Source organism: Roseibium sp. MMSF_3544, from assembly GCF_030732845.1.
Classification (GTDB): domain Bacteria; phylum Pseudomonadota; class Alphaproteobacteria; order Rhizobiales; family Stappiaceae; genus Roseibium.
Genome location: NZ_JASHKA010000034.1, coordinates 1 through 52636, shown reverse-complemented (window position 1 = coordinate 52636; position 52636 = coordinate 1). Strand labels below are relative to the sequence as shown.

General features: G+C 58.7%; 50 protein-coding genes and 1 tRNA gene. 25 read left to right on the top strand and 26 right to left on the bottom strand.

Annotated features, from left to right (window positions below; all coding sequences use genetic code 11):
* Positions 1-66: 66 nt before the first annotated feature.
* Positions 67-699 (bottom strand): methionine biosynthesis protein MetW, encoded by a 633-nt coding sequence (gene metW, locus RBB47_RS28680; protein WP_305989356.1) that lies wholly within the window; start codon positions 697-699, stop codon positions 67-69.
* Between the two features lies 1 nt (position 700).
* Positions 701-1903 carry a homoserine O-acetyltransferase gene (locus RBB47_RS28675; protein ID WP_305989355.1) on the bottom strand — a complete coding sequence of 401 codons (1203 nt, stop codon included), beginning with the start codon at positions 1901-1903 and terminating at the stop codon, positions 701-703.
* A gap of 160 nt (positions 1904-2063) precedes the next feature.
* On the opposite strand from RBB47_RS28675, the gene RBB47_RS28670 reads away from it, so the two are divergent.
* The 3 genes from RBB47_RS28670 to RBB47_RS28660 are packed head-to-tail and all read left to right on the top strand — an operon-like array spanning position 2064 to position 5024.
* Entirely contained in the window at positions 2064-2930 is an 867-nt protein-coding gene (locus tag RBB47_RS28670) for a chorismate mutase (protein ID WP_305989354.1), read from the top strand.
* Positions 2931-2958: 28 nt separating this feature from the next.
* Positions 2959-4062 (top strand): histidinol-phosphate transaminase, encoded by a 1104-nt coding sequence (hisC, locus tag RBB47_RS28665; RefSeq protein WP_305989353.1) that lies wholly within the window; start codon positions 2959-2961, stop codon positions 4060-4062.
* A 17-nt stretch (positions 4063-4079) separates the two neighbouring features.
* Entirely contained in the window at positions 4080-5024 is a 945-nt protein-coding gene (locus tag RBB47_RS28660; protein ID WP_305989352.1) for a prephenate/arogenate dehydrogenase family protein, read from the top strand.
* A 55-nt stretch (positions 5025-5079) separates the two neighbouring features.
* Here RBB47_RS28660 and RBB47_RS28655 read toward each other — a convergent pair whose 3' ends face one another.
* Complete coding sequence (locus RBB47_RS28655) at positions 5080-5985, bottom strand: polyprenyl synthetase family protein (protein WP_305989351.1); 906 nt, start codon at positions 5983-5985, stop codon at positions 5080-5082.
* A gap of 244 nt (positions 5986-6229) precedes the next feature.
* Between RBB47_RS28655 and mtgA the strand changes: the two genes are divergently transcribed.
* The 3 genes from mtgA (at position 6230) to RBB47_RS28640 (ending at position 7891) form a co-directional block, all read left to right on the top strand.
* A complete protein-coding gene (gene mtgA, locus RBB47_RS28650; RefSeq protein WP_305989350.1) occupies positions 6230-6943 on the top strand; it encodes a monofunctional biosynthetic peptidoglycan transglycosylase in 714 nt (237 codons plus the stop codon).
* A 181-nt stretch (positions 6944-7124) separates the two neighbouring features.
* The gene (rpmF, locus tag RBB47_RS28645) at positions 7125-7310 is read left to right on the top strand and encodes a 50S ribosomal protein L32 (RefSeq protein WP_305989349.1); all 186 of its coding nucleotides are present in this window, start codon (positions 7125-7127) and stop codon (positions 7308-7310) included.
* Positions 7311-7468: 158 nt separating this feature from the next.
* Positions 7469-7891, top strand: coding sequence for a hypothetical protein (locus RBB47_RS28640; protein ID WP_305989348.1), 423 nt, complete (start codon positions 7469-7471; stop codon positions 7889-7891).
* 745 nt (positions 7892-8636) lie between these two features.
* Here the strand turns inward: RBB47_RS28640 and RBB47_RS28635 are convergent.
* Positions 8637-9278 (bottom strand): septation protein A, encoded by a 642-nt coding sequence (locus RBB47_RS28635; RefSeq protein WP_305989347.1) that lies wholly within the window; start codon positions 9276-9278, stop codon positions 8637-8639.
* 99 nt (positions 9279-9377) lie between these two features.
* Positions 9378-10196: a methyltransferase domain-containing protein gene (locus RBB47_RS28630; RefSeq protein ID WP_305989346.1), complete on the bottom strand. Its 819-nt coding sequence runs from the start codon at positions 10194-10196 to the stop codon at positions 9378-9380.
* 94 nt (positions 10197-10290) lie between these two features.
* On the opposite strand from RBB47_RS28630, the gene RBB47_RS28625 reads away from it, so the two are divergent.
* From RBB47_RS28625 to RBB47_RS28605, 5 genes are all read left to right on the top strand, one after another.
* The gene (locus RBB47_RS28625; protein WP_305989345.1) at positions 10291-11013 is read left to right on the top strand and encodes a DUF3299 domain-containing protein; all 723 of its coding nucleotides are present in this window, start codon (positions 10291-10293) and stop codon (positions 11011-11013) included.
* A gap of 283 nt (positions 11014-11296) precedes the next feature.
* Entirely contained in the window at positions 11297-12307 is a 1011-nt protein-coding gene (locus RBB47_RS28620; RefSeq protein WP_305989344.1) for an ABC transporter substrate-binding protein, read from the top strand.
* A gap of 40 nt (positions 12308-12347) precedes the next feature.
* Positions 12348-13142: an ABC transporter ATP-binding protein gene (locus RBB47_RS28615; RefSeq protein ID WP_305989343.1), complete on the top strand. Its 795-nt coding sequence runs from the start codon at positions 12348-12350 to the stop codon at positions 13140-13142.
* Positions 13139-13906 carry an ABC transporter permease gene (locus tag RBB47_RS28610; protein WP_305989342.1) on the top strand — a complete coding sequence of 256 codons (768 nt, stop codon included), beginning with the start codon at positions 13139-13141 and terminating at the stop codon, positions 13904-13906. Before RBB47_RS28615 ends, RBB47_RS28610 begins: the two co-directional genes overlap by 4 nt.
* Positions 13893-14018, top strand: a complete 126-nt coding sequence (locus RBB47_RS28605; protein ID WP_305989341.1) for a hypothetical protein — start codon at positions 13893-13895, stop codon at positions 14016-14018. Before RBB47_RS28610 ends, RBB47_RS28605 begins: the two co-directional genes overlap by 14 nt.
* 78 nt (positions 14019-14096) lie before the next feature.
* Here the strand turns inward: RBB47_RS28605 and phbB are convergent, their stop codons facing one another.
* Together phbB and RBB47_RS28595 are read right to left on the bottom strand one after the other, a co-directional pair.
* On the bottom strand, positions 14097-14825 hold the full coding sequence (gene phbB / locus RBB47_RS28600) for an acetoacetyl-CoA reductase (RefSeq protein ID WP_305989340.1): 729 nt from the start codon (positions 14823-14825) through the stop codon (positions 14097-14099).
* Positions 14826-14958: 133 nt separating this feature from the next.
* Complete coding sequence (locus RBB47_RS28595; protein ID WP_305989339.1) at positions 14959-16140, bottom strand: acetyl-CoA C-acetyltransferase; 1182 nt, start codon at positions 16138-16140, stop codon at positions 14959-14961.
* Between the two features lie 290 nt (positions 16141-16430).
* On the opposite strand from RBB47_RS28595, the gene phaR reads away from it, so the two are divergent.
* Positions 16431-17024 (top strand): polyhydroxyalkanoate synthesis repressor PhaR, encoded by a 594-nt coding sequence (gene phaR / locus RBB47_RS28590; RefSeq protein WP_305989338.1) that lies wholly within the window; start codon positions 16431-16433, stop codon positions 17022-17024.
* Between the two features lie 11 nt (positions 17025-17035).
* Positions 17036-17530, top strand: coding sequence for a GNAT family N-acetyltransferase (locus tag RBB47_RS28585; protein ID WP_305989337.1), 495 nt, complete (start codon positions 17036-17038; stop codon positions 17528-17530).
* 33 nt (positions 17531-17563) lie between these two features.
* On the opposite strand, the gene RBB47_RS28580 is transcribed toward RBB47_RS28585, so the two are convergent.
* Positions 17564-17998: a heme-binding protein gene (locus RBB47_RS28580; protein ID WP_305989336.1), complete on the bottom strand. Its 435-nt coding sequence runs from the start codon at positions 17996-17998 to the stop codon at positions 17564-17566.
* A gap of 351 nt (positions 17999-18349) precedes the next feature.
* Here RBB47_RS28580 and ggt point away from each other — a divergent pair, with 351 nt between their 5' ends.
* Both ggt and RBB47_RS28570 read left to right on the top strand, forming a co-directional pair.
* Positions 18350-19945 carry a gamma-glutamyltransferase gene (ggt, locus tag RBB47_RS28575; RefSeq protein ID WP_305989335.1) on the top strand — a complete coding sequence of 532 codons (1596 nt, stop codon included), beginning with the start codon at positions 18350-18352 and terminating at the stop codon, positions 19943-19945.
* An 82-nt stretch (positions 19946-20027) separates the two neighbouring features.
* A complete protein-coding gene (locus RBB47_RS28570) occupies positions 20028-21413 on the top strand; it encodes a multicopper oxidase family protein (protein ID WP_305989334.1) in 1386 nt (461 codons plus the stop codon).
* A gap of 6 nt (positions 21414-21419) precedes the next feature.
* Here the strand turns inward: RBB47_RS28570 and RBB47_RS28565 are convergent, their stop codons facing one another.
* The 5 genes from RBB47_RS28565 to rpmI form a co-directional block, all read right to left on the bottom strand.
* Positions 21420-21740, bottom strand: a complete 321-nt coding sequence (locus RBB47_RS28565) for a hypothetical protein (protein WP_305989333.1) — start codon at positions 21738-21740, stop codon at positions 21420-21422.
* Positions 21741-21962: 222 nt separating this feature from the next.
* Positions 21963-22256, bottom strand: coding sequence for a hypothetical protein (locus RBB47_RS28560; RefSeq protein ID WP_305989332.1), 294 nt, complete (start codon positions 22254-22256; stop codon positions 21963-21965).
* A gap of 381 nt (positions 22257-22637) precedes the next feature.
* Entirely contained in the window at positions 22638-24074 is a 1437-nt protein-coding gene (locus RBB47_RS28555) for a sodium:alanine symporter family protein (protein WP_305989331.1), read from the bottom strand.
* A 308-nt stretch (positions 24075-24382) separates the two neighbouring features.
* The gene (rplT, locus tag RBB47_RS28550) at positions 24383-24742 is read right to left on the bottom strand and encodes a 50S ribosomal protein L20 (protein ID WP_305989330.1); all 360 of its coding nucleotides are present in this window, start codon (positions 24740-24742) and stop codon (positions 24383-24385) included.
* Positions 24743-24768: 26 nt separating this feature from the next.
* Positions 24769-24966 carry a 50S ribosomal protein L35 gene (gene rpmI, locus RBB47_RS28545; RefSeq protein ID WP_023002610.1) on the bottom strand — a complete coding sequence of 66 codons (198 nt, stop codon included), beginning with the start codon at positions 24964-24966 and terminating at the stop codon, positions 24769-24771.
* A gap of 320 nt (positions 24967-25286) precedes the next feature.
* Here rpmI and RBB47_RS28540 point away from each other — a divergent pair, with 320 nt between their 5' ends.
* Positions 25287-26180 (top strand): LysR family transcriptional regulator, encoded by an 894-nt coding sequence (locus RBB47_RS28540; RefSeq protein WP_305989329.1) that lies wholly within the window; start codon positions 25287-25289, stop codon positions 26178-26180.
* Between the two features lie 243 nt (positions 26181-26423).
* On the opposite strand, the gene acuI is transcribed toward RBB47_RS28540, so the two are convergent.
* Genes acuI through RBB47_RS28515 form a run of 5 tightly spaced genes read right to left on the bottom strand, consistent with a single transcriptional unit; the run spans position 26424 to position 31629 of the window.
* Positions 26424-27416 (bottom strand): acryloyl-CoA reductase, encoded by a 993-nt coding sequence (gene acuI, locus RBB47_RS28535; RefSeq protein ID WP_305989328.1) that lies wholly within the window; start codon positions 27414-27416, stop codon positions 26424-26426.
* A 15-nt stretch (positions 27417-27431) separates the two neighbouring features.
* A complete protein-coding gene (locus tag RBB47_RS28530; RefSeq protein WP_305989327.1) occupies positions 27432-29066 on the bottom strand; it encodes an AMP-binding protein in 1635 nt (544 codons plus the stop codon).
* Entirely contained in the window at positions 29063-30190 is a 1128-nt protein-coding gene (locus tag RBB47_RS28525; protein ID WP_305989326.1) for a dimethylsulfoniopropionate demethylase, read from the bottom strand. Before RBB47_RS28525 ends, RBB47_RS28530 begins: the two co-directional genes overlap by 4 nt.
* An 11-nt stretch (positions 30191-30201) precedes the next feature.
* On the bottom strand, positions 30202-30828 hold the full coding sequence (locus tag RBB47_RS28520; RefSeq protein ID WP_305989325.1) for a DUF1326 domain-containing protein: 627 nt from the start codon (positions 30826-30828) through the stop codon (positions 30202-30204).
* 12 nt (positions 30829-30840) lie between these two features.
* Positions 30841-31629 (bottom strand): DUF2182 domain-containing protein, encoded by a 789-nt coding sequence (locus RBB47_RS28515; protein WP_305989324.1) that lies wholly within the window; start codon positions 31627-31629, stop codon positions 30841-30843.
* Positions 31630-31783: 154 nt separating this feature from the next.
* Between RBB47_RS28515 and RBB47_RS28510 the strand changes: the two genes are divergently transcribed.
* The 7 genes from RBB47_RS28510 to RBB47_RS28480 all read left to right on the top strand — a co-directional run bounded on the left by RBB47_RS28510 (position 31784) and on the right by RBB47_RS28480 (position 39595).
* Positions 31784-32515 carry a FadR/GntR family transcriptional regulator gene (locus tag RBB47_RS28510; protein WP_305989323.1) on the top strand — a complete coding sequence of 244 codons (732 nt, stop codon included), beginning with the start codon at positions 31784-31786 and terminating at the stop codon, positions 32513-32515.
* A gap of 279 nt (positions 32516-32794) precedes the next feature.
* Positions 32795-33307 (top strand): tetratricopeptide repeat protein, encoded by a 513-nt coding sequence (locus RBB47_RS28505; RefSeq protein WP_305989322.1) that lies wholly within the window; start codon positions 32795-32797, stop codon positions 33305-33307.
* A 29-nt stretch (positions 33308-33336) separates the two neighbouring features.
* Entirely contained in the window at positions 33337-33975 is a 639-nt protein-coding gene (locus RBB47_RS28500) for a hypothetical protein (protein ID WP_305989321.1), read from the top strand.
* A 346-nt stretch (positions 33976-34321) separates the two neighbouring features.
* On the top strand, positions 34322-35791 hold the full coding sequence (locus tag RBB47_RS28495; RefSeq protein ID WP_305989320.1) for a type II and III secretion system protein family protein: 1470 nt from the start codon (positions 34322-34324) through the stop codon (positions 35789-35791).
* A complete protein-coding gene (locus RBB47_RS28490) occupies positions 35772-36062 on the top strand; it encodes a hypothetical protein (RefSeq protein ID WP_305989319.1) in 291 nt (96 codons plus the stop codon). The genes RBB47_RS28495 and RBB47_RS28490 overlap by 20 nt, the downstream gene beginning before the upstream one ends.
* 100 nt (positions 36063-36162) lie before the next feature.
* On the top strand, positions 36163-38742 hold the full coding sequence (locus RBB47_RS28485; RefSeq protein ID WP_305989318.1) for a plasma-membrane proton-efflux P-type ATPase: 2580 nt from the start codon (positions 36163-36165) through the stop codon (positions 38740-38742).
* A 10-nt stretch (positions 38743-38752) separates the two neighbouring features.
* Complete coding sequence (locus tag RBB47_RS28480) at positions 38753-39595, top strand: polyphosphate kinase 2 family protein (RefSeq protein WP_305989317.1); 843 nt, start codon at positions 38753-38755, stop codon at positions 39593-39595.
* Positions 39596-39635: 40 nt separating this feature from the next.
* On the opposite strand, the gene RBB47_RS28475 is transcribed toward RBB47_RS28480, so the two are convergent.
* From RBB47_RS28475 to RBB47_RS28440, 8 genes are all read right to left on the bottom strand, one after another.
* Positions 39636-41483: a tetratricopeptide repeat protein gene (locus tag RBB47_RS28475; RefSeq protein WP_305989316.1), complete on the bottom strand. Its 1848-nt coding sequence runs from the start codon at positions 41481-41483 to the stop codon at positions 39636-39638.
* Between the two features lie 327 nt (positions 41484-41810).
* On the bottom strand, positions 41811-42479 hold the full coding sequence (locus RBB47_RS28470; protein ID WP_305989315.1) for a DUF3540 domain-containing protein: 669 nt from the start codon (positions 42477-42479) through the stop codon (positions 41811-41813).
* Positions 42480-42548: 69 nt separating this feature from the next.
* Positions 42549-43532, bottom strand: a complete 984-nt coding sequence (locus RBB47_RS28465) for a hypothetical protein (protein ID WP_305989314.1) — start codon at positions 43530-43532, stop codon at positions 42549-42551.
* 23 nt (positions 43533-43555) lie between these two features.
* Positions 43556-43921, bottom strand: coding sequence for a PAAR-like domain-containing protein (locus RBB47_RS28460; RefSeq protein ID WP_305989313.1), 366 nt, complete (start codon positions 43919-43921; stop codon positions 43556-43558).
* A 60-nt stretch (positions 43922-43981) separates the two neighbouring features.
* On the bottom strand, positions 43982-45076 hold the full coding sequence (locus RBB47_RS28455; RefSeq protein WP_305989312.1) for a pentapeptide repeat-containing protein: 1095 nt from the start codon (positions 45074-45076) through the stop codon (positions 43982-43984).
* Positions 45069-48299 (bottom strand): DUF2169 domain-containing protein, encoded by a 3231-nt coding sequence (locus RBB47_RS28450; RefSeq protein ID WP_305989311.1) that lies wholly within the window; start codon positions 48297-48299, stop codon positions 45069-45071. Before RBB47_RS28450 ends, RBB47_RS28455 begins: the two co-directional genes overlap by 8 nt.
* A 502-nt stretch (positions 48300-48801) precedes the next feature.
* Positions 48802-49617, bottom strand: coding sequence for a class I SAM-dependent methyltransferase (locus tag RBB47_RS28445; RefSeq protein WP_305989310.1), 816 nt, complete (start codon positions 49615-49617; stop codon positions 48802-48804).
* 211 nt (positions 49618-49828) lie between these two features.
* Positions 49829-49905: transfer RNA gene (locus tag RBB47_RS28440), tRNA-Arg, on the bottom strand.
* 330 nt (positions 49906-50235) lie between these two features.
* On the opposite strand from RBB47_RS28440, the gene RBB47_RS28435 reads away from it, so the two are divergent.
* Both RBB47_RS28435 and RBB47_RS28430 read left to right on the top strand, forming a co-directional pair.
* Positions 50236-51066 carry a hypothetical protein gene (locus RBB47_RS28435; RefSeq protein ID WP_305989309.1) on the top strand — a complete coding sequence of 277 codons (831 nt, stop codon included), beginning with the start codon at positions 50236-50238 and terminating at the stop codon, positions 51064-51066.
* Positions 51067-51118: 52 nt separating this feature from the next.
* Positions 51119-52564, top strand: coding sequence for a M48 family metalloprotease (locus RBB47_RS28430; RefSeq protein WP_305989357.1), 1446 nt, complete (start codon positions 51119-51121; stop codon positions 52562-52564).
* Positions 52565-52636 lie beyond the last annotated feature (72 nt).

Here is a 52636-nt window from a genome sequence, read left to right as displayed (position 1 = left end):
CTCCCCCTTGTGGGGAGGGGTTAGGGGTGGGGGTCAACAGAAACAGGTTGGGCAGCTCGTGTTTCGTTAGCGCTTCAGCAGAAACACCGCCTGTTCGGCGACGATGTTCCAGACCCACCAGGGCGCGTTGACGGGGATCTTGTTTCCGTGTGCGCTAAGGGCAATTGCCTTTTCGACATCGGCGTCCAGTTCGCGGCAAAGTTCGACGAAATCACGCAGGGAGCAGAAATGGATGTTGGGCGTGTCGTACCATTCGTAGGGAAGATACTTGGTCACTGGCATCCGGCCCCTGAAAAGGAGCTGCATCCGGTTGCGCCAATGCGCGAAGTTCGGGATCGAGACGACCACCTGCTTGCCGATCCTGAGGAGCTCTCGGACCACCTTTTTCGGCTCACGGGTCGCTTGCAGCGTCTGGCTGAGAATGACGACATCGAACGCATCGTCCGGGTAGTCGGCGAGATCCTTGTCCGCGTCGCCCTGGATCACCGACAAGCCGCGTGCCACGCACCGGTTCACACCGGCCTGGCTGAGCTCGATGCCGCGCCCGTCCACCTGCCGTTCCCGCGCAAGGTGATCGAGCAGGGCGCCGTCCTCTGATCCGATGTCGAGGACGCGCGCACCGACCGGGACCAGCGACGCGACGACCCTGTGATCGCCCCGGACTTCACCGGGACGGGTCTGTTTCGGTGCAAGGTTCATGTCAGACAGCCTCCCCCGGCATCGGGATGCCGCGCGCGCGCGCGGCGCCGGTCATGAAGCCCTGAATGGTTTCAAACATTTCCGGCACGTCGAGCAGGAAGGAGTCATGCCCCCGGTCGCTCTCAATCTCGACGAAGGAAACGTTCGCGGCGGCGGCGTTGAGCGCCTTGACGACGCTGCGGCTCTCCGAGGTCGGAAACAGCCAGTCGGAGGTGAATGACATCACGCAAAAGCGCGTCTTCGTGCCCGTGAATGCATTCGGCAATGCTCCGCCGAATTCCTGCGCAAGGTCGAAATAGTCCATGGCGCGCGTCACGTAGAGATAGGAATTGGCATCGAACCGGTCGACAAAAGTCATTCCCTGGTGCCGCAGGTAGCTTTCGATCTGAAAGTCTGCATCGAACCCAAAGGTCAGGTTTTCCCGGTCCTGCAGGTTACGGCCGAATTTCTGGTGAAGGGATTCGTCGGACATGTAGGTCACATGCGCGGCCATGCGGGCAACGGCGAGACCCTTGGTCGGGCGGACATCTTCCTGGATGTAGTTGCCACCGGCCCAGTTGGGATCTGCCATAATCGCCTGGCGCCCAACCTCATGAAACGCGATGTTCTGCGACGTGTGTCGCGCTGAAGCGGCAATTGGAACGGCTGCGAACACGCGCTCCGGGTAGCTTGCTGCCCATTGAAGAACCTGCATGCCCCCCATGGAGCCGCCAATGACGGCAAAAATTGTCTCGATGCCGAGATGATCGACCAGCCGGGCCTGCGCACGCACCATGTCGCGGATCGTGATGACAGGCAGGTTGAGCCCGTAAGGCGCTCCGGTCGCCGGGTCGATGGTTGCCGGCCCGGTCGTGCCGAGACAACCACCCAGAACATTGGCGCAGATGACAAAGTAGTGATTGGTATCGATCGGCTTGCCCGGTCCCACCATCAGGTGCCACCAGCCGGGTTTGCCCGTCACCGGATTGGTCGAGGCGACGTACTGATCACCGGTCAGGGCATGGCAGACAACAATGGCGTTTGTCTTGTCCGCATTCAGCGTACCGTAGGTCTCATACGCGATTTGCCAGGGGCCCAGCCTGGTCCCCGAATCCAGTTCAAGCGCCTCGTCTTCAGGAAACCGCACGAGCTTGCTGGACGGCGTTTCGGCTTCGCTTGCCTTAAGGTCGTTCAGGGATGCCGGATTGTTGCTGTCAGCGGGCATGATTAAGCTGGGCGGTCTTCAGGTTTTGAGCATGGGATTTCGGACAGACTGGCGACCTAGCCGTGCCGGGCTTGCAGAGTCAATGTTTTCTTTTGCGTTTGGGCGATCACATCCCTATGACTATGCGCCGCTGACGACAAAACATAAGTTGGATCATCGGATGCCGAATACACCGGACAGCGGGACGAAACCTGACGACCTGCGCGCGCGCGTCGACGAGATCGACACGCGTATCCATCAGGCCTTGATGGACCGTGCCCGTGTGGAAGCCGACCTAAGGTCTTTGGAGGAAGCCGCCGGGGGCTCGGCAGGCTCCTTCCGTCCGGAACGGGACGCGGACAGTGTTCGACAATTGGTGGAACGTCATTCAGGTGTTCTGCCGTTGGCAACGGTCGAACACATCTGGCGGGACATCATCTGTGCTTGTGTAAACCCGCAAACGGACACCGTCATCTATCTCGATGGTGGCGCGGATCTGATCGATCTGTTCGATCTGACCCGATTCTATTTCGGATTTTCAGCCGAGCTGGACCCGTGCAGCGATGCTGCAGATGTGGTCGACGCCGTCGGTGTGTCGGATACGGCGATTGGACTTGTCGCGCTGAACGAGCGTGCGGAGCTGCCCTGGTGGCGGGGGCTGAGCGAAGCGGGCGCTCTTGTCCGGGCACGACTTCCTTTTGTCGTTCTGGACGAGCGGCCGGCAGATCTCCCGGCTCTTGTTCTCGCCAAGGCCGGGAGCCTGGTCGACAAGGCCGACGTTGCGGTCTATGACGCTCGCTGGTCAGATATCCTGCCGGGCAAGCTCATGGATCAGGGCATTGAGGTGCTTAGTTTCTTCCGCTCGGCGAGCGGCGTTGATGCCTTGCTGGCGATTTCGGGAGAACTGACCGAAGAAGACGCGCTGAAGGCCTGTGTTGCGGCCGGCGCGGAGCCGAACGTGCTGCGGCGTGTCGGTGGCTATGCAGCACCGATTGATGGCGAAAGCGATGCGGACGACGCGTTCGGCGCCGACGAACCGCAAGAGTGAACGAGACGACGTGAATGAGGGAAGCAACGTGACCAGACCGGATCGCCCCGAACCCAAGGCAGGTGTCCTGGATATTGCCGCTTATGTTCCGGGAAAATCAAAAGGCACGCACGGGAAGACCCTGCACAAGCTTTCGTCCAACGAAACCCCGCTGGGCGCCAGTCCGGCCGCCAAGGCCGCGATTGAGACCGTTGCTCATAACCTGGAACTCTACCCGGATGGCGCCGCGATCGAGCTGAGGGATGCTATTGCCGAGACCTACGGGCTGCATCCCGACCGGATCATCTGCGGTGCCGGGTCTGATGAAATCCTGAGCTTTCTGGCCTATGCCTATCTTGGCCCCGGCGATGAGGCGATCTATTCCGAGCACGGTTTCCTGATCTATGACATTGCCATCAGGTCAGCAGGTGCGACGCCCGTCGTTGCGCCGGAAACCGGCCTGAAAACCGATGTTGATGCGATCCTGGCCAGGGTCACGGACAAGACCAAGATGGTCTTCGTTGCCAATCCGAACAATCCGACAGGCACCTACCTGCCGTTCGAGGATATCAAGCGTCTGCACGAGGGCCTGCCGCCGCATGTGCTTCTGGTTCTTGATGCGGCCTATGCCGAGTATGTGCGCAAGAACGACTATGAAAGCGGGATTGAACTTGCGGCGACATCGCAAAACGTGGTCATGACGCGGACGTTTTCGAAGATTTACGGTCTGGCCAATCTGCGCATTGGCTGGGGTTTTGGTCCGTCTCACATCATCGATGCACTGAACCGCATTCGCGGCCCCTTCAACGTTTCGGGCATGGCGATCGCTGCCGGCATTGCCGCGGTCAAGGACCGCGAGTTTGTCACCAGGGCGATCGAACACAACGATGCCTGGCTGCCCTGGATCACCGAAGAGCTGGAAAAACTCGGTCTTGAAGTCGTTCCAAGCGTCGGCAATTTCGTCCTGATCCATTTTCCAGATGAAGACGGCAAGCGCGCAGTGGACGCGGATGCCTATCTTCTGGAACGGGGATGCGTGCTGCGCCAGGTCGGAAACTACGGCCTGCCGAACTCGCTGCGCATGACGGTCGGCTCCGAAGAGGCAAACCGGGCCGTCTTGCAACACTTGAAAGACTTTCTGGGAAAAGCCTGAGGGCAGAACATAACAAAATGACCGGTGCTCCCCTTTTTGAACGCATGGCCCTGATCGGTATTGGCCTGATCGGGTCATCTATTGCCCAGGTGGCTCGTCAGCGCGGACTGGTAAAAGAAATATCCATCTCCACCCGGTCGCCGGTCACCCTGCAGCGCGCGGAAGAACTTGGCCTTGGCGATCACTATGCGCTTGATGCCGCCGTTGCTGTCGAGGGCGCAGATCTCGTGATCCTGTGCGTGCCGGTTGGTGCAAACGAGGCAGTCGCCAAGTGGATCGCTCCGGCCTTGAAGAAGGGCGCGATCGTCAGCGACGTCGGATCGACGAAAGAATCGGTCGTCGCACAAGTCAGCCCGCATATACCGGAGGGTGTTCACTTCATACCGGGACACCCGATTGCGGGTACGGAGCATTCTGGCCCGGACGCCGGGTTTGCGACCCTGTTCGACCAGCGCTGGTGCATCCTGACGCCCTCTGAAAATACCGATCCGGTGGCGCTGGAGAAGCTCAAGGCGTTCTGGCAGGGCTGTGGCTCGGATGTGGATCTCATGGAGCCGAAGCATCATGATCTGGTGCTGGCGATCGTCTCGCACCTGCCTCATCTGATTGCCTACAATATCGTGGGAACCGCCGATGACCTGGCGACTGTGACCAAGTCGCAGGTGATCAAGTATTCGGCCTCGGGTTTCCGCGACTTTACCCGTCTTGCGGCGTCGGATCCGACCATGTGGCGGGACGTCTGCCTCAACAACAAGGAAGCGATCCTGGAAATGCTTGCCAGGTTTTCCGAGGATCTGTCGGCGATGCAACGGGCGATCCGCTGGGGCGACGGCCAGATGCTTTTCGACCTCTTTACCCGCACGAGAGGCATCCGCCGCTCGATCATCGAAGCGGGTCAGGAAACCGATGCACCGGACTTTGGCCGCCATGTAGCCAGCAACCCGAGCGGTGCGGCGGAATAAGCTGCGCGAGCGATCCTGGTTTGGGTGCGTAACCGACTGATTGGCAGAAGACTCACTAGTTCTGGCGCTTGACGATGTAGTCCGCAAGTGCGGTCAGCGTGCTTGCACGATCACCGTATTCGGCAAGAAGCGTTTCTGCCTCGGTGAGCAGGCTTGTCAGTTCGGCATGCGTTTTCTCAGCACCCCAGAGCCCGACCAGGGTTGCCTTGCCGGCCTCGGCATCCTTGCCGGTGGCCTTGCCCATGGCCTCAGGGCTGGCTTCAACGTCGAGAAGATCGTCCGCAAGCTGGAAGGCAAGGCCGATCACCTCACCGAAGCGGCTGAGGCGCTCCACATCTTCAATCGGCGCATTTGCCAAAAGAGCTCCGGCACGGCACGCAAACCGCAGCAGGGCTCCGGTTTTCATGGATTGAAGCAGCCGGATTTCCATCTCGGTACGATCGCGGTGTTCGGATTCCAGATCAAGCATCTGTCCGCCCGCCATTCCGCCAAGCCCCGATGCCCGGGACAGCTCTCGAGACAGCAAAAGCCTGACTGCCGGATCGTCATGAACCGCGTCGCCGGCAATCACGTCAAATGCGAGGGTCAACAGGGCGTCGCCGGCAAGAATCGCGGTCGCCTCGTCAAATGCTTTGTGAACGGTTGGCTGACCCCGGCGCAGGTCGTCGTCATCCATGGCCGGCAGATCGTCATGAATGAGTGAATAGCAGTGGACCAGTTCCAGGGCGCAAGCCGCCTGAAGGACGCCTTCATCCTCGCGTTTGAACAACTTGGCAGCCTCAAGGACGAGGACGGGACGCAAGCGCTTGCCGCCGTTGAGGGCGCCATGGCGCATGGCCGCAAGCAGACGCGGCGGGCGCGTGATTTCCTTTGCCTGGCTTTCCGGCGACAGGATCGTCTCCAACGTCGCCTCCACGTGCCGCGCCCGTTCTGCCAGATAGGGTTTGAGGTCAAAGGTCATATACGCATCCGCCAAGGTCTTTCCGGCGCTTCCCTGTCCTGAAATTTCTCCCGCGTCAAGCCACTTGACTGCCGGAGCCGTTTGGCCCGCACCCAAATTCTGGCTATGGACGGCGCGCGGCAAGACGGTTATTTGCTAAGGCTTGCGAAACTTCCAATTGTACGCTGCGGTCAATTTGAAGTAACGCCTGTTTCGGAACACGCTCTTAAAGAGCTCCCGGATCATGCTTTGCGAAACTGGGTGAATGGCGAAAAAAAAGAGCAAGACCAAACCGGCCACGGGTCCGTTGCGCGTGTTGCGCAAGTGGCTGATCCGCATCGTTCTGGTGCTTGTACTGCTGCCGCCGGTTCTCACCATTATCTATTCCGTCGTCCCTCCGGTCAGCACGCTTATGATCGCACGGTACGCCCAGTTTCTTTGGGTTGACCGGCAATGGGTGCCGCTTGAGGAGATTTCGCCAAACCTTGTCAGGTCGGTAATCACCTCGGAGGACAGCGGGTTTTGCACCAACGACGGCGTCGAGTGGGACGCTTTGCAGGATCAGGTCGAAGCGCTCAGCGAGGGAGAACGGCCACGCGGCGCCAGCACAATAACCATGCAGACGGCGAAAAACCTGTTCCTTTGGGGAGAGCGATCCTACATCCGCAAGGCTCTGGAACTGCCGCTGGCCCTGATGCTGGATGCAATCCTGTCCAAGAAGCGGATCCTGGAGATCTATCTCAATATTGCCGAATGGGGCGAAGGCATCTTCGGCGCGGAAGCGGCTGCGCAGGCCTGGTTCGGAAAACCGGCGAAGGATCTGACGCGGACGGAGGCCGCCCGCCTGGCAACCGCCCTGCCGAACCCGCTGGGCCGGAACTCGGCCAATCCGTCGGCGGGACACAGACGTCTTGCGGCCACGAACCTCGCCCGGGTACGGTCCGCGGGTCCGATTTTCGGGTGTGTTTTGGCCAATTGAACCGCCGATCAACGTCATTGCGTCTTCCATGTCCCGATAAGGCCAAGAATTTTTCGTCTATGGGGTGGCAAAACGCTTGCGTTGCCTGTATAACGCCGCGCATTCCAACACGCTGCGTGCCGCCACGCCCCGGGCTGACCCGGTCCGGGCCGCGCGGTTATGGACCACGGAGAAAAACAAAATGGCCGTTCCAAAGAGAAAAACCTCGCGCATGAAGCGCGGTTTTCGCCGTTCCACGGACGCCCTGAAGCAGCCGACTTACGTCGAGGACAAGGATTCTGGCGAACTGCGTCGCCCGCATCACGTTGACCTGAAGACCGGCATGTACCGGGGCCGTCAGATCATGACCCCGAAAGACGACGCATAAGCTTGTCGCAAGGGTAGATCGCCGCACGGCAATCCAAGAATAAGGCTGGCCTTGTCTCGACAGGCCGGCCTTTTTCTTTTGCCTTGAAATCGTGTCTTTGATCGTGTCAGGTCGCCGCGTTGACCCGGACCGGGTCCCTCTTCCTCGGGAGCCGCATCATGCGCCTATTTTCTGCAATTCCATTCACACTTTTCTCGCTGCTGATTTACAACGGTTTTGCTTTCACGGCAGGGAGCGACAATCCGCTCTTCTGGTCCCAGCCCGTCATTTCCATTGCCATGGTGTCAGGCGCGACGTTTGAGTTGCTCGCCAGCGACGTTCTGATCACGCTTGGCCTGTTCTTTCTCTTTATCGAGATCCTGAAGGCGACACGGATCGGTACAACGGCGCTCCTGGACCACATGTTTTCCGTGGTGGTTTTCGTTGTCTACCTGGTGGAATTTCTGGTTCTGCAGCAGGCGGCAACGTCGCTGTTCTTCATCCTGATGGCGATTTCGCTGATCGATGTGATCGCCGGTTTTTCGATTTCGATCACCGGAGCCCGGCGGGATGTTTCCTTTGGGCATGGCGACGGCCACTGAGCCGTCACCTGTCACGAATTTTTCAAAATTTACGCCGGGAAAAAGTCCTGCAACCGTGGTCTACTTCCGGGCGAGCCATTTGATAGATCCGGGGGGGACATGAAGACATTTTTGACGTTTGCGGCCGTATTGCTGGCCAGCCTGATGCCGCTGTCAGCGAGCGCGCATGACCACCATCACCACCACCACCACCATCATCATCCGTATCCGCCCTATCCTCCGCCTCATCATCACCACCATCATCCTGTCGCAGCTTATGCGGCTGGCGTGATCGCGGGATTGGCAATCGCGAGCGCGGCCGAAGCGGCGGCACATCGGCCAAGATACTATTTCTACCCTCTTCCGCGCGGCCCACTGCCAAGGGGATGCTGGATCAATTCAACGCACACGCAGATGGTCTGCCCGTGGGAGCTATACTAGGGTACGGACCCATAAATGAAGCCGATTTGGCGGCATAAATGGCGAAATCACGCAAGGAAGCGAGTGAAGAGCGGGCTTTATGCCCGGTCAAGTGCGTTGACGCTGCGAGGTGAAGCCATTTTGCCGTCCTTCGGATTTGGCCGTTTTGACCATCTGCTACGTCGCGAAAGGCTTGAAAATGAACCACATTTCCTGCGCTTTCGCTCCTTGCCGCTGGTCAAAACGATCCAAACCAAATTGACTTCATTTATGAGGCCGTATCCTAGGGTACGGACCCATAAATGAAGCCGTACCCTGAGGCGGGATTTATGTGCCGCGGCCGCGCTCAGGCGTCTTTAGCGTCGTCGGTGATCGCGTGTTTCTGGATCAATGGAAGCTGGGTCAGCGTGAACACCAGGGTGATCGGCATGATGCCGAACACTTTGAAACTGACCCAGAAATCGGTCGAGAAACTGCGCCAGACGATTTCGTTGATGGCGGCGAGGACGAAGAAGAAGACGCCCCAGCGGAACGTCAGCTTGCGCCAGCCCTCATCGGTCAGCTTGAAGGCGCTGTCGAAGACATAGCCAAGCAGGGCCTTGCCGAACAGAAGCCCGATGAGCAGCACCGAGCCGAACAGGCAGTTGACGATCGTCGGCTTCAGCTTGATGAAGAGCTCATCATGCAGCCAGAGTGTCAGCGCGCCGAAGACGAGCACGACGACGCCGGAAACCAGCGGCATGATCGGAAGCCGACGGGTCAGCCAAAGGGAAACGGTGAGCGAGATCGTGATGGCAACCATGAAGGCCGCCGTTGCCAGGAAGATCGGTTCACCGATGACCTGCAGCACGGGAAAGGCCGCGGCTATCTGTTCGCCGCGCGAATTGAACAGGAAAAACACGGCGAGCGGACCGAGCTCAAGCGCCAGCTTCAACAGCGGCGACAGCTCCTTGCGGGTCGGATCGTTCGGGGCGTGTTCTAGTTCCATATCTTCGGGGGCTCCTTAAGAGGCTTTTCCGGGAGATAGGGGCAAGGGGGTGGGCTGGTCAAGGTTCAAAGCCGGTTCAAACCTCAACTTTCCGGCAAATCAGTGCTTTCTGCCGGAAACGACATGGATGATCAGCAGTGCGAAGAACGTTCCCGTTTCCTCAGCTTTTCTCAGATTGTCGAGGAACGAACGGCTTTCGGTGGCGCTCATGTCGCCACTTTCGACACAGCGTTCCGCGGTATGCGTGATGTCGAAAATGATTTCTGCGTCGGAGAGCGAGCGCAGCAGGATCGGATGTGCGCTATGATGTGTCACCGAAAGCTGCGTCCCGAACATAGCCGGGAGCTGCTGGCCAATCAGCGGATTGCGGAAGCCGCGTCGGAAAGCCGCTTCGACCTGTCTTGACGCTGCCGGCATGTCGGACCCGATGACAAAACTGCTCCAGTCCGGTTCTGCGGCGCAGACAATGCCGCGGGGCCTGACGATCCTTGCCATTCCGGCAATTGCCGCAGCCGGATCGGGAATGTGTTGAAGGGAGCGGTCGATCCTTGCCGCGTCGAAAAGATCCGGCTCGCACCCAAGCGCGTGGATGTCGCCTTGCCGGACGGTGACGGATGGGTCCTCGGTTCCCAGCACATCCACAACATTGCTTTGCGCAGCCTTCACGAAATTTTCGCTCAGATCGAAACCCGTTACTTCACCCGTCGGGACCAATTGCTTCAGCCGTGGCAGATCGAAGCCGAGCCCGCAGGCGACATCAGCAACCTTGCCGTCCGGATCAAGCGCGAGAAGGTCATAAGACATATTCTTGTATGCCAAAAAGTCCGGCAATCGCTCCATCAACGACAGGCAGATCTCCAGTTTGGCCAAGTCGGAAGACGTATCGACTTGTCTGAATGCATCCGCGAGAAACGTCATGGATCTACCTTTGCGTCGATGTGAAGTGCGAGAATCGCTTCAATCTGGTATCAGATAGGCAATCGAATCCAGAAGAATAATCGGATCCTTCGAAATGCGCGCCTTCCTCTGCCTTTTCCTACTGATTGGCATGTTGCAGCCGGTCTGGGCGGCAAAGAAGGTGGATTGGCCGGATCTCATCGACCCGGAAGTGGCAGATTTCGACGATCCGTTCGCGGCGCTGAACCTGACGGAGCTGCGGTCCCTGGGAACCGTGATCCGGCTGCGCCAACGGCTTTCAGAAACCGGCCTGGCCAAAGAGGCGAGAACAGCGATTGAAGAAAGGCTGAACCGGGAAGAGGCAAAGCTCGCCGTCTCGGGCGTAGACACAGATGGGCTTTTGTCCCGGCGGCAGGAAGTCGGCAGACTGCGCGCAGAAGCGGCAATGGCGGGCAATCGGGAGCTGGACGGCAAGGAGATCGTGATCCCGGGATATGTCATCCCCGTGCTTGATGGCGATAGCGGAATATCGGCAAGCGGCTATCTTGTTCCCGAAAGGGGCATGTGCAGCCACATGCCGGCGCCGGACCCGAACCAGATGATCCGTTACACACTCGCAACCGACTGGCAGGCGGATTCGATCTATGAACCGGTCAAACTGATCGGGACACTCTCAATTCAACCGACCAGGCAGGAAATCATGCTTCTGGACGGCCAAATCGAAATGATTGCAGTGTTTGATCTCAAAGTGACCAAGGTGCGTCCCCTGCGCAATCCGCCTGGATCGTCAGACAGGAGCTTTTTGTCCTTTCCCGGGCATTGGCAACCCGCGAATTGAATGCGCCATTCCGAGTGCTAGCGGGCTGGCTTTGGCGCTTGCCAAATCGTCGGCGGACAGAATGCCGCTGAAGCGGTTCGCGGGTTGCGTGAAAGCGTCTCTAAAACATCTGCGCGCAGACCTCTTGCAAGCGGATCATTCTCTTGTTTTTCAAGTATCTGCTCAAAAAATAAACGTGCCAAAAAGATTTGCAAAACAGGTATTCGCTCTCTAACGTGACAGGCCTGTGCGAAACAGAATGGCGCGACCTTGCGCGCGTGCCGATGCTTCACGGGAGATGTTCATGTTCTACAGAAATATCGCTGCAGCCGCCCTTTTGGCATTCGGGGCAACGGCCGCAGTTGCGAGTGAAAAGACCGCTGTTCCCTTCGCTCTGGACTGGAAATTTGAAGGTCCGTCAGCCCCCTACTTTGCCGCGATCGATAACGGCCATTTTGATGAAAAAGGCTTGAGCGTCGAAATCACCGCGGGTTCCGGTTCGCTGGACGCCATTCCGAAGGTGGCAACGGGCGCCTTCCCGGTTGGCTTTGCAGACATCAACAGCCTGATCAAATTCATCGACCAGAATCCGGGCGCTCCCGTCATCGCTGCCATGATGGTCTATGACAAGCCGCCCTTTGCCGTCATCGGTCGCAAGTCGCTGGGTGTTGAAGGTCCGGGAGATCTGGCGGGCAAGGTTCTGGGTGCACCACCGCCTGATGGCGCCTGGGCTCAGTTTCCCATCTTTGCGGCAGAGAACGGCATCAACATGGACGACGTCACCGTCGAACCTGTCGGCTTTCCAACCCGCGAACCAATGCTGGCTGAAGGAAACGTCTCTTCGATCACGGGCTTTTCGTTCAGTTCCTATCTGAACCTGGTGCGTCTCGGCGTGCCGGAAGAGGACATTTCAACCATCCTGATGGCCGATCACGGTCTTGACCTTTACGGAAACGCGGTGATCGTGAACACGGAATATGCCGCCGAAAATCCGGAAGTCGTCAAAAACTTCCTCGCAGCCGTTGCCATGGGCTGGAAGGACGCGATTGCCGATCCTGCGGCTGCCATTCCCTCGCTTGTCCAGAGGAATCCGGCTGCCGATGCGGACCTTGAGCAGCGCCGTCTGCAATTGGCGATCGATGCGAATGTCGTCACAGATTACACGACGGCCAACGGCATGGGCGGCATCGATGCAGAGCGTATGGCCAGCGCCATTGAGCAAATCGGTACAGTCTACGACTTCCAGAATGAACCGGATGCAAGCCTCTATTTCACAGATGCCTATCTGCCCGAAGGCGGATTTCCTCTGAAGTAAAAAACAGTGCGGGGGCACCTGCCCCCGCCACAAGGATCTCATGACGGCACTGATAGACATAAAGGGCGTGCGCCATGCCTATGCGACCGCGGCTGGCCCACTGCCTGTCCTGGACGGACTGGAAGTCTCGGTCGAAGAAGGCGGATTTTGTGCAGTTGTCGGTCCGTCCGGTTGCGGAAAATCCACGCTGACCCGGCTTGTTGCCGGACTTATGCATCCGGACGAAGGCGAAGTCTGGCTTCACGGCGAGAGGGTTCGCGGCCCGCGCTCCACTGTCGGGATGGCTTTTCAGAACCCGGTGCTTCTGGAGTGGCGGTCGATCCTGAAAAACGTCATGCTGCCGCTGGAAATCGTTCCCAACGGCTTGAAGGGGAATGCCGCCAAGGAGCGCGCACGCCATCTTCTGTCCCTGGTGGGTCTGGAGGATTTCGAAGACAAACGTCCCTCCGAGCTTTCCGGGGGCATGCGCCAACGCGCTTCGCTGTGCCGGGCCCTGGTGCATCAGCCCGAGGTACTGATCCTGGACGAGCCCTTCGGCGCTTTGGATGCGTTCACGCGGGAAGACCTCTGGCAGACCATGCATAACCTCAAGGAAAAGGAACCGTTCACCGGCGTCCTCATCACGCACGACCTGCGTGAGGCCATTTTCCTGGGCGATCAGGTTGTTGTCTTGTCCGGACGTCCGGCGCGCACCCAATATGTCATGAACATCGCCCGCTCGGTTCCTGCTGACCTGGAAGAGCTCTATACCGCTGAAGCGGCCGAGCGGCTGAACATTTTGCGGCACCAGATCGAAATCGCCCAGGGCCGCGCCCCTCAGGAGGCTGCGCAATGACGGGACGCTTTCGAAATGTGACCGTGCCGCTCATTGCAATGGCCGTTTTCCTGGTCCTGTGGGAGGCGCTGGTCTGGGCCAATGGCTGGCCCAACTACAAGATGGCCTCCCCCAGCGATCTTTGGCCCGCTTATGTCCGCTACTGGGAGCTTTTCCTTCTGATGGGCTGGCAGACCTTGTGGCGGACCGTTGTCGGGCTGTTGCTGGCCGTGATCGTCGGGACGGCCTTTGGTATGATCATGGGCTTCTCGCGCACCATGCGCGATGCGCTTTATCCGTTGCTTGTCGGCTTCAATGCGATTCCGAAGGCAACCGTTGTTCCGATCGTCGCCCTGATGTTCGTTGGCGCGCATGACTTCAACACGGTCCTGATAGCCTTCCTGATCTCCTTTTTTCCGATCGCGGTCTCGGTCTCCATCGGATTGTCGACCCTTGAGCCCGAGTACCGGGATATCCTGCGGTCCCTCGGTGCGTCGCAGACCACGATCTTCTGGAAAATCGCGCTGCCCAAGACGCTGCCGGAGTTTTTCGGAGCCCTGAAAGTCGCCGTAACGCTGGCATTCATCGGTACCAATCTGATGGAAATCGTCAGCCCGCACGGCAGAGGGCTGGGGGCCCTTTTCGACAGCGGAAAAACCAACTCGGACTATCCGCTCATGTTCGCCGTTCTGATCGCTCTGGCGCTGCTCGGCATCGTCCTCTACTACATTGTTGTCGGCCTGGAGAAGATTTTTGCCGGCTGGGCGGAGCGTGCTCCGGCCTGACTTTGCGCCGCTGACCATCGTGAAGCGCAACAAGTACACGATCAGCGGCATCATGAAGGACCCGCAGAAAGACAGCGGATTCGGGTGCCCGATCTGGTCAAAGGTGATTTAGGTAGTGGCGCTTGCCAGTCCAAAAAAAGGCGCCGAAAGGGCGCCTTTTCAGAACATGCTGCCGCCTTGTCCGGCTTGATCAGCCGTTGGCGTAGTATTGGCCGCCGTTAATGGACATCACGGCACCGGTCATGAAGCCGGCAGCGTCAGAGGCGAGGTACACAACGGTCTGGGCGATTTCTTCCGGGTGACCGAGGCGGCCGACCGGAATGTTGGAAACGATTGATTCCAGAACCTTTTCCGGCATGGCAGCAACCATGTCGGTGTTGATATAGCCCGGGCAGACGCAGTTGACGGTAATGCCCTTGAAGGCGTTTTCCTGAGCCAGAGCCTTGGTGAAACCGATCACGCCGGCCTTTGCGGCGGAATAGTTGGTCTGGCCCATCTGACCTTTCTGGCCGTTGATGGAGGAAATGTTGATGATCCGGCCGGAGCCGCGGCCACGCATGCCGTTGATGACCGGATGGGTCATGGTGAACATGGAATCGAGGTTGGTCGAAATGACCGCCCGCCACTGGTCGAAGTCCATCTTGTGGAACATGCCATCGCGGGTGATGCCGGCGTTGTTGACCAGCACTTCGACCGGACCGAGTTCGCTCTCAACCTGTGCGATCCCCGCTGCGCAGGCTTCAGGATTGGAAACGTCCCACTTGTAGACGTGAATACCGGTCTCCGCCTTGAAGGCTTCCGCCTTTTCGGTGTTGCCGGCATAGGTGGCTGCCACGGTGTAACCGGCATCCTTCAGACCGCGCGAAATTGCTTCGCCGATGCCGCGTGTTCCGCCTGTGACCAATGCGACCTTGCTCATTCCCCTTCCTCCTGACTTCCAGTTGGCCTTTCGGGGACCAAACCCCGGGGCTCTTCACTAATGTGTCTTCTTGAAACTTCCGTGGTTGGACCATGGCCGGATGGTGTCGGCCATGATCCTTGTCAATTCCGTCTTACCGTTCCAGGCACATGGCAACGCCCATGCCGCCGCCGATGCAAAGCGTGGCAAGGCCCTTCTTGGCGTCACGGCGGCCCATTTCGTGCAGCAGCGTCGTCAGAATGCGGGCGCCGGACGCGCCGATCGGGTGACCGATTGCGATAGCGCCGCCGTTGACGTTGACGATGTCCGGGTTCCAGCCCATGTCCTTGTTTACCGCACAGGCCTGAGCGGCGAAGGCTTCGTTGGCTTCCACGAGATCGAGATCGGACGCCGCCCAGCCGGCTTTCTCGAGCGCCTTGCGCGACGCCGGGATCGGGCCGGAGCCCATGATTGCGGGATCAACACCAGCGGTGGCCCAGGACGCGATCCGTGCAAGCGGTGTCAGGCCACGCTTTTCGGCTTCCGCCGCGCTCATAACCACCAGCGCGGCAGCGCCGTCATTGATGCCCGACGCGTTTGCAGCGGTCACAGATCCTTCCTTGGTGAAGGCCGGACGCAGCTTGGCGACGCTTTCGAGCGTCGCGCCGTGGCGGATATATTCATCGTCCTCGACAACACGCTCGGATTTGCGCTCCTTCACCGTGACCGGTGTGATCTCGTCCTTGAACTTGCCGGCCTTCTGGGCTGCTTCCGCCTTGTTCTGGGAGGCGACTGCGAATTCGTCCTGCTGTTCGCGGTTGATCTGCCACTTCTCGGCGACGTTCTCAGCGGTCTGGCCCATGTGGTAGCCGTTAAAGGCGTCCCACAGACCATCCTTGATCATCGTGTCGATCATCTTGTAGTCGCCCATCTTGTAACCGCTGCGCATGTAGGCTGCGTGCGGAGAAAGCGACATGTTTTCCTGGCCGCCTGCCATCATGATGCTGGCATCGCCTGTCTGGATCTGTTGCGCTGCAATAGCAACGGTGCGCAAACCGGAGCCACACACCTGATTCAACGTCCATGCGGTCGAGCCGTCCGGGATGCCGGCCTTGATCGCGGCCTGGCGCGCCGGGTTCTGACCCTGGGCGGCGGTCAGCACCTGACCGAAGACGACTTCGTCAATGTCACCGCCTTCAACACCGGCCTGTTCCATGGCGGCTTTCATGACGATGGCACCCAGATCATCGGCCGGGGTATTTGCGAAGGATCCGTTGAAAGATCCAACGGGTGTGCGGGTCGCGCTGACAATGACGATATCGGTGGAAGCGCTCATTCTACTCTCCAGAACTTGGGGCCGGATGGCCGCAGAAGGTTGGTCCCTTAAGGGCACCTTTGATCCTTAACGATGCAAAGGACTAGAAACCGCCCTCTGTATCGTGTCAACCGTATCACCCCTTATCGGAGCCCTCTTTTCGCGTTTGCGGCATAATCCTTTCGTCGGCGCACATAAAAAGAGTGGCACGATCCGATACGATTGGCTTAGTCTCTTAGTCGGAGGAGATGACAAGCCTGCGAAGGCCTTGTCGTCAAATGGGAAACAAGGCTGATAGGCGGAAACGACGAATGGCCAAGACGAGTGAGCCGACAATCATCAAGAAGTACGCCAACAGGCGGCTCTACAACACGGGCACCAGCACCTATGTCACGCTTGAGGACCTGGCGGTGATGGTGAAGGGAGAAGAGGACTTTGTAGTCTACGACGCCAAGACGGGCGAAGACATTACCCGCTCGGTGCTGACCCAGATCATTTTCGAACAGGAAGGCAAGGGGCAAAACTTGCTTCCGGTCGCATTCCTGCGTCAGCTGATCCGGTTTTACGGCGACAGCATGCAGGGGCTTGTGCCGAGTTTCCTGGAATACTCGATGACATCGCTCACAAAAGAACAGGAAAAACTGCGCTCGCAGATGAGCGAAGCATTCGGGGCAACCGCCTTTGAAGCGATTGAAGACCAGGTCAAGCGCAACACGGAAATGTTTGAACGCGCGATGAAGATGTTCATGCCGTTTCCGACCGGAGAATCAGGCACTTCTGCAAATGCAGGAGCGACGCCGGATGCTGCCAAGCCGGAGAAGTCCGACGCTGGCGACCTCGATGACATGAAGCGGCAGCTTGAGGAAATGCAAAAGAAGATCAATCAGCTTTCCGACAAGTCCTGATCCTTGCGACCATGTCCGCGACGTTGCCGCGGCGCGATGAACGTCGCATTGCAGCATTGGAAACCGTGCCTGAAGCGATCGACCGTCTCAGGCACTGGTACATCGCGGAATGGCCCGGCTGGTATGGTCCGACTGGTCCGGGCGATGCACTCTCGGATCTACGCAGCTGCCTCTTGAGCGACCCTGTCCTGCCGCGGTGTCTTGTCGCTCTGAACAGGTCTTTAGAACCGGTCGGGACGGTTTCCCTCAGATCCAACTCACCCGGCTCTGAACGATATTCGGGGGTCTGGCTGACGGCGCTTCTCGTTCCAGACTTGTTGCGCCGATCCGGGATCGGCACCGAGCTTGTCGCCGCGGCGGAGGCAGAGGCCAGACGGCTCGGACATGCAGAGATCTTCGCATCAACTGCGTCGGCGCAATCCCTTTTTGTGCGCCGACACTGGGCGTTTCAAGATAAATTGAAGACGGGCAGCGGTGGTCTCGACATCTTCAGGAAGGCGCTCTAGAGCACCAGCCACACTGACGGAAAGCCGTCCCCGTCAGCCGCAATCCGGAACCAGTCCGACCGTTTCAATCCCGGCGACGGCACAGGTCTCGTCATTTTCGGATGTATCACCGGTGATGCCGACAGCGCCGAGCGTTTCGCCGGCTTCATTCTTGATGAGCACGCCACCCGGTACCGGTACGATGTTGCCGCCGGCAACGCCGTTCAGCGCATTGACAAAATGCGGGCGCGTTTCTGCATTGGCGTTCAGCCACCTTGTGCCCGTGCCGACGGCGAGCGCGCCATTTGCCTTGCCGGTTGCGATTTCAGGACGCAGGTTCGATGCACCGTCCTGGCGCTTGAGGATGACCGTATGTCCGCCGGCATCGAGAACAGCGACCGTCAAAGGCTTGAGGCCGAGCTCCGCGGCCTTTGCAAATGCGGCAGAAGTGATGGTCTCCGCCGTTGAAAGTGAAATGCCATTTGCCATTGATTGTTATCCTTTTGAAGGTTCATAACGACGTATCGGCTGGGCGCATCCTTTTGAGATGCCATGAGGCAGGCGGGCAGATCTCGAAAATGCAGACATCCTCGTTTGCGCCTCGGCTCGCTTCTCCTTAAGGTGCTGCCCGAAATCAGGACTTGCCAGAACATCGTGTGTCCGACTGAACGCACTATGATCTGGCATTCTGAGGCCGATCAACGTTGGGTTGTTCAATCGGTTATCGATTGATCATCCGTTGATGTAGCAGAACGGGGAACCGGCGAATAGGTGGCATCGCCGAGAAACATCTGCGGCGTATTGGAACAAATGACGAGCAATTCGGGCGGGAGAAATTCAGTGAAGCGTGACTTTGAGGCGCCGGGCCGGTCCCCGGTTTATGCGCGCAATGCAGCAGCGGCGACGTCTCACCCCCTGGCGACCAGCGCGGCACTTGAGATCCTGCAAGAAGGCGGAAACGCGGTGGACGCCGCGATTGCGGCCGTCGCCGTGCAATGTGTGGTCGAGCCGCACATGACAGGCATCGGCGGTGACTGTTTTGCAATTGTCACCGAGCCTGACGGGCGCCTGACAGGCTTCAACGGATCCGGCGCGGCACCGCGGGCCGCGACCCCGCAACGGTTGGCCGAACTCGGCGTTGAAGAGATCACCGACACGTCGCCGCATTCTGTCACTGTGCCGGGCGCCGTTCGGGCATGGGAAACGCTTTTGAAAGCCCATGGAACGCGCACGTTCAAGGATCTGTTCAAACGGGCGATCGGCTATGCCCGCGAAGGCTTTCCGGTTGCGCCTCGCGTTGCGCGGGACTGGGCACAAAATGTTGAGAAGCTGAGCGGCGACGAGGTTTCGGCAGCGCGATACCTGATCCAGGGTGAAGCGCCCCGGCCCGGTACGATCCTGAAATATCCGCATCTTGCCGGCACGCTGGAGAAGATTGCCGAAGGCGGCGCAGATGCCTTCTACTCGGGCGAGATTGCCCGCGATATCGTCGCGGCGCTTCAGGCGCGCGGCGGTCTCATGACAGAAGATGATCTGGCCGCCTGCCATACCACTGCGGTGTCACCGGTCGTTCGGGACTACAAGGGACACACGGTCGCCGAGCTGCCGCCCAACGGTCAGGGCGTGATCGCTCTTGTCATGCTTGGGATACTTGAAACGTTCGATCTGGAAAGCCTCGATCCGTTTGGTGCAGAACGCTTCCATCTGGAAATGGAAGCGGCCCGGATCGCCTACGCGGTGCGGGACAAGTTTGTAACCGATCCGGGTCATATGGATATCTGCCACACCCGCCTGATCGGTTCGGATTACATCGAGCAGCTCGCGAGGCAGGTTTCCCGCGACAGGCGGATGGTGCTCGTGCCGGAAGCTGCGCTCAGCCCGCAGACTGATACGGTTTATCTGACGGTGGTCGACAAGGATGGGCTTTCCGTCTCCTTCATCAACTCGCTTTTCAGCGATTTCGGTTGCGGTATCGTTGCGCCGGACAGCGGCGTCCTGCTTCATTGCCGCGGCAAGGCTTTCCGCGCTGCGCCGGGGCACGCGAATTCCATCGACGGCGGAAAGCGCCCACTGCACACAATTATCCCGGCCATGGTTCTGAAAGACGGTTCACCATGGCTTTCCTTCGGCGTTATGGGCGGGCAGTACCAGGCCTGCGGGCATGCGCATCTGCTCACCAATATCATCGACTACGGTATGGACGTTCAGGCGGCGATCGACTTCCCTCGCATGTTCTTCGACATGACGAGCCATGATCTGCAGGCGGAGCGGCTGGTCCCGGCATCGACCGTCGAGGGACTGAGGGCACTTGGACACAATGTGGTTCCGGCGCCGGCTCCGATCGGTGGCAGTCAGGCCATCATGATCGACAGGGCGCGCTCGCTTCTGACGGCAGGGTCCGACCCGCGCAAAGACGGACATGCTGCAGGTTATTGACCTGCGTCATTAATGACCTTGTGTGTTCCGGGTAACAGGTATTGAGTCCAACTGGACGCGCCCGAAACACATGAGGAAAAAGATGCCCGGATTATCGAGGCGTGAAGTCCTTCTTGGCACTGCCGGAACCTTGTCGGCCTTCGCCGCCGGCGGCTTTGCAGCAAGTCATGCTCTGGCGGCAAGCCATGCTCTCACCATGTCGTCCCTCAACCACAGCATCCTGCCGGATACTGTCACGAAAGGCATGATGAGTTTTTCTCCCGACGGTCCACCGCCGGTGCTGCGGTTCAAGCAGGGTGACAAGACGTCGATCGATGTGACCAACAAGCTCGATGAAGCTTCGGTTGTCCACTGGCATGGCTTGAGAATTGCCAACGCCATGGACGGGGTGCCCTACCTCACACAGCATCCGATCGAGGCCGGACAATCGTTCCGGTACGAATTCACACCACCGGATGCGGGCACCTTCTGGTACCACCCCCATTGCAACACGCTCGAGCAGATGGCGCGTGGAATGACCGGAGTGATGATCGTTGAGGACGCTGAGGATCCGGGCTTTGATCGCGATCTGCCCCTGAACATCCGGGATTTCCGGCTTGGCGGCGACGGCCAGTTCATCAATCTGTTCAAGGCAAGGAACGCGGCCAGAGGCGGAACGCTTGGGACAGTCTCGACGGTGAACTGGCAGGTCGACCCTGTTTTCGAACTGGACGCGGGCAGCCTCGTGCGGCTGCGACTTGTCGTAACCGACGTGACCCGCGTCGGCGCCTACGAGATTGAGGGTGCCGAGGCACATGTCATCGCGATCGACTCAAATCCTTTGCCCGCGCCGTTGCCGGCAAAAGATATCGTCCTGTCGCCTGGTCAACGCGCCGATATCGCCTTGCGGGTTCCGGACAGCGAAGGCGACGACGTCAGTCTCATCCTGAAAAAGAAATTCGATCAGAGGGTTCTCGCAAAATTCTTTCCGAGAGGCGCCAGCGCTCGTCGCGATTTGCGTGAATTGAAGCCCTTGACCTCAAATCCGGTTCCAGAACCTGATCTGGGCAACGCCGAGGTGTTGGAGTTCGTTTTCGGCTGGTCGCCGGAAGGCGATGCGCCGCAACCCAGCATTTGCGGGTCGCTCGGTTATACGTTCTGGTCAATCAATCGCAAGGCGTGGCCGGGGGATCTGCCGGGCCCGTTCGATCCGCTTGCGACGATGAAACTGGGCAAGACCTATGTGCTGAGACTGCGAAACGAGACGCCGAATGCTCACCCCATTCATCTTCATGGCGTTTCGTTTCAACTTCTCAGGTCGAACAAACGCGAACTGCCGCCGTTCGTGACCGATACGGCGCTGCTCTTGTCGGAAGAAACGATGGATGTGGCGCTGGTTGCGGATAATCCCGGTGACTGGGCGTTCCATTGCCACGTGATCGAGCATCAGAAAACCGGTCTCACCGGTTTCCTGCGCATCGAAAGCTGATCGGGCTCAGGCAGATAGCGAGATCGTGTGGCTCCGCTCATCGTCTTCATAAGCGGTAGCTGACGCATATTGTTGCGCGTGGAGTTGCTGGTCCAACGGGGTCCGGCCGTACGGATCGCCGCCTGCGAGCAACTGCGTAGCATATTCCGCGTGCGCACCGTGATAGCTTTCGCGAAGGGCCGCGGAGGCGACATGGGTGTGAATCATCGGCATCTCGGCAAAGTTGCCACCGGAGGCGGATGCGGAGTCGGCCTCAAATGCCGGCGTTTCAATCTGACGTTCACGATCACGCAGAACGTGGACGGCGGGAACAGGTGTCACTTGCATTTCAAAAAACTCCGTGGCGGGCCAGTCCGTGGCCAATCGTGTCGGAGGTCCGGGGTGTTCCGGATCTGTGTATGAATATAGGTATCCGGATGACGGAATACTGTGCTGAGCGTCACATTTGCGCAAATCTCACGAGGGTTTGTGAGGCGCGTGAAAAGAAAGCCCGGAGCAATGCTCCGGGCCAAGTCATCCAGTGGTACATCTGGAAATTCATTGAAAAGACTAGCGATCAGTCTTGATCAGGTGTCCTGTGGCGCGCTTGCGTGGAAGCGCGGCCGTTGCGCGATAGGCGTCGGAACACAGTTCGGGAACACTCTTGTGGCGAGGGCGCGTCTGGATGTCGTATTCGCGCGACGCGATCAGATGGGCCAGAAAGACCGAATTCGGATGATAGTGCGTGTAAAACGTATCCTGCTCCGCGCGGACCTCGGCTTCTGGTGGCGGCGGCAGAAATCCGGCAAAGTCCGTCCGGCGCTCACCTGGCGTCTCTCCCGAAGAGGGACGCTGGCGCCTCACTATGGAACGGCCTGTTGCACTTACCGGGTTCACTCGCACAGAAATACGCCTCGTTGTTTCAGAATGGCACGCTCAGTGCCGTCTTGCCTGAAACGTCGCAATCACCATGCCAATATAGGAAGGCGTTAACCTTTTGTCCGCAGAAACCCGCCAAATCCGGGTCACAAAAGTTAACGGAATGGTGTGATCGAGGACAGTTTTGAGTGAATCCGCGAGCCGGCTGGCACAAGCTCGCGTTCAATTTTGAGAAACGGAATTTGCGAAACAAGCACGCCCGATGTGAGAGGCACGGCGTACCAGCTTGTTAGGCAGAGCCGAAAGATGCCCAGCAAAAAGGCCGGGGAAGCCCCGGCCTTTTTCTTCTTGTTTGATCGGGGAATGTCAGTCCGCGTCGGGGTCTTTCCCGGTCCAGGCCGTGCGATCGATGTCGAGATCGCTGAACTTGTCCGGATTGAAGACCGGGCGGGCGACGCCAGCGCTGATCTGCTCCTTGAAGTCGTCCAGGATTCTCTTCGCTGTCGGGAACAGCATCATGAGCGCGAGAAGGTTCACCACCGCCAGAATACCCATCATGGGATCGGAGAAGAAGAACACTGCTGTTGCACCTGGTGCGGTCGCGCCGAGGAATACGACCCCCATGACCAGGACACGCAGCACCTGAACGGCCATTGTGTTTCCGGTCATCGAGGTCAGGGCGTTCTCACCGAGATAATAGTTGTAGATGATCGAGCTGAACGCAAAGAGCAGGATCGCCACCGTCAGGAAGTAACTCGTCCATCCACCCAGATGAGACACGAGCGACTGCTGGGTCAGGACAATACCGTCAACCGCCTCGTCACCCGGCGTATAGACATCACCCAGCAGGATGATCAGCGCCGTGCAGGTGCAGATGATGATCGTGTCGATGAAGACCGAGAAGGACTGCGTGATCCCCTGGCTGATCGGGTGCCGGACATCCGCGGTCGCGGCAACGTTCGGGGCCGATCCAAGACCGGCCTCGTTGGAGAAAAGACCTCTGCGGAGCCCCTGCGCCAGCGCGGCACCCATGCCGCCGCCGACGGCTTCTTCGAACCCGAAGGCGTTGGCAACAATCATGTAGAGCGCCGCTGGGATCTCGGTGACATTGATGAGGATGACAATCAGGGCCATCGCGATATAGCCGACAGCCATGATCGGGACGATAACATCGGCAACCTTTGCGATCCGGTGAATGCCGCCGAAAACGATCAAGCCGGTGATCACAGTCAGGCCAATGCCGGTCCAAAGCCGGCCGATGCCGAGGCTCTCCTCGGCTGCTCCGGCAACCGTGTTGCCCTGGAAAGCATTGAAACCGAAGGCGAAAGACGCGATCAGGCAGATCGCGTAAAGCACCGCGAGCCAGCGATAATCCTTGCCCAGACCGTGAATGATGGACCGCGCGGGACCGCCGCGATAGGTGCCGTCTCCTTCGGAGCGCTTGTAGAGCTGTGCGAGCGAACATTCGATGAGGCTTGTCGCCATGCCGACAAGAGCAATTGCCCACATCCAGAACACGGCACCCGGACCACCGAGTGTGATCGCGACGGCAACACCTGCGATGTTGCCGCCACCAACCCGCCCGCCGACCGACAGGAGCAGCGCTTCACGGGCCGAAATGGCATTGGGATCACCAGTCTGGTTTTTCGACGACAGCACCCGGAACATCCTGCGGAAAAACCTGATTTGGACGAAGCCTGTTACGACGGTGAAGAATACGCCGATGATGACCAGAAACGGGATCAGCGCCCATCCCCATGTCAGATCGCCGATCAAACCGAAAAACGATTCAAATAACTGCATGGCTCTACCCCTCCATTTGACCGGTCCGGCGTGTTCTTGCGACGCGCTCGATCCGGTTGGACTTTAAAGGGTAGGCCTCCACCGGGAGTGTTTGCAATAAAAAAGAGAGAAGCCGCCTAAATACACCCAGAGGGTGTTTCTGCCCAATTTCGGAACTGCCTTCGGTGAGCGAAGCACTTACGGCAAAGACTTCATTTGTTTTACGAAATGGTCCTTGCGGGTTTGTTCCACGCGCTGGGCGCCGGCAAAAAAGAAAAGCGCGGCCGCAAGGCCGCGCTTCTCGAAAATGGTAGCCGGGGCCGATGACCTTAAGCGGTCAGGGCGCCCTGTGCCTTGTCAACGAGAGCCTTGAAAGCGTCCGGCTGGTTGATGGCAAGATCAGACAGAACTTTACGGTCGACCTCGACACCGGCCTTGTTCAAACCGTCAATGAAGCGGCCATAGGTCAAGCCGTGCTGGCGGGTTGCCGCGTTGATGCGCTGGATCCAGAGCGAGCGGAACGTGCGCTTCTTGGCCTTACGGTCGCGGTAGGCGTATTGTCCTGCCTTCTCGACGGCCTGCTTGGCAACGCGGATGGTGCTCTTGCGGCGGCCATAATAACCTTTGGCGGCTTTCAGAACTTTCTTGTGGCGAGCGTGGGCGGTTACGCCCCGTTTGACGCGTGACATTTAGATGATCTCCTTCGGGGCTGGCGTTATGCGTAGGGCAGGAACTGCTTCACGATCTTTGCATCCTGATCGCTCAACGTGGTGGTGCCACGGGCGTTACGGATGAACTTGTTCGTGCGCTTGATCATGCCATGGCGCTTGCCGGCCTGCGCGGTTTTCACCTTGCCGGTCGCGGTCACTTTAAAGCGCTTTTTGGCGCCGGACTTCGTCTTCAACTTGGGCATTTTGCATCCTTTCCTTGGTGTATCCGTCAGAAACGGACACTTTTTTGTTGGAGCATTCAGAGCCGACACGGCATGCCCTTAACCTGCCGGGTGGACCTGCATCAGGATGCAGCAATCCAGTCCACGGCGAGCCGGACGACTCTGGACCGGGCGCTTATATGGGAGGTTCTCAGGGATTGCAACTGGAAACCGTGCCAAAACGGCGGTTTCGGGCGCCGCCTTCCGATTGGGCATTTCCGGTCAGCGTGCTTCTTGCCAGGCATTGCGGAAATTCAACGAATAGTCTTCAAATCTGACCCATTCATGCATAATCTGCACAAATGGATATTCACGCTCTCAAGACAGTCCTCCTGGTTCGGGATCTCGGCAGCATTGCCAAGGCCGCAAGAGCCCTCGACCTTGATGCCTCCAGCGTCTCCCGCATCGTGGCCGGCGTCGAACGTGACATCGGTCTTCGTCTTTTCCAGCGAAGCACACGAAAGCTGGTGATTACGGAAGAAGGCGCGCACTACCTGCAAAGGGTCGCCCCCCTCGTTGAGGAGCTGGAGGCGGCGCGGGAAGACGCGGCCGGTCTGAGTGGTGAACCGCGCGGCAGACTGCGAATGACTGCATCGGTTGCTTTTGTCCAGGAGGCGCTGATGCCGCTTTTGCCGGCCTTTCAGAAAAAGCATCCCGAGCTTTCCGTCGATCTCTTTCCGTCCGACTCCAATCTCGATCTGCTCGGGGAAGGCCTGGACCTTGCCGTCCGGCTGTCTGCTGCGCCCAAGGGAGACCTGATTTCGACCAAGCTGATGCCAACGCGGTACCGCGTCGTCGCGTCGCCTGACTATTTGGCGCAGTCCGCGCGGATCACGCACCCGGCGGAGCTCGCAGCGCATAATTGCCTGTGTTTTGCCCTGCCGCATTTTCAGACCAGATGGCATTTCAGAACAGGGGGCGGCGACCCTTTTCCTGTCGAGGTCTCAGGCAAGACGGTGATCGCGAGCGCTCTTTCCCTACGGGAGGCTGCGAGGCTTGGTATGGGTGTTGCGCTTCTGGCAGACTGGCTGATCCGAGACGACCTGAACAGCCGCCAACTCGTCGATCTTTTCCCGGAACTCGATTGCGCGGCATCCGATTTCGATACCGCAGCCTGGCTGCTCTATCCGAGCAGAAGCTACCTGCCGCAGAAGGTGCGGGTGATGATTGATTTTCTGAAAGCGGAGCTGCGGTGAGTTTGCGCCGCGCGAATTGCGGAGGGCAGTCATTTTTCTTTGTCATCCCTGCGAAGGCAGGGATCCGGTAACCTCTTGTCTGACCGTTTTTCTTATTCACGAGCCACACGGATTACCGGTTCCCGGTCTTGCCGCTTGTGCGGCAAACCGGGATGACAAACTGCAAGTAAGTGGCCGACCCTTCGGGACTGGCCACTCGCCCGCCCTAGAACGAGGGTCGAACCGGACGGCCGTCCGCTGGCCTCAGGCGTTCACGTCGACGACGACACGGCCCTTGACCTGGCCTTTCAGGATATCGGCGCCGAGCTGTGGCAGGTCACCGAGTGTTGCAGGCTGGATCATGGCTTCGAGCTTGTCCATCGGCAGGTCTTTGGCCAGGCGCTCCCAAGCCTTAAGACGGGCATCATAGGGTTTCATGACGCTGTCGATGCCAAGCAGATTGACGCCGCGCAAGAGGAACGGAATGACGGTTGCCGGCAGCGCCGCACCACCGGCAAGGCCGACCGCAGCGACCGATGCGCCGTATTTCATCTGTCCAAGCACACGCGCCAGCATGGCGCCGCCAACAGCGTCAACACAGCCGGCCCAGGTCTCGGCTTCCAGCGGCCGCTTGACAGTCTCACTGACGTCGTCGCGCGGAACGATGGTGCTGGCGCCCAGCGATTTCAAATAGTCCCAGGTGCTTTCGCGCCCGGTGACGGCGGCAACTTCGTAGCCCAGGTTGGAGAGGATGGCGGTTGCCACAGAGCCGACGCCGCCGGCCGCGCCGGTGACAAGTACCGGCCCGTCTCCTGGCTTCAGTCCATGATCTTCCAGCGCCATAACGGCCAGCATGGCGGTGAAGCCGGCCGTGCCGACCGCCATGGCATTGCGCGTGGAAATTCCTTCGGGCAACGGAACGAGCCATTCGCCCTTGACGCGGGCTTTTTGGGCGTACCCGCCCCACCAAACCTCGCCGACCCGCCAGCCGGTGAGGACAACCTTGTCACCGGGCTTGTACCAGTCGTCAGACGACTCCAGCACGGTGCCGGCAAAATCAATGCCCGGGACATGAGGATAGTTGCGCACGAGCCCGCCGCCCGGGCCAACACAGAGCCCGTCCTTGTAGTTAAGGGTTGAATATTCGACGGCAACGGTGACATCGCCTTCCGGCAAGCGGCTATCGTCAAGGTCCTGAACCGACGCGGAAGTCTTGCCTTCGTCATCCTTTTCCACGAGGAGTGCTTTGAAAGTCATGATGAAACTGCCCTGTTAGCTGGATTGATTTGCGATCGTCCTGGCTTCCTCGCGCAGGACGAATTTCTGGATCTTGCCGGTGGCCGTCTTCGGCAACTCGGTAAAGACGATCTTCTTCGGCCGTTTGAATCCGGCCATGTGCTGGCGGCAAAACGCGATCAGGCTGTCCTCGGTTTCTTCGCTGCCTTCTTTCAGTTCCACAAAGGCGCAAGGAACTTCGCCCCACTGTTCGTCCGGCAGGGCAACAACCGCGGCCAGAACCACATCCGGATGGCGGTGCAGAACACCCTCCACTTCGACCGAAGAGATGTTTTCGCCGCCGGATATGATGACGTCCTTCAGACGGTCCCTGATCTGAACGTAGCCGTTTGCGTGACGCACGGCCGCGTCGCCGGACTTGAAAGTCCCTGCAGAAAGCGCAGCCGACGTTGCCTCGGGGTTCTTGTAATAGCCCTTCATGACCGTGTTGCCGCGGATGACGATTTCACCCTGGGTCTCACCGTCCCACGGCACCGGCGCGCCTGTCTCCCGGTCAACGACATCGACGGTTTCGGTCATCGGGAAGCCGACGCCCTGCCATGACTGCAATTCGGCCTGTTCGTCGGCGGTAAGGTCTTCCCATTCTTCCCGCCAGAGGCATTGGACGACATGGCCATAGGTTTCGGTCAGCCCATAGACCTGCATGACTTCGAAGCCAAGCGCCTTTGTGGCGGCCAGCACGGCGGCGGGCGGCGGAGCGCCTGCCGTCATGATCTTGACGGGGCCGGGCAGGGGTTTCTGGTCCTGGTCCGGTGTGTTGACCAGCATTGACAGCACAATCGGTGCGCCGCCCAGATGCGTGATGCCATGCTTGCCAATCAACTCGAACACGGCCTTTCCGGTCACCTGGCGAATGCAGACAACGGTCCCGGCCATCAGTGTCATGGCCCAGGCATGGCACCAGCCGTTGCAGTGAAACATCGGCACCGTATAGAGGTAGACCGGATGACGCGGAAGTTCCCAGGCAACCGGCGTTCCCATCGCCATGATGTAAGCGCCGCGGTGGTGATAAACGACGCCCTTGGGGCGACCCGAGGTGCCCGACGTATAGTTGAGTGCAAGCGCCTGCCATTCGTCCTCAGGACCCTGCCAGGGGAATTCCGGATCGCCGCCCTCAACGAGATCCGAATAGGCTGCTTCGCCGATCTGCTCACCGCCGGGTCCGTCCGGATCGACAATGTCGATCACCGGCAGGGCCTTGCCGTTCAGCCGGAAGGCTTCGCCGACAACGCCGGAAAAGGCGGTGTCCACGATGACAAGCTTTGCATCGCTGTGATCGAGGATATAGGCGACGGTTTCAGCTTCCAGGCGGATGTTGATCGTGTTGAGAACTGCGCCGGTCAGCGGAACCGCGTAGTGGAGTTCGAATAGCTCCGGAGTATTTGCGGCCAGGACCGAAACCGTGTCTCCGGTGCCGATCCCCTTTTTTTTCAGGCTTGAAGCGACCCTGCGAACCCTGTCCTGAACCTCAGCCCAGGTCCGGCTCAGGTCGTTGTAGACCAGCGCTGGCCGATCCGGAAAAATGGCTGCCGTCCGCTCAAGAATGGAAAGCGGCGACAGCGCAACATGATTGGCCTCCTGCTTCGGAAAGGCTTCGTAATGTTCTTTCATGCCGCTTTGCCCTGGTTGAAGAACGGCGTCTCCCAGACGGTTGCGGACCGGATGCCGTGAGGCGTGTCGACGTGCACCCTGGTACCGTCGTCCCAATGGGTCATGCGCACCATGCCGATGGCAACGTTGGTGCGGTAGTCCGGAGAATAGACCGCGGAGCTGACAGTGCCGACCTGTTTTCCACCCGCGATGATTGGCCAGAGTTCGTCGATGGCCGGAACCGGCTCTCCATCAATGGCAATCGAGCGGATCTGCCGGACCGGACCTTCGACCGCCACGCGCAGCAGAGCGTCACGGCCGACGCAGCCGAATGCGTCCTGGGTCTGGCAGAACTTTCCGAGCCCGCACTCATGGGGTGTGTTGTTTCGGGTCATGTCGCTGCCATAGGACAAAAGCTGACCCTCGATACGTTCGATCAGGTTCGGACACCCTGCGCGGACGTTCAGGTCTTCACCGGCGGACATCAGCGCATCCCAGATCGGTTCGCCCAGTTCCGTTCCGTCGACATAAAGCTCAAAGCCGCCCTGCTTCGAATAACCCGACCTTGCGAGCACCAGTTCCTTACCCTCGAACTCGACCATGGCGAAACGGAAGAACCGGATGGATCGGGTGCTTTCCCCGAACACGCGCGCAACGAGTTCATCTGCCTTAGGGCCCTGGATCGCCAGTGGTGAGACGTCCGGTTCGTCGACATCGACCTCCAGATGAAGTCCATAGGCGAGCCCCTTGATCCAGAACAGAAGGTCACTGTCCGCCACCGACACCCAGTACCTGTCCTCTGCCAGCTTCAGCGTAACCGGATCGTTGAGCATGCCACCGGTTTCGTCGACCATCGGGGTGTAGAAACAAACACCCGCGTTCATTTTAGACAGGTCGCGCGGTGTCAGCATTTGCGTCAGGCGGGCGGCATCGGGTCCCTTGATTTCGACCTGGCGTTCACAGGACACGTCCCACAATTGCACATGGTTCTTGAGATGCTTGCAGTCCTCTTCGACCGATTCAAACACGGACGGCAGCAGCATGTGATTGTAAACGGTGTAAACCTTCGCGTCTGCTTCCTGCACACGGCGTGAAAACGGGGTTTTGCGAATGCGGCGCGACGCTGCCAGTAACGGACCCTGCATGACCCGTCCTCCTACGCGGCCTGTTCGGCCGCGGGGCCGGACCAGTCGATCTGGCAGATTTCGGCGCTGCGTCCGTCAAAGTCCCAGACGCGGCCGTAAGCGCGCACGCGGCCCTGCGTTGCGGTTGCAACCGTGATGTCAGGTCCCATCCAGTACTCGGTATTGGAAATGACGATGTCTTCGCCAGGTTTTGCGCCTGGTACCGGCACCACTTCACCCTTGATGGCCTTGCCGACGACCAGACGGCGTGTCTTGCCTTCATTGGTGTAAGAGACAGGGGCCCGTTCAGCACCGAGGAATTCACTGACAAGCACCTTGAAGAGGCCGGTAGTGCCCCTGGCCTGGCCTGAAAAAATCTTCACGAGACCGTCAAAAGCAGCATCGCTCGCCCGCTCGTCGATGAAAACCGCAGCCTTCCAGTTGCCGCGGGCCATCAGGCCGGGAATTTCAATGAGCAGTCCGATATTCAGGCCGGACAGGTCCTCGCCCATGTAGTTGCCTTCATCGATGCGAATGCCGCCCCAGGTCTGGCAATAGCCTTCCGTGGGCGGGTGTTTGCCGAGCGAAACAACGCAGGGGCAGAAGACCGTGCAGTTGCAGTTGAGTATCAGTTCGCCGCGAATGGACCATCCGGACATCGAAGTTCCCCCTTAGAGTGGTATGATTGACAGGGCGAAGACAACCGCGCCCGTTATGAGAAGAAAGACGCCGAGTGGTGCACTGATCCTGTCGCCTATTTGCGGCAACTTCTCGAGCGTCATCAGGACCATCGCAAGGCCCATGAAAGCAAGGTTCATGGTGCCGGCCACAAAGGCGAGCAGCATCAGGGCCCAACAACAGCCAAGACAAACGGCGCCGAGCCGGAGGCCGAGCCTGAACGCGCCTTGCAGTCCCGGCTGCCAATGGGACATGAAAAACGTCATCGGGCTCCGGCAGGCGGACAGGCAGGCGTTCTTGAGCGTGCTGAACTGATAAAGACCGGCAAGGACAAGCAGCGCCGCGTTCAAAAGTCCCGACGTCGATTGGCCGGCCTGATCGAGCAATCCCTGCCCGGCCAGGTGGACTTGCAGGAAGGCTGCCGGAACTGCAAAGCCGATCCAGACCGTCAGATATCCAAGCACGAGGACGGCGAGTGAAACGCCGCTGGCAGCCTCCGTATGGGTCAGGTCGGAATATGTCCTGAAAGCGGGAAAGGCGGTCGGCGCCATCATGGCAAGAGACATCAGCGACCACATGAAAATCGCCGAACGAAATCCTGCATCTGCTGCTGTTTGTGAGCAAAGTGAGATAAGATAGGCGAGGCCGAACTCGTTGGCAGGCACACGCGTGTCGACAGGCACCTGCATTGCGAAGAGAACGCTCCACGCTGCAAGGATGCTGACGAAAAACGACAGCCACAAAACGCCGTGGCCGGGCATAAGACGGTGCAGTGCCTTCACCCGTTCCTCCCATTGATCTTTTGAATCACGCTGCGCTTCCAATGCGCAAAAGTCAAACATTTAATTGTCTGACATTTATTTTTTTACAATTGACCGGCTTTCGGTCACCCTCTAGTTTGAACCGGCTTCATTCAGCGTGAATTTGGGGGACGACTTGGCAATTGAATTCAACACGATTCAAAAGGAAGGGCTTTCCGTCCAGATTGCCAATGCCATCCGCGATGCCATCCTGGAAGGCCGGCTTGCCGGAGAAGAGCGTTTGCCAAGCGAGGCCGATCTGGCTGACCGCTTCGGAGTGTCACGGTCAACGGTGCGTGAGGCTTTGAAACGACTTGCGGCGCAGAACCTGATCCGCAGTGAACGCGGCTCGTCGGGCGGCGCGTTTGTCAATCGCATGACCTGGTCGGAGGCTCAGGACAACCTGGTCACGACCACGCGGCTCCTGATTGGCATGAACGACATTCCGTTGGAAGATGCGATCGAAGCCCGTTTTGCTTTGGAAACAGCCGCGTTACCGTTGGCTGCTGAAAAATGCTCCGATGACGATCTGAAGGAATTGCGTGCCCAGATCGACAGGCAAAGGAACCCGCAAACGAGCGATGTGGAATTCTGCGCATCGGACGTGACGTTTCATTCCGTGATTGCGCAAGCGACAGAAAACCCGTTGCTGACCTTCCAGTTGTCCGCGGCTTTCGAGGCCATGCAGCCCCTGATGAACATGCTTGTCTATCGCCTCAGGGATCGGGAGCGGATTGCCGAACTTCATGAGGCCCTGGCCGATGCTCTGGAAGCGCGGGATGGATCGCGCGCTGCCGCCAGCCTGGAATCCCTTTCTGCCTATACCAGGGAACTGGCGGCACAACGGCGTAAGCCGAAAACGGCCTGATCCTTCTCTCCTTATCATCAGCTTATTCCTGCAAGGTGGCCTCGCTCTTTGCGTGTCGGCAAAGCATTTCTGGTCAGGAAAAGATCACGTATGGGCGCGGCGCCCGACGATTAAATATTTTAGAAAATATAAACCAGTGCTTTTAACAAATAATTTTCTCAATCTTACTATTCTACCCGTAGACCGAACGAGTAACAGTCCGAGCAATTGCAAATACTACCTAGTTGGTGGTGGCGCTCATTTGCTAAGGCATAGTAAAAACGGCGTGGGTAACAGACAATGTGGTGGCGTAATCAGTTCTCTGCTTTGGCGGTTTCCGTTGTACTGCTGACAGGTTGTCAGTCTGGAGATCTTGCCAACCTGTCGACATATGGCGACAGCGCTGCATCCAATCATGATCTTTCCAAGGTTGCCTACTACCCGGACGACGAGTTGCTCACCCGCGCTAACGTTCAATTCAAGGAAAAGAACTTCGGCAAGGCCTACGCGATCTACAAGCGCGCTGTTGAAGTCTATCCAAAGGATCCGGTTGCCTGGCTCGGTTATTCGGCCTCTGCCGACATGATCGGACGCTTTGACAATGCGGACACCGGCTACAAGCGCCTTGCCCGGATGATTCCGAACCGGCCCGAATATCTCAACAATGTCGGGTATTCTTACTTGCTGCGCGGCAATCTCGTGTCGGCAAGACGCTATTTCCTGAAGGCTTACGATATCGATCCGGCCAATCAGACGACGGCAAACAATCTGGAACTCCTGCGCAACAGTGTTTCTTTCGCCAATCGCGGCTAGGAAAGGCGCATCCAGGATCGGGGGGACGGATGATCAGCAACGTGAATGCTTCTGAAACACATGCAGCCGGCACAGTGGTCATGCCTGATGACTGCAGGCCGGTTTCGGCCAAGCCGGCTCAATCTCCGATCATCGCCATCCTGCAGCGCAATGTCCGCATCCTGATGGCCCTGAACGCGGTTTCCGTCGGTGTGACCGTTTTGCTGTTCGTCGGCCTGTTCTTTTCGTGGTCCGCGACTTCGGAACTCAACCAGATCAGACAACAACTCGACGGACTGCAACAGTTTGAAAAACGCATTTCGTCCAATGTGTCGCTCATGAATGCGGGTATTCAAAGCCGTCTGTCGAAAATTGATCAGCGGATGAGCCAGATCCAGGCCGGTGTCAGGATGATGCGGATCGAAAGAGGCGATACAGATCTTCCCGTCGACCAGCTCAAGACGGTTGTCGATGAAAACATCGACTACTTCCACCCGTCGACATCGGCACTCATGTTTGCACCCACGGTGACATCCGTCGGCAATGGCGGGTTTGAGACGACCCGGTCTGGTCCGCAGGTTACGGTTTCGCGGGCGCAGGACCCGGCCCAGGGATCTTCCCTGTTCCGCCGCATCGTGACGCCGGATGGAAAGGTTCGCTACGAGAAGCGGGCTGGACTGGAAAACTGATCGGCTGACGCCGGCAAATCCTCAAAACTGTCGAAAACGCTGAAGCGCGGGCACGCGGCGCATAAATACTAAACAATACAATCAGTGCGTGTCTAAAGGTTGAAATAGGTGTTTTCTCTGCTTCTACCTGAGTTAAAGAGATTAATGACCTAATTCTTAATGTAAAAACCGATTGATAGAATATAGTTTTAAGATTTTTTTCACGAGGTGTTAATTGTCGAGGCTGTAGAGTTTGTTCATGTGGGGCGTGGGGCCTTATGAGATCTTGGTTAATGCTATCTTGATCAATAATAGACCTGACGCTGCGCAACCATAAATTCTACGAATGCCGCAGACGAGATGTAACGTGAAAATATCGTCCATTTTGACAGTTTTGATCTCGACGATCGCTTTGAGCGTCTGGGACGCCGGACCGGTCAGGGCACAGGTTGACGAAATGACCCTCGTCGTGAACGGCGGGAGCGTTTCCAAGATTACCATGCCGCCGGGGACAACGCGCACCGTCAGAACAAACAGAAAATTCTCCGATCTTGTCGTCGGCAATCCCGAAACGGCTGACATCGTGCCGCTGTCCGAACAGGTGCTCTACATCCAGGGCAAGGCGCCCGGGCTCACCAACATTTCGATCTATGATGCCTCCAAGACGCTCCTCGGGGTGATTGAGGTGCGCGTCCAGCTCAATTTCGATGATGTTGTCCGGGCCATTCGCTCCGTTGCACCGACGGCACTCGTTTCCGTTTCCAATGTCGGTGACAAGATCCGGCTCAGCGGATCGGTCAACAACGCGGTTGAGCTGACCAAGGTGCTCGAAGTTGCCCAGCAGTTTTCAGAAAGTCCGGTAATCAACGCGATCAGCGTGCGCAGCCCGCAGCAGGTGGCGCTGGAAGTGCGTGTTCTGGAAGCAAGCCGGTCAATCGGCCGCGATCTCGGCATCAACTGGGTCGGCCGCTCGGACAATGGCAATGTCAGCACCAGCGGTTCGCGCGTGCAGGTCGGTACGAATGACGGTGGCGGGCTTGTTGCCGTGCTCGGCTCGGGTGCAAGTGTCGCCCAGCAGGGGGCCCTGCCATTCGGAACGCTCATTGCAAAGGTGCTCGAAACCGCTGGAATCCGGATCGACACCATCATCGACGCGCTTGAGGGCAAAGGTCTTGTGCGCCGTCTCGCACAGCCGAACCTAACAACAATCAGCGGTGAGACGGCCCGGTTCCATGTCGGCGGCGAAGTGCCGATCCAGACGGCGGTCTCCAATGCGGGCGGTGTCGCGACGTCGACCGACTACAGGCCATTCGGTGTCCGGCTGGAATTCGTTCCGACTGTTCTCGACGGTAGCCGTGTCAATCTGCGTGTCATGACCGAGGTCAGCGACATTGACAACTCGATCAACGTGAACGGCAATCCGGGCTTCACCTCGCGCAGGGCGGAGGCCGTGATCGAACTCAAGGACGGTCAGAGCTTTTCGATCGCCGGGCTGCTTGAAAACGTCGACACCCGGGACATCAGTCAGCTTCCCTGGCTCGGGCAGGTGCCAATGCTTGGCGCCCTGTTCAGATCCACCAGTTTCCAGAAGCGCGAGACCGATCTGGTGATCGTCGTCACGCCGCGTCTGGTGCGGCCGGCGCGGCCAAATGAACCACTTGCATCACCACTTGATCAAACGCGCCCGACGGATGACGTCGAAATGTTCGCGCTCGGACTTCTCGAAGTGAACAAGGACATGCTGCGCAAATACAAGGAAGGCGACGGTCTGATTGGTCCTTATGGTCACATTGTCGATCTGGAACTTGAGGATGGTTATGTCTACTCAAAAAAATAAGCTCTTGACCGTCTTCGCGCTGCCGCTGCTCCTGTCCGGGTGCGCGGACTATATGAGCCACCGCGACACGGTCACTGTCGGCGCCGGCAACGCCATGGACGCCAATATGGGCATCCACACCATCCAGCCGTTCCCGCGGCAGGCCTACAACACCAACCTGCCGACCGATGGACAGACCGCAGTCAACGCACAGCAACGCTATCAGGAGCCCGGCGACCCCAATGTCGTCACCAATGCTGGCTCGAATGCTGCCATCAGCGGCGGGTCGTAACGCACCTGATTTCCGTCCTCGGTGGTCTCGTCGAATAGCGGCTTCACTTCCACTCTAGATTGGTCATACTCGCCTGTGATGATCTTCATGGGGAGCGCGTATGAGCACGACCGGAAATGGCGAGACGAAGGGCGTTGACCTTGAAAAGGTACCAGTAGGCGAAGCGCTGAAAGCGCTTGATGTTCAGGCGGATAAAGGACTTTCGGCCGCGGAGGCGCAAAGCCGGCTCGGGACATACGGACCGAACGGACTGCCGGAAAAACACGAGAGCCTTTCAGGCAAGATCCTCAAGTATTTCACCGGTCCGATCGCCTTCATGATCGAGGCTGCGGCGCTGGTCTCGGCGTTTCTTGGCCGATGGGACGATTTTGCCATTATCTTCGGTTTGCTGGTCTTCAATGCCAGCCTCGAGCTGTGGCAGGACATGAAGGCCTCCAACGCGCTCGCAGCCCTCAAGAAAAGCCTTGCACCGCAGGCGACCGCGCTCCGGGACGGCGCTTTCAAGACCATTGACGCTGCCACGCTGGTGCCCGGCGATATCGTCAAGATACGCCTTGGGGAAATTGTGCCGGCCGACCTGAGGCTCGTTTCCGGCGAGTTCGCCTCCATCGATCAGGCGGCGCTGACAGGCGAATCCCTGCCCGTTTCAAAGAAACCGGGGGACGAGGCTTACTCGGGCTCGGTGGTCAAGCAGGGAGAGATGACCGGTCTCGTGATTGCAACGGGCGGCAAGACCTTTTTCGGCCGAACTGCAGAACTTGTGGCGGGGGCCGGTGCTGTCTCTCACGCGCAGCGGGCCATGTTCCAGATCGGCAATTTCCTGATTGCGGTAGCCGTCGTGCTGGCCGTTGTGATGGTTGCAGTCCAGGTCTGGCGCGACATCGTTGTCGCCGACACCTGGGGCCTTGCCGACGCACTCGATATTCTGCAATTCGTGCTGATCCTGCTCGTCGCGTCTATTCCGGTGGCAATGCCCGCCGTCTTTTCCATCACCATGGCCCTTGGAGCGCTGGCGCTTTCCAAGGAAAAAGCCATCGTGTCGCGTCTTGCCTCCATCGAGGAGATGGCAGGTGTCGATATCCTGTGTTCCGACAAGACGGGAACACTGACCAAGAACAAGCTGACGCTTGGCGATCCGATCGTGCTTGACGGCGAGGATCCGAACGACGTGGTGCTGGCCGCAGCGCTTGCCTCAGAGAGCGAAAACAGGGATGTGATCGACGCGGCGGTCATGGAAGCCCTGACGGACAAGTCTCAGCTCGACGGCTACAAGGTCGTGAAATTCACTCCCTTCGATCCGGTTTCGAAACGCACGGTGGCCGACCTAACCGACAGCGCGGGCAAGGATGTCCGGACGGCGAAGGGCGCGCCGCAGGCGATCATCGATCTGGCGGAGGCGCCGGACGACGTTGCGAAGAAAGTGGTTGAGCACGTCGCTGAACTCGGGGCCCGGGGGTATCGCGCACTCGGCGTTGCCCGTTCGGAAGACGGCGGCAAGACCTGGAAGCTGCTCGGCATCCTGCCGATGTTCGATCCGCCGCGCGACGATTCCAAGGCGACGATTGAAAAAGTCCGCGCCAAGGGCGTCAGGGTCAAGATGGTGACGGGGGACGATACGGCGATTGCCCGCGAAACCGCCCGTCAGCTTGGTCTGGGCACCAATATCATTGCAGCGGCGGATGCGTTCCCGAAGGACATGGATCCGGACCATGTGCCGGCGAAAATCGCGGAGTCGATCGAAAAGGCGGACGGATTTGCGCGGGTCTTTCCCGAGCATAAATACGCCATCGTGAAAGCGCTGCAGCAGCGAGGTCACCTGGTGGCCATGACCGGCGACGGCGTCAACGACGCGCCGGCGCTGAAACAGGCCGATTGCGGAACTGCCGTCTCAGGTGCGACCGACGCCGCGCGCGGTGCTGCGGCGCTGATCCTCACGGCCCCCGGTCTCTCGGTGATCGACAACGCCATCGACGAGGCACGGCGTATTTTCGGCCGCATCACCAGCTATACGATTTATCGCGTCGCTCTGACCATGGACATCATGTTCCTGGTCGTGCTGTCGACCATCTTCCTCGGCTTCCAGCCGCTGACGGCGGTGATGATCGTCATCATGTCGCTGCTCGACGATGTGCCGATCATGACCATTGCCTACGACAACACCGCCGTGGCGAAAGATCCGATCAGATGGCGCATGCCGAGGCTGCTTTCGGTTTCGGCGGTCCTCGGCCTTGCCTCGATCGTCCAGTCCTTCGGCCTGCTTCTGATCGGCTTTGCCGTGATGAAGTCGCCGGAACTCAAGGATTACTTCGGCCTGCACGACCAGTCGCACCTGCAGACTGTCATGTTCCTGCAGCTGGTCGCCGGTGGCCATTTGCTGCTTCTGGTCACACGGACGTACAAGTGGTTTTTCGAACCGCCATATCCGGCGCGCCCGTTGTTCATCGCCATATTGCTGACGCAGGCGCTGGCCGTGATCATGTGCGGTTTCGGCCTGATCGTCCCGAAGATCTCCTGGGTGACCATCGGCTGGATCTGGGTCTACCTGCTTGCCTGGCTGTGCGTGCTGGGTGTTGTGCGCGTTGCCATGGAGCGTTTGATGGACAACAGGCTGGCGCACCGCGCCCGCTCCATGGAAATCGTCAACACACAGCTGCATGCACCAGGACATATGCACCGGTAAGGAGGCTTCCATGGACTATCGTTCAAAACTGATCGTAAAGCCCGGCAGCCATGTGAAGCTCGCCGACATCGATCCGGGTTTCCGGGGTCATCACGAGAGCCACAAGCTGGCTGAGCCGGAGATGGAGGCTGCGCTCGCCGATATCACGAGCCTGCAGGAACTGCTCTACGCCGAAAAGAAGCATGCGCTGCTGATCGTGTTGCAGGGGATCGATGCTGCCGGCAAGGACGGTGTCTGCTGGCATGTGATCCGGGCCATGAACCCGCAGGGAACCTCCGTCACCGGCTTCAAGCAGCCGACGGCTGAAGAACGCACACATGACTTTCTGTGGCGGGTGCACAAGCATGTGCCGGGCCTTGGACAAGTGGGGGTTTTCAACCGCTCGCATTACGAGGATGTCCTCGTGGTCCGGGTGCATGACCTTGCCCCCAAGCATGTCTGGGAAAAGCGCTACGATGCGATCAATCGGTTTGAGAGCGAGCTGACCGAGAGCGGCGTAACGATCATCAAGTTCTTCCTCTACATTTCGAAGGAAGAGCAACTTGGCCGGTTCAAGCAGCGCCTCGACGACCCGGCCCGGCATTGGAAGATCTCCGAGTCCGATTACTCGGAGCGTGAGTTATGGGACGATTACACCAAGGCGTACGAGGCCATGCTCCAGCGGTGCTCCACCGCTCATGCCCCCTGGTATGTCCTGCCTTCCAACCACAAGTGGTTTCGCAATCTCGCTGCGTCGCAGATCATTCTGGAAACCTTGACGGACATGAAATTGAAAGCTCCGGCTCCAACGGTGAACATCGACGAGATCCGCGAAAAGTATCACAAGGCGGCATCTGAAGAAGGTGTGACTTGAGCCGCCAGGCGCGCCTTGGCCTCTGACCCCAGGACAACGCCTAAGCTTCAAGAAGCTCTGCAATGGCCTCGTTCGTTTCGGCCGCCACGTCGGTCAGGATGTCCGCCCAGTGGCCGAAGCGTCTGGTCTTGATCACCCTGATGCTTGGATACCAGCTCGAACGCCCATTTTCGCTGTGCCAATACCAGGGATGTGCGGGTGTGAGGAGCACAATTCCGGGACGGCCGAGGCTGCCGGCCAGGTGGAGCGGAATGCTGTCCGGTCCAATGACCAGATCGCATTCAGACAGGAGTGCTGTCAGGTCGTGGAGGTCGCGGAAATGTGCGCCGGCATCGATAATGTCCTCTTCGCCTTCAAGCTGACTACGCGCTGCCTCCCAGACAACGCTGACAAGCCGGCCTTTCGGAAAGCTGAAAAGGTGCCGGAAATCTTCAAGCAGCATTCCGGGCCTGTCCGGGTCCCAGCAGACGCCGATGTGGGGGCCTTCGATATCGGCAAGCGATCGCGCCCAGGTTGATTTCCGGTCCTCCAGTACACGTGCGTAAGGGCCCTGATCCAGGGTGTCGGAGGAAAGTGTGTCCGGTTGCCCGAGAATTTGCGTCAGAGGAATGAACCGTCTGGAATCGGGCAGTCCTGCCCCGTCGGTGTTCGCGTCAAGGTCGCCGGGCAGATAGTTGACCGGTCCAAAGACATCGACCAACTGCCCGGATGTCGAAGGGCCGATGACGTTGGGGGGTGTGCCTTGCTCAAAACTCCGTTTCACAAATCGCATGAGTGGAATGAGCTCGAGATTGGACTGGTTCGGTGGCAGCACGAAGAAGTCGTCTGCGCAAAGAAGCTCCCCCGTGGCAAGGGCGGCAGCGGGATTGCGTGAAAATGTCTCCGCGACATTCTCAAACGCACCGACTGCGAGGTAGCAATCACGTGCGATAATCTGAAAATTCTGGATCTTCTCCGGTGGAAGCCGATCCAGTTGCTTGAAAATCGGCGCAAGAACGTCAATCGCCTCGTCCGGATATCCGGCAAGTCTGTAGGCTTGCGCTAGGTAAAGGCTTGCATCCAGTTTGTCCGGGTTTCGGCGCACGACCGGGGTAAATTCCCGCAGTGCTGCCGCTGCTTCACCGCGCCGGATCATGATCTCCACGTAGGTCAGCCAGGCAGGCAGAAGGTCCGGAAAGCGGATGATGGATCGCTTTGCAACGCGCAGGGCCTCACTTGTCTGTCCCGTTTCCAGAAGCGATCTGGACAGCGACAGCGTGTAAAACGGATTGGCCGGATCCTTAAGGTGCGCACTTTCCAGGTGCTTGAGCGCCCGCTTGTGATCGCCAAGGTTTGAAAGACAGTGTCCAAGCGCCGCTACCAGTTCCTCGTTGTCGGGCGTGTTTGCCAGCGCCCTTTGCAAGAGATCCAGTGCCGGCTGAAAGTTCCCCAATTCGATTAGCAGCATAGCCGACGTTGAGACGGCACTCGGGTTGTTGGGATGGGCGTTCAAAAGCCGGTCAAGCACACTTTCCGCCTGTTCAAGCTGACCTTGTTGCAAAAGCAGGTTCGCGCGGATCAGCCCGGCATCGATGTGTGCGTCCTCCAGGTCGAGCGCCTGTTCCGCTAATGCGAGCGCTTTTTCCTGTTCGCCTTTTTGGACGGCGATTTTGGCGGCCAGTGCCAGCACGCCGGCTTCCATTTGCCCGCGCGCCAAGGCGGATGTCACCAGGTCCTCGGCAGTTTCCAGGTCGCCGTCGGCAACCTTCAGCGCGGCCAGGCCCATTGTTGCCGGCAAATTGTTCGGGGTTGCGTCAAGAATACTCTCGAAAATGAGTGCCGCGCTTTCGTGGCGCCTGTCTTCAAGATGCGCCTGCGCTGCTTCAAGGCGCTCTTCGATCGTTAGCATTGGGAGATCCCGGGCATCAGAGTCACTGAATCAGGGCCAGAAAAGGTCTAGGGTACGGGCCCATAAATGAAGCCGATTTGGCAGCAGAAATGGCAAAATCTCGCAAGGGAGCGTGTGAAGAGCGGGCTTTGTGCCCGGTCAAGCACGGTGACGCTGCGAGGTGAAGCCATTTAGCCGTCCTTCGGACTTGGCCGTTTTGGCCATCTGCCGCGTCGCGAAAAGCTTGAAAATGAACCACATTTCCTGCGCTTTCGCTCCTTTCATATGGTCAAAACGATCCAAACCAAATTGACTTCATTTATGGGCCCGTACCCTGGGGTGCCGACCCTAGCTGACGCTGACGCGTTCGGCGTCGATCCTGACATCGTTCTTCGCGGTCATGATCGTGACATCGCTTCGATGAGACGAGACGCTTTCTACCTTTTGGATCAGGGAACCCACGTCATGCGTGTCCACACCCTTGACCTTGGTGGTGCGCGTTTGTGCGGTCGTTGTCAGCGTTCCCGCTACCGTCATCTTGTTGGTCACGTTTTCGATCGTTTTGGCGGCGTTCAGGATGAATTTCTGTGTGGTTTGCGAGACGGTTTCCACAAGCGAGGTCAGCTTCCTTGCCGAAACGCTCATCGCGGGCGCTTCAAGGTGCATCTGTTGTTCGCCGCGGAGCTTCAAAGCTGCGGCCGTCACCTCGAGCTCCTCGGCACCGGGTACCGAGATTTGGGCAGGATAGTCTGCGCATCGCTCCAGCACTGACAGAATGTGCGCATTCCCGTCGCATATGAACAGGGCCACCGTGTCGCCGATCGACGGGGCAAGGACGCATCCGGCCGCCCTGACGGCCTGGATTTGTTCATCTTCCCCCGATGAGACAAGCGCGACACTTTCCGTCACGAGTGCTTTGACAACACCTGTCGAAAATGTGTTCGCGACCGGGAGCGCATCCACCCTCGCGTTCTCGACCGTGTCGAGACTTTTTTTCTCTTCAGTTTTTCCGTTCACGTTACCCGTCCCCACACGGTTGGCGTCAATATCTACCCAGGTATACCCCTGGTCGGGCCAAAGTTCTGGTTACGTGACAACCTTGGCCCCTGACAGAAGTTCAGCCATTACTGCTCTTTGCTTCGCGACGACGTCTTCACTGCCGACGACGACACCCTTCTTCTTGATGTCAGCCGAATGCCTGGCGAGCTTGATTTCCTCGTTGACGGCTTTCAGGCCCGTGTAAGCAGCCTTTACGGGGAAGAAGCCGATCTTGTTCCAGGCGTGCTCCACCTTGCCCTTCTTGACTTCCACCTTGATGTCCACGATGTCGACTTTCGTGAAGCCGAATTCGATCTTCACGCCGTAAAGGAAAATCTTCGACAGTACTGAGATTGCAAGATAAAGCGCTAGATCGAGGCTGAATTTGGCGGCGAGCTGAAGCATCATCGAACCGCCGAGGAATGTGGTCAACTTGCCGCCCATATGGTGGGTTTCAGTATCGGCGTGCACGATCTTGTAGACGTTCGCCTTGTAGAATTTCTTTTCGTCCTTATCGACCTTCACATACGTACGGCCGCCATAGGTCTTGGTAGAGTCTTCGGAAACTTCCTCAAACTGGTTGGTTGCCTGAATGTAAATGTCGCCGGTGCCTTCACCGGCATTCAGGGTGATGTCCTTGTTGCTTCCCGACTCCAGCGTTATCGCGCCGGAGTTGCTCTGGACGTGAAGGTCGCTTTCGACATTGATGTAGGTTCTCTCGCCGGACTTCAGCAAAATCCGGCCATCACAGGCCAGCAGGATGCCGTACTCCCCGTTTTCGCCCGTTGCATTGGAGACAGCCGTCGTAGCATCGCCTGAATCGCTGATGTGTTGTGCCGGATAAACCGCAGCCTGGTCGTCTGCGGCTGTCAAACCCTGTTCGTAGCTGGAATAGGACCCGAGGCGGAACATGACGCCGACATCGTCCGCCGCCTTTCCCGACACCGCACCGTTTTGCATCTTCGGGACGTAGATGTAGGTGTACTGCTGATCTGCCGTGATGTGTCTGGCTTTTCTTGGCTTTTTGACCATTGTCTTTTCCTCTGTGCGGCCGGTCAGGCCAAGCTGATCATCTTGATTTGAGACGGAACCAGGGTGGTTCCAACGGAATTCGGCGTCATCCCATTCTGCATTGTGGGATCGAGCAGGGACCGGGTTGCAGGCATCGGTCCAAGCATCAGCTTCGTCGAGCCCTTCATGTTGCGGCTGCTGGAACACACCATGCCGGACGCAACCCCGGGGCCGGGACCGCTGATCGTCACGGGCGCGCTGTTGAGCATGTTGTGCGAGGGCATGCACATCAAAAGAAACTTGAAATTGGTCGGGATCTCGGTGGCACGCATGCCCATACTGAACAGCGGAATGGGAACAGGCCCGACAGGCGTTGTTTGCAGGTAGACGTCGGGCACGGAGAAATCCATGCCTGGAATCGGTCCTTGTGAGTTAACAAAACACATCTTTTCCGTTTCCTTGAAAAAGCTCTAGTGGGTGAGCATCGCCAAATTCGGTCTGTAGAGTTCGGCCACCAACCGCTCAGGGTCCGTGTCGATGGTGTTGCCGGATGTGCCCAGCATCATGTTCTTGTCATCCTTGGCGCCGTGCAGCTTGGTGTTGAAAAAGCTCGATGCAGACAGGTTCGCGCCTGAAAGATCTGCGTGGGACATTTCGGCCTGTTCCATCTGGCAGCGCTCGAACAACACTGCCCTGCAATCGGCCTCCAGAAAGACCGCAGAATAGAGGGTCGAACCACTGAAGTTCGCGCCCGCCAGCGAAGCGTTTGCAAAGTTGGCCATATTGAGATTGCTGCCTGACAGGTCGACGCCCTGCAGATCGGACTTCGTGAAACAGGTGGTTTCGCCCGAAATGCCCTTCAGGTTTGCACGATGGAAATCGCATTCATTGAACACGGACCCGTCCAGTTTCGCGGATCCAAGGTTGGTCCCTTCGAATTGCGCCGTGTTGAACGTGCAATGTTGCCATGTCTGCCCGGAGAGGTCCTTTCCGGAAAGATTGGCATCCGCAAACAGGGCGATGCGCACATGGGTGCCCGACATGTCGACCGTGCGCAGATCGGCACGCGTGACAAAAAAGTTTTCAAGTTCAGCGCCGGCAAAAGAGGTCTGGTCAATAGAGGATTCCAGGCTGCCAAGCTTGCTGGCGACGACACGGGAAAAGTCGCTATTTGCGAGGTTGCATTTGGCGAAGACCGTATCTGCGAGGCCGGCGTCCCGGAACGTGGCATTCTGCATGTTGCTGTCAGCTGCCTGCATGCCCAGTACAGTCGTGTTTTCAATATTGGCGTTGCTCAGGTCCGTGGCTGCGAAAACGATGTTGTCGAGTTTTGCATCGGCAAACCGGCTGTTTCTGAGGTCACACTGAACGAACTGTGCGTCCGTAAGGTCCGCGCCTGAAAAGTCGCAATTGGTGAAATGGCAATCGACTGCGACCAATCCCGACAGATCCATTCCGGCGAATGCGGCCCCGTCGATGGATCTCGAGAGAATGGGCTGCTCATGCCGCTGATAGTCCTGGATTTCGTCCACCGTTATCGGCAGCTGATCAAGCAAGTCATCCATTGTTCATCTGTCCCAGGAGTGTCAGTCCAAGATTGGCCCCGGTCATGTCGGCGCTCGCCAGCGCTGCATCCATCAGGTTGGCGGCATACAAGTTTGAAGATCTGAAGCTGCAATTCTTGAGGTCGCACTTGTCCAGCGATGCTCCGAAAAGACTAGAACCGAAAAAGTCCGAGCCCGTAAGCGTCGAGCCGCCAAACAGGGTCGCGTTCAGGGAGGACACCCTGAAATCGCATGAAGTCAGATCGCATTGGTGGAAGTAGCAGGCCTTGCAGGACGATCCGACGAAACAGCTTTCGCTGAGGTTCAGTCCGTTGAAAAATGTGTTGAATGCATTCAGCCGGTGAAAGGATCCGCCCTCGATGCTCGAGTCGCCGAGGATTGCAGTGTTGTCGAGCCTTGCCCGCTTGAAATTCGCACCTCTCAGTGCAGCATCGGCCAGGATCAGCCGGTCGAGGTCGGCGTCCTCAGCGTTCAGTTGCTCAAGACTTGTTTGAATGGCGATCAGGCCATTCACCTTCGCCCCGTTCAGCGACAGTTTCGCCCCGGAACAGCGGACAAGCTGGATATCCTCCAGTCTGGCGTCCTGCATTGTGGCATTGTCCAGCGAGCAGGACATGAATTGTACCCTGCCCATTCTGATCCCCGAGAGGTTTGCACGCTCGAAGTTGGTCTCAACAACTTCAAGATCGAGAAGCGTCGCCCCGCTCAGATTGGACTGCTTCATGGATGTTTTGCTCAAATTCGCCGACGAGAGGTTGGAATTCGAGAAGTCGGCTTTCTCAAGGTTCGCACCGGCAAAGACGGCATTGGTCAAGTCGCAACCGCTGAAATTCGCGCCGGTCAGGTCCGCTTTTTCGAACATCGTGCCGGACAGGTCCATTCCGCCGAAATCCGCACCTCTCAGAACAGCGCCGGCAAGATCCGCGCCCCTGAAGTCATGGCCCTGCTTCAGCCTTTCCAGAACAAACGCCCCGAGCCGTTCCGAAACGCCCGATGCCAGCTCTTCCATGGGGAAAATCGGTTCGGGTGACAGCCTTCGAACCTCGGGAATGGCATCGTCAAGCCGTTCTTCCGCGCTGGCCAAAAGGTCCTTGCCTGCGCCGAGCAGTGTTTCTGCTTTTTTCCTCGGCGGCAGCTCGGCCATTTCCTCAGCGTTGGGCGGTGCGAGGTTCTCCTGGCTGAAGCGTGCAATGTCTCCGATCGGATCGTCGCTGTCTTCAGGAATGATGTGCCCGGCGATCTGGCGAATCCGGTCTTTCGAGCCGTCGATCCTTTCCCCGACTTGCGCAGCTGCGGCGGCGTCGAAATCGGGAGATGGCAGCATATTTGCCGAATCGAATGGTTTTGAGGCCGCTTTCCCTGGATCCGGCGCTTGTGGCACGTCGACACTCAAGCCGCCGAAGTCGTTCAGGACCTCGCCGATGGCCTGATCCAGATCCTCGACCTGATCAATCGGTGAGAGGTCAAGCGTATCGAAAGAGTGCTTTACGTCCGCTAGGAGCGAGCCTTCCGGCAGCTTGAGCGCGCGCGCCTTCGCCTTGTTGAAACTGTCTTCGACGTCTTGGGAGACGTACCCTTCTTCGCCGTCCAGAATGCGGACGACCCTGTCCAGGAGCGACTGTTTGTCTTCAGGTATGGGCGCGCCACCGGTTTCAATCCCCTTGGCGATTTCGCCGCGCGCCCGCGCCATGACGGGTGCGATCTGGTCAAGGCTTGCCGCCATGTCGTCCGGCAGTTCAAGATCGGGATAGGCGTTCAGAACCTCGTCGCCGACAATCGGGTAGCGGCCGGCTTCCGGAACGAAGACGTCCGGCACCGCGTCAACGAGCTTGCGGCGCTGAAGTTCGGCCATTGCAAGCTGTTCATTCATTTTGTCTTCGACGGCGCGGCGCGCTTCTTCGGCCTGCTCTATCAGCTCGGCAATATCAAACTCGCCATTCGCAATCTCTTCTTTCGTTGGCGTGGCGACCAGCGGAATATCGTCCATGGCCGTGAAATCAGGGGGCGGTATCACATCCGGTGACAGGCCTGTGTTTTCAATTGCATTGCGTGTGCCCCAGTCTGCATTTTCAATGAATTTGATACGGTCAGCCTGCGCCTTTTCCATGCGGGCCTTGCGCTGCGCGCTCACGATTTCCGGATTGCGTTCCGGCATCAATTGGAAATCGGACAGGAGGTGAAGGTGGCCGTGTTCCGGATCGGTGCGCTTACGGAAGATCTCGTGGTAGTGCTCGGGCGCTCGTTCCGGGTCTGCCTTGCGCTCCATTGCGGCCATGATGGTGCCGATGTCGTCACCGGTCCTGTCCTGCCCCTTGATGAGACCCCGAAATGCGAGGGTCGCCTTGCGCACGTTCGGGAACAGGGTCACCGTGTCGCAAACCATGCGGGTTTCACGGAGCTCGTCGGTCGCCGCCAGATGATAAAAGCACCTTGCCCGAAGGGCGGGCAGGTTTCCGCTGAGAAGAGTCGCGCCGCGGGACATGCCCGAAATCGAAAACGTTTCGCCGCCCTCAAAATGACTTTCAAAGCGCTGGTCTTCCGGGGCGTCGCAATGAAACAGAGGGTTAAAATCCTCCGGTTTCAAGGGCGCACGGGTTTTCAGCCAGAGCTGGTCATAGGTCCCCACATAACGCATGCGGGAGGGGTCGTCCGGTGCCAGGGGACCGAAATGCGCCGGTCGCGGCGTTTCGTTCACGGATCGGATTGCGGCGTCGCAGAATTCGACATTCGGAAGCGGAGCGTCAAACCCGGCGTCCAGAAGCTGGTGCGCATCGTGACCCTTGCCGGCGGGGTTGGCCTTGTAGTTTGGTCCGCCAAAGGCCTGTTGCAGACCGATCGGCATTTTGAGGAAGGGTTGCGGCCGGCTCATCTCGATGCCCCGGTCGGTGAGCATCCATCGGCGATCGCCGAAAACCGCAAGCGATTTCATCAAGCTGCCGAACCGCACATCCACGCGCACGGCCTCAACCGGGTCTTCTGTCGGCGACAAGGCGCAACCGGCGACGATGAGTTCGCCGAAGGGCTTCAGCTGGCCCTTGTCGAAAATTGCACCCTTCGGCAGTTGCTCCGTGACCATGGACCAAAGCGCCTGTTCGGTCAGCAGCCGGTCCGGATCCTGGAAGTCGCACAGGACGAACAGTGTTACGGTGGTCAGGGCACCGCCATCAATTGCTTCAGTCAGAACAGAGACGGAAATACGGCTCGGCTTAATGATCGAAGGCAATCGGCGTACTCCAGCGCAAAGAGGTAACTTCCAACCTCAAACCGGCCTTGAAATGTGCGCGTGGCATACGGTCAACCCGTCGGCGCCACGGGCTGTGCCGGAAACCGGACCATATTCACCTTCTTTTGTTGCCAGTACATGACATCCAGCCTCTCGAAGAAGCTAGTTGCTTGAAAACAGGCTCTAAATTGAAGGGAATTTCAGATTTGGGCGGCCAGCAGCACCCCAAAAACCGGTTAGGGTACGGACCCATAAATGAAGCCGATTTGGCGGCATAAATGGCGAAATCACGCAAGGAAGCGTGTGAAGAGCGGGCTTTATGCCCGGTCAAGCGCGTTGACGCTGCGAGGTGAAGCCATTTTGCCGTCCTTCGGATTTGGCCGTTTTGGCCATCTGCTTCGTCGCGAAAGGCTTGTAAATGAACCACATTTCCTGCGCTTTCGCTCCTTGCCGCTGGTCAAAACGATCCAAACCAAATTGACTTCATTTATGGGTCCGTACCCTAAGGCCGCGTCGCCGTGATCATCCAATACCGGACGCGGTCTTCTTCCAGATTGCGCGCACCGTTTGAGGCGCGTTCCGGTGTGTCGCCGCCGAAAATCAGCTGGTTGGTAAGTTTGCTGGACGGTGCGCCGAGTTGTTTCAGCCAGTCCAGTACTTCCCCAGAATAGTTGGTCCATTCCCGAATCCGGAAACCGGCACGCTCAAATAGGTCACGCATGTCGTCTTCCGGCAAAAGATAGTTCAGCGAGGGGTCATACGCCCACATGACCGGGAAGGTCATGTCTCCGCCCGGCCCGGTCGAAAACTCCGTCGAGGTGAAAACACCGCCGGGCTTCAGAACCCGAAAAGCTTCGGCAAGGAAGCCGGCCTTGTCTTCAATATTCATGGTCACGTTCTGGCACCAGACGACGTCGAAGCTCTGGTCTTCATAGGGCAGATCGAGGGCGTTTCCGAGCTCAAGGCTGACCAGGCCGGTCAGGCCGCAGCGCTCTGTCAGGACCCGGCCTGTCTCAAGAAGTTCAGGCGTTAGGTCGATACCGGTCACGCTGCATCCATATGTGTGCGCCAGAAAGCGGGCCGGGCCGCCCGTGCCGCAGCCGATATCGAGCACGCGTGTTTCAGGTCCGAGCTCAAGGCGCTGCGCCTGATCGCGCGTTGTTTTCAGACCGCCGGTGTGAAGATGATCCACGGAGCTCAGGATTTCCGGCGTCAGCGTGTGGGGGGCGTGTCCAAGACTTGTCAGAACCGCATCCAGCCGCTCAAGCGTGCCCTGCCGCGTCCAGTGATCCTGAACCTTTTTTGTCTGATCATTCACGATCGGAACCCCCTAAAAAACAACGGACGGATGGCTGACTTGAGACGCAGTCAAAAAGGTCCGCAAAGGCTCACGCCTCCGGCACGACGGCTCCAAGGGCGGTTGGTCGGCCTGAGCTCACAGCAGCCACACGACGCGCCAATTGTAGCAACAGACACCGTGGCTGCCGAAATGTTTCCGACGGTGTAGGTTTTAAATCTTCAGAAAAATATGGTGACCCCGACAGGATTCGAACCTGTGACCCTCAGATTAGGAATCTGATGCTCTATCCTGCTGAGCTACGGGGCCGTGAGCTGGTCGATTACCATGATTTGCAGCGCATTGCGAGCCCTGGCACCGTTCCTTTCAGCTGAGCCGGCCTTGGTGGCGAACGGTTCTTGATGCTGTTGCCGCAACGGCAGGCTTTAGCCGTTTCGCGGCCGTGTCTTGGACTTGCCTCATTCGCTGCGTAGCAAGTGGTGAAATGCGTCCGAATGCCGCCGGAAATGTGTTGAGCGGCCCGCCGCAAACCGGACCGCGGAGCCGCTGGGTCCGGGCGTTGGGAGCCGGCGAGGATGCGGACGGTAAACTGGAGGGGTGAGAGGCAAGCGGGTGCCTAAGGCCACGAGGACATTCAAATTGCGGGACGCTGTCGCCAAAAGCGCCCGGCAGACCCTGTTCGGCATCACCTTTCTTGCTGCCGGCGGGCTCTACGCTCTGCCTGCGATGGCAGATGTTGTGGCGGCGTGCGTTCCTCAAGGCGCTCACGAGGTGGACCTTACCGGGCAGGATGAAGACGGGCTGTTCCAGGGCGCGGACGGGCGCCGGTATATGGCTGTCGATCTTTCACCGTTCGATGCGCCTGCAACGCACACCGGTCTTGAGCGCCGATGGATCGCCGTTGCCGCAGGTCCTGCCAACCGGTGGGGTATGGTCCCGGCCTGGATCCTGACGTCGGAGGGCGAGGAGACCCGCCTGCACCAGGCCGAAGCCCTTTTGCAAGGCGTAGCGGTGTTTTCGCCCGGCGAAGCGGCGGGTGCGTGCGCAGATCTGCTGCGCAGTGCCGAAGGAACGGCTCGGCAAAAACGTGCCGGTCTTTGGAGCGATCCGTCCGAAGCGGGACCGTTTGCGACTTACGCACCGAAGTCGTTTCAGGGTGAGGCCGGGGCGTATGTTGTTGCGCGCGGGCGGATTGTTTCGCTTGGAAAAACCTCCGCTACCCGCTATCTCAATTTCGGTAGACATTGGAAAACCGATCTCACGGTGACCCTAAAGTCCTCCGACGAAGACAAATTCAACGATGTTCTGGGCGCAACCGGCTGGATGATTGAGGATCTGGCCGGGCGAACCGTCGAGGTGAGAGGTCTCCTGGAAGAGCGGGACGGGCCGTATATAGCGCTCCGTCATCCCGAACAACTGATTGTGATCGAAGGCAAAAGGGCAGGACGTGGCGGCCAATACAGCAACTGAAATCCAGCCAAGCGGCCGCTTGTCGCCACCGCGCTTCGGCGTCCTGAAGACGTTGCGCCGAAGATTGCGAGCCGTTGTGGTGGTGGGCCTGGCGCTGACCACGGCCTCCTGTCAGATCCTTGGTGATGGCACCAGCGTCGGTACGCCGACCGCCGGCGTGTTGCGCCCGAGCCTGACCAACGATATCGGCGCACGCGAGCACCCTCGTGTTGTTGCCACTTACGGCGGGGTCTACAAGGACGAAGGCGCCGAACGGGCTGTTGCCAGTGTCGTCGGCCGTCTTGTTGCTGCGTCTGATGATCCGTCGCAGAGCTACAAGATCACGATCTTGAATTCCCCGGCGATCAACGCCTTCGCGCTGCCGGGCGGATATCTTTATGTCACCCGCGGATTGCTGGCGCTTGCAAACGACACGTCCGAAGTTGCCGCGGTGATTGCGCATGAGATGGCGCATGTCACCGCCAATCACGCGATCAAGCGCCAGCAGCGGGCCGAGGCCAAGCAGCTTGTCGGCAGGATCCTGAGCGACGTGGTTCAGGATTCCGAAGAGGCGCGCAAGGCGATCATCTCTTCCCAGCTTTCCTTCGCACGCTTCAGCCAGGTTCAGGAGCTGGAGGCCGACGCGATCGGGGTCAGGACGCTGGCCCGAGCAGGCTTTGATCCCTACGCTGCCGCCCGGTTCCTGCGTTCCATGGCCGCCCTGGCGCGCTATCAATCGGCTGACAAGTCGGCGGCGGGTGCGCCGGACTTCCTGTCGTCACACCCGTCCACGCCCGAACGGTTGTCGATCGCGGTCAAGGTGGCCCGCCAGATCGGGGCGCCGGGCATCGGCGAGCGCGACCGAGACCGGTATCTGACCCAGATCAACGGCATGCTGTTTGGAGACGATCCGCTCGAAGGGTTCGTCAGGGGCCGGTCTTTCCTGCACAAGGCGCTTGGGATCGGCTTCACGGTTCCCCAGGGCTATATTCTTGAGAATTCCACGGAGGCCGTTCTTGCCAGCAATGGCGACGGCACGGCGATCCGCTTCGATGGGGCGGACGTGAGCGGATATTCCAGTCTTGCCGACTACATGAATTCCGGCTGGATCAACGGCCTCTTGCCGGAAAGCGTGCGGGAGACGACGATCAACGGCCTGCCGGGGGTTACGGGCGCGGCGATTACACAGGGATGGTCCTTCAGGATCGCCGTGGTGCGCATCGGCCGGACCGGGTATCGCTTCATCTTTGCAAGCCGGTCGCCAAACCAGGCATTCGATGACGATTTCCGCCAGACCGTGGACAGTTTCCGTCAACTCACACCGACCGAGCGCGCACGTCTGCAATCGCTGCGGATCAAGGTGGTCAAGGCCAAGGCGGGTGACACGCCTCGGAAACTGGCGATTGGGATGAGCGGTGTTGAGCCGTCCCGCCGCCTTGAGTTTTTCTCCATCCTGAACGACCTCGATCCGAACAAGGCGATCCCGGCCGGCACGGCGGTCAAGCTGGTGGTGGACTAGGGTACGGACCCATAAATGAAGCCGATTTGGCGGCATAAATGGCGAAATCACGCAAGGAAGCGTGTGAAGAGC

Bases quoted from the DNA above. Each gene is read 5' to 3' on its own strand.
- metW (WP_305989356.1), bottom strand. From the start codon at position 699: ATGAACCTTGCACCGAAACAGACCCGTCCCGGTGAAGTCCGGGGCGAT.
- RBB47_RS28675 (WP_305989355.1), bottom strand. From the start codon at position 1,903: ATGCCCGCTGACAGCAACAATCCGGCATCCCTGAACGACCTTAAGGCA.
- RBB47_RS28670 (WP_305989354.1), top strand. From the start codon at position 2,064: ATGCCGAATACACCGGACAGCGGGACGAAACCTGACGACCTGCGCGCG.
- RBB47_RS28660 (WP_305989352.1), top strand. From the start codon at position 4,080: ATGACCGGTGCTCCCCTTTTTGAACGCATGGCCCTGATCGGTATTGGC.
- RBB47_RS28655 (WP_305989351.1), bottom strand. From the start codon at position 5,985: ATGACCTTTGACCTCAAACCCTATCTGGCAGAACGGGCGCGGCACGTG.
- mtgA (WP_305989350.1), top strand. From the start codon at position 6,230: ATGGCGAAAAAAAAGAGCAAGACCAAACCGGCCACGGGTCCGTTGCGC.
- rpmF (WP_305989349.1), top strand. From the start codon at position 7,125: ATGGCCGTTCCAAAGAGAAAAACCTCGCGCATGAAGCGCGGTTTTCGC.
- RBB47_RS28640 (WP_305989348.1), top strand. From the start codon at position 7,469: ATGCGCCTATTTTCTGCAATTCCATTCACACTTTTCTCGCTGCTGATT.
- RBB47_RS28635 (WP_305989347.1), bottom strand. From the start codon at position 9,278: ATGGAACTAGAACACGCCCCGAACGATCCGACCCGCAAGGAGCTGTCG.
- RBB47_RS28630 (WP_305989346.1), bottom strand. From the start codon at position 10,196: ATGACGTTTCTCGCGGATGCATTCAGACAAGTCGATACGTCTTCCGAC.
- RBB47_RS28625 (WP_305989345.1), top strand. From the start codon at position 10,291: ATGCGCGCCTTCCTCTGCCTTTTCCTACTGATTGGCATGTTGCAGCCG.
- RBB47_RS28620 (WP_305989344.1), top strand. From the start codon at position 11,297: ATGTTCTACAGAAATATCGCTGCAGCCGCCCTTTTGGCATTCGGGGCA.
- RBB47_RS28615 (WP_305989343.1), top strand. From the start codon at position 12,348: ATGACGGCACTGATAGACATAAAGGGCGTGCGCCATGCCTATGCGACC.
- RBB47_RS28610 (WP_305989342.1), top strand. From the start codon at position 13,139: ATGACGGGACGCTTTCGAAATGTGACCGTGCCGCTCATTGCAATGGCC.
- phbB (WP_305989340.1), bottom strand. From the start codon at position 14,825: ATGAGCAAGGTCGCATTGGTCACAGGCGGAACACGCGGCATCGGCGAA.
- RBB47_RS28595 (WP_305989339.1), bottom strand. From the start codon at position 16,140: ATGAGCGCTTCCACCGATATCGTCATTGTCAGCGCGACCCGCACACCC.
- phaR (WP_305989338.1), top strand. From the start codon at position 16,431: ATGGCCAAGACGAGTGAGCCGACAATCATCAAGAAGTACGCCAACAGG.
- RBB47_RS28585 (WP_305989337.1), top strand. From the start codon at position 17,036: ATGTCCGCGACGTTGCCGCGGCGCGATGAACGTCGCATTGCAGCATTG.
- RBB47_RS28580 (WP_305989336.1), bottom strand. From the start codon at position 17,998: ATGGCAAATGGCATTTCACTTTCAACGGCGGAGACCATCACTTCTGCC.
- RBB47_RS28570 (WP_305989334.1), top strand. From the start codon at position 20,028: ATGCCCGGATTATCGAGGCGTGAAGTCCTTCTTGGCACTGCCGGAACC.
- RBB47_RS28565 (WP_305989333.1), bottom strand. From the start codon at position 21,740: ATGCAAGTGACACCTGTTCCCGCCGTCCACGTTCTGCGTGATCGTGAA.
- RBB47_RS28555 (WP_305989331.1), bottom strand. From the start codon at position 24,074: ATGCAGTTATTTGAATCGTTTTTCGGTTTGATCGGCGATCTGACATGG.
- rplT (WP_305989330.1), bottom strand. From the start codon at position 24,742: ATGTCACGCGTCAAACGGGGCGTAACCGCCCACGCTCGCCACAAGAAA.
- rpmI (WP_023002610.1), bottom strand. From the start codon at position 24,966: ATGCCCAAGTTGAAGACGAAGTCCGGCGCCAAAAAGCGCTTTAAAGTG.
- RBB47_RS28540 (WP_305989329.1), top strand. From the start codon at position 25,287: ATGGATATTCACGCTCTCAAGACAGTCCTCCTGGTTCGGGATCTCGGC.
- acuI (WP_305989328.1), bottom strand. From the start codon at position 27,416: ATGACTTTCAAAGCACTCCTCGTGGAAAAGGATGACGAAGGCAAGACT.
- RBB47_RS28530 (WP_305989327.1), bottom strand. From the start codon at position 29,066: ATGAAAGAACATTACGAAGCCTTTCCGAAGCAGGAGGCCAATCATGTT.
- RBB47_RS28525 (WP_305989326.1), bottom strand. From the start codon at position 30,190: ATGCAGGGTCCGTTACTGGCAGCGTCGCGCCGCATTCGCAAAACCCCG.
- RBB47_RS28520 (WP_305989325.1), bottom strand. From the start codon at position 30,828: ATGTCCGGATGGTCCATTCGCGGCGAACTGATACTCAACTGCAACTGC.
- RBB47_RS28505 (WP_305989322.1), top strand. From the start codon at position 32,795: ATGTGGTGGCGTAATCAGTTCTCTGCTTTGGCGGTTTCCGTTGTACTG.
- RBB47_RS28500 (WP_305989321.1), top strand. From the start codon at position 33,337: ATGATCAGCAACGTGAATGCTTCTGAAACACATGCAGCCGGCACAGTG.
- RBB47_RS28490 (WP_305989319.1), top strand. From the start codon at position 35,772: ATGTCTACTCAAAAAAATAAGCTCTTGACCGTCTTCGCGCTGCCGCTG.
- RBB47_RS28485 (WP_305989318.1), top strand. From the start codon at position 36,163: ATGAGCACGACCGGAAATGGCGAGACGAAGGGCGTTGACCTTGAAAAG.
- RBB47_RS28480 (WP_305989317.1), top strand. From the start codon at position 38,753: ATGGACTATCGTTCAAAACTGATCGTAAAGCCCGGCAGCCATGTGAAG.
- RBB47_RS28475 (WP_305989316.1), bottom strand. From the start codon at position 41,483: ATGCTAACGATCGAAGAGCGCCTTGAAGCAGCGCAGGCGCATCTTGAA.
- RBB47_RS28465 (WP_305989314.1), bottom strand. From the start codon at position 43,532: ATGGTCAAAAAGCCAAGAAAAGCCAGACACATCACGGCAGATCAGCAG.
- RBB47_RS28460 (WP_305989313.1), bottom strand. From the start codon at position 43,921: ATGGATTTCTCCGTGCCCGACGTCTACCTGCAAACAACGCCTGTCGGG.
- RBB47_RS28455 (WP_305989312.1), bottom strand. From the start codon at position 45,076: ATGGATGACTTGCTTGATCAGCTGCCGATAACGGTGGACGAAATCCAG.